This window comes from Catellatospora chokoriensis (assembly GCF_011297315.1).
Classification (GTDB): domain Bacteria; phylum Actinomycetota; class Actinomycetes; order Mycobacteriales; family Micromonosporaceae; genus Catellatospora; species Catellatospora citrea.
Window position 1 is genome coordinate 1 of record NZ_JAAOTI010000041.1, and the last position, 56,097, is coordinate 56,097.

The window sequence follows — 56,097 nt, forward strand, 5'->3', positions numbered from 1 at the left end:
CCGGCTCGTGGCCCGAGTCGAGCAGGTACGAGGCCACCGTGCTGCCGATGAATCCCGCGCCTCCCGCGATGAGAACCTTCACGTGATGCCCTTTCCAGTGTGCCCCCGAGGGGAACGGCCCCAGCCGTGCTGCCAGCCTAGCGGGAGGTCCCGGGGCTGCCTGGCCAGCTGACGCCTCGTGGCGAGGGCAATATGCGCGGAACGGGAGGAAGCACCGTCAACGTGATGTCGACGGTGCTTCCTGCGACCTGGCGAGGGCGGTCCGACCGGACCTACCGATAGTTGGTGAACTGGAGGGCGACGTCGAAGTCGCCTCCCTTGAGCAGGGCGATGACCTCCTGCAGATCGTCCTTCTTCTTGCCGGTCACCCGGAGCTGGTCGCCCTGGATCTGCGCCTGCACGCCCTTCGGGCCCTCGTCGCGGATCTTCTTGGAGATGGCCTTGGCCTTCTCCTGGTCGATACCCTGGATGATCTTGCAATCGATCTTGTAGACCTTGCCGGAGGACTTCGGCTCGCCGGCGTCCAGCGACTTCAGGGAGATGTTGCGCTTGATCAGCTTCTCCTTGAAGACGTCCAGAGCGGCCTTCGCCCGGTCCTCGGTGTTGGCCTGGACGGTCACGCCCTCCTCGCCGGCCCAGGCGATGGATGCTCCCGTGTCACGGAAGTCGAACCGCGTGCCCAGCTCCTTCTCGGCCTGGTGCAGAGCGTTGTCCACCTCCTGCCGATCAACCTTGCTGACGATGTCGAACGACGGGTTAGCTGCCATGCGTACCGTTTTAGCAGATCCGGCGGCGCGCCGCGCTCATGGTCCAACCCGGTTGCACATCGTCGCCGGCATACCGCTATCCTTATCGAGCCAACATCGCCTGCGGTGCTGGCGACGCTGTACCAGGCGGGTTGCCCGAGCGGCCAATGGGAGCGGACTGTAAATCCGTCGCGAAAGCTACAGAGGTTCGAATCCTCTACCCGCCACCAACAGCAAAAAGAGCCCCTGACCAAGCGGAACCCGGTCAGGGGCTCTTTCGTGCCAGTCCAGCTACGTCCGGCGGAAACCGGCCGGATCTCGCCAGCCGCCCCCAATACGCCCCCGAGTTTTGGCGGCTACTTCGCGGCGGACCGCATCCCCTCAGCCAGCGCCTCAGCGATGCGCCGCAGCGCCAGATCGGTCTGCCCGTAGATGCACTTTGCGTACACCTTCAGCAACACCCGTACCGAGTTGCCCGCCCACTCGGCAACCTGTGTCGGCGCGACCCCCGCGTTGAGCCACAGACTCAGGCAGGCGTGCCGCAGGTCATAGGGCCGACCGGCTAGCGGCGACGCTGCCTCCACCGGCATGAGCACGCGCGCTCGCACCCGGGACCAGACCGTGGTGTAGCTGTTATTCGGGATCGTCGTGCCAGGCCAGGTGTCGAAGTAGCGGCCACCCGGGCCACGCCGCGACACGAACAACCGCCCATCGCGACCAGGGCGAAACTGCTCCCGATGCCGCCGCAAGATTGCGACCTCGGCAGGCGGGATTGGCACGCTGCGGGTGGCTTTCCTGCCCCGGTGCTTGAGCGACCGGGACTCATGCGCGCCGTCACCGTCTCCCCATCCCTCACCTACGGCGACGGTCGCGCCGGACAGGTGCCACCAGCCCCACGCCTCAGGTTCGCTGGCGCTGGGCAGTTCGCACTGGGCGTCTTGGACGTGCAACAACTCCTCCGGGCGCAGCGCGGAGTAGTACATGCCGGCAAAGAAGGCCTCCAGTTCGGGCGTGTCCTCGCGCACCCCCAACAGGAGGCGTTCGGCCTGGGCAGGGTTCGCGACCACCCGCCGGTCGACCTCGTCATCGTTCTGCGGCGCGATCCACTTCACCCCGTGCAGCGGGTGAACCGGGAGTCGCCCCAGCTCGACCGCGTACGCCAGCGCGCCGTAAAAGATCACGCGCTTGCGGGCGACGGTACTGGCCGCAGCAGCCGTGCCGTCCAGCTTGAGCGACAGCGCGTCGAGGGCCTTGCGCATCAGCGCTGGATCACACATCGCGGCCAGCCGTACCGTGTTGTCGGCCAGCCACCGCACAGCCGCCTCGTGCTCGGCCGGCGGCGGCCCCGCCGCGCGCTCGTTCGCCTTGAACGCCCACCCGTACAGCGCCGCCCGGACCTGCTCGCGCGATGGCCCGCCCCGGTCGCCGACCAGCAACGCTTCAGTGACTGTCGCCAGGGATTCGGCGATGCCCTTGCGGTGCTTGCCTGACGCCCGCGGCCACTTCATGTCCACGAACTCACAGGCGTGCTGATACCAGGTGCGGGAGTTCTGCTCCCGCAGCATCGGCTCAGGCAGGCCGCTGGCCGCGTCGAACGGCACACCCTCCCGCGCGGCGGTGAGCAGCTTCGAGCGGAACGACTCAGCAAGGCCCTTGGTTGTGAACGAGTCGCCATGCTTGACCCCTCCGGCGACCCACCGCACGCGATAGCTGGTCTTGCGTGCGCCCTTGCGCTCCTCGATGTCCCAAAACTGCACGTCGTATGTGGTCACGCGTTCTCCTCGTGCTCAGCCAGCCACTTGTCCAAGGCGCTGCGACGAATGCGCAGTTTGTTGTTGGGGTACTTGATCGTTCTGGGCGCTCGGCCGGTCGCCTTCCAGGCATAGAAGGTCGACTTGTTGACGCCCAGCACCTCTAGGACCTCCTCCAACTTCATCAGCGGGTCGCGCGCAACCGCGTGGGCCATGTGCCTGCCTCCCCAGGGGTTGTGGCCGCGAGAAGCGGCCTGTAAGCGTTTCTGCGCCAAGATCTGCGCTGGCTTGATGCCGAGGTGTGGGTGCGCCGCCCGTGTCTGCCACGGGCGGCGTCCCGCGTGGTCGGTGGTCGATATGGAAGGCGAGGGCGGTGACAGCGGTGACACGGTGACAATCGCCCTCGCTGGGCAGCGTTCGCGCTGGTCAAGTGGCCTGAAATGCTGTCACCGCCTGCCGGTGACAGGCGGTGACAGCGGTGACAGGGAAGATCAACGGCCGGTCGGTGTCGCGCCGTTGACGAAGTCGGCCGTGTCGGGGTGTAGCTCGTAGTCCCCCTCCGCGGTGGTGCGGACCCATCCGTGCTGGGCGAGCGTGGCCAGTACGGACATGACCTGCTCGGCGCGCGGCAGCTTGCGCTGTACGCGGCGGTGCAGTTCGCGCCGGGTGAAGGTGCGCATGTCTTTGGCGACCAGGACGGCGAGCACGTCGTGTGCGGTTTCGCCTGCGGGGTCGCCGTGGACCAGGGCGAGGGCGGCGGTGTAGTGGGCGATCAGCCACGCGGTGACCTGGGCAGCTTGAGCCATGGTCTCGCCGCTGATCTGGCGCTCCCACGCGTCGGTGGGGTGGTGGGCCAGGTGCAGCAGCCCGGCCAGGCGCAGCATCGCGCCGAACAGTTTGTTCGCCCACTCGCGCACGTCGTGCAGCGCGCCGCCAGGACGCAACTGCTCCTCGATGGTTGCCGCAGCTGCGGCGCGCACGCGGCCAGCCTCGTCGGTGAGGGTCAGCACGCGCGGTCCGTCCCACTCGGCCAGGGTGGTGGCCAGGATGCGAACGGTGGACTCGTATCGCGCCGCGACGGAGACCGGCACGGACGGCGAGTCCTGGTCGCGGTATCCGGCGAGGCTCCGCGGAAGGATGAACCAGAACCGGGCGGGCAGCCCGCGGCCGAACAGTTCGGCGTTCGACCCGAACTTGCGCAGCGCAGACGGCTGGGTCATCACCCCGACCGTGAGCGCGGGGTCCTCGATGGTCTCGCCTGCCCTGGTCTGCCGGTCGGTAGACAGGTGCCCGCCGCTGTAGCCCTTCAGGTACGGGTCCAGGTTCGGCGTGCCGGAGTATCGGCCGGCGAGGGTGTCGAAGATGCCGCCCTCATCGCTGATCACGGCCATGCGTCCGCCGTTGGCGGCCATCATGCTGACCAGCGCTTCGGGGGTGTGGTCGTCGCAGATCAGCCGTGGCAGCGTCGGCACGGTGATCTCCTCCACGGCCATCACCGCGGCCAGGGCTTCCGCTGTGGCCGCGTCGCGCTTGTCAGCGTCGGCCTTCGCGGCGCTGGCGCGGGCCTGCTCGGCGGCGCGCTGGGCGATGTCGCGCCGAGCCGCCTCCTGCTCCACCAGCGGCCGAACCTGGTCGGCCATCTGCTGCTGCGCCTGGTACAACGGCCGGACCAGCGCCCCATGCACCGGGCTCTTGCGCTCACCCGGCGCGGCGACGGTGGCTACGTAGCTATTGACCGGCTCGCGCCACCCCGGTTTGCCCTCCACGACCAGGCGGCGCGCCCCGCAGGTCGACAGCACGGACAGGAACACCCCCGCGCCCATCGCGGTGTCGGTCTGGGTGAACACGGCGACGCCTTCCACCATGTCGCGCGCCCACCCGGGGAGCACGTCGAGAGGGAACGGCGGCGGCGCGGCGGTGTTGGTCCCGACCGGCACCGGCACGTCCCAGCCCGCCTGCGCCGCTGGGTCGGCGGGGATGGCGGACAGGTGCCGAACGGTGGCGGTCATGCGGCCACCGTCCGGGGCCGGTGCGCTCCGGCGCGCAGGCCGGAGGCGATCGTGCGGGCGGTCTCTGCCGGCCGCAGGCCGATTTGGTAGGCAGCCTGCGTTAGCAGGCCTTCTACGTCTTGCGCCTTGACCGCCCCGCCTGCGGCGAGCTGTCCCAGCGCGACCGCGGAGGCGTACAGCGCGGCGTTGCGCCCACCCTTCGCGGCCTGCGCCAGGTGGCCCAGTTGCGCGTCGATCGCGGCGGACACGTACCGGCCCGCCCGGTCAGCGCCCAGCGTGACCGTCACCGGGGCCTGCTCCGGCAAGGGCGCCGGGGCCAGCGCCACGGCCAGCCATTCGGGCAGGTCAGCGACCGGACGCTCAGCGCCCGCCCGGTATGGGCGGCCGTTGACGACGCTGCCGGCGGCCAGGATGTACCCGCCGTGCGCGCGGGTGTCGATCAGCGGCCCCAGCTTCTTCGCCGTGTTGCGCATCTGCTCGGCCTGGTCGGGGTGGCGGTAGTACAGGTGCGCACCGCCGCTCCAGGTCGTCACGGTGTACGTGCGGACCGGCGCGATACCGGCGCGGCGCTCCAGCTCGGCCAGGACCTCACCACCGTGAACGCAGCACTCCCACGGCGCGGCCAGTTCATCATCCTTGAGCCGGTCGAGGTCGACCACGACCAGCCCGGACGGGCCGGTCGCCAGACCGATGTTGAACGGCCCGGCCGACCAGCAGCGCCGGATACGGTCGGGGTCGGTCGTGGCGCGCTGCTCCCACGCCCGTACCGCGGGGGTCTTGTCGTCGGGGGTCACGGGGAACACGCGCCACCCGCGTTCGGCGGCGGTCAGCGCGGCTTGCATCAGTTCGGTCATTGCAGGTCACCTTCCATTCGCAGCTGCGAGCACGCCGGTGCGCCACTGGAGCGCGAACGGCAGGCAGTTGGCACAGTTCTTGTGGCGCGCCCCGTGACCGGGCAGCGTCTTGTTGCGCTTCCGGGCATCGAACGACCAGGCCAGGGAGTCAGCAGAGGCGAGCTTGTCGCCGTGCGCCATCAGCCCGAGCGTCTTGAACCCGAACCCGTGCAGGTGGCGCACGCCCCGGGCGTGCAGGGCGGCGATGATCTGCCCTGCCTCGCCGGTGGCCTGGCGGCGACAGACCGACCCGAGCCCAACCAGCGGCATCGTGGTCAGGTCCACGCCGATCAGCGACTGGTAGAGGTCCACACAGCGCAGATACGCGTCGGTGGTGTTGCCCTGGACTACGGGGATGATGGGCAGGTCAGGGGCCAGGGTGGTCAGCTCGGCGTAGTTGAGCACCGTGCGGCGCTGGTGCTCAGCGACCGTCAGGTGCGTGCCGGCGAACCGCTGTCCGGCGGCCACACCGCCGTTGATGACGATCGGTTCGCACATCCAGTCCTGCGGCGCGGCCCACTGCAGGTGGCCGATCTCGTCGCGGTAGCGGCGCAGCCGCGCGACGTACTCGGCCGGGCCGACCGTCCACCGGCCGTACTTCTGCAACTCGGTGAACCCGCCGCTGTCGACGGCCCACGGCGCAGCTGCGCGGGGCAGGGTCTTGTAGACGCGCAACCGGCGGTCGCAGATGAACAGCGGCACACCGGCCTTGCCCAGCCATCCGGGCTGGTGCGAGCCGAGCAGGAATCGTGCTCTCACGGCTGCTCCTTCGGGCCGAATACGCGGTCGACGACTACGCGGGTCACGGCCAGCAGGTGGCGGGCTTGGGCCTGGGCAATGTCCTCGTCGTCGGCCAGGGCGAGCACGACGCGCAGCTCTACGCGGTCGTGTCCGGCCTGGTCGCGGTAGCGGGTGGCGACGAACCGGCCCACGTCGGTGACCCACACCTCCGGGATGGAGGCGTGCTCTCCGCCGGGCAGGCGGCGGGCGGTGCAGTGGTGAGCGCGGGCGCACCATCCCGGGCAGCGCCTCTCACTGTCCGGGCGGATCGTGCGCTGCCCGGTGGTCAGTGCGCGGGTCATGACGCGCCGCCGTTCTTGGCGCGGGCAGCGCGGGCCGCGTCGGTGTTGGCGTTGTGGACGGCGTTGTAGATCCGGCGTCCGATGCGCAGGCGCTTGCGGGAGCCGCCGCACATCCGGCAGGAACGAAGCCTGCGCATGATCAGGGTCTTGGCGGTGCCCGTTCCCGAGCACCAGCGGCAGCGACCGAACGGCAGCGCCCAACAAAGCAAGACATAGACGACTGCCACGGCGGCGAGGATCAAGGTAGCGATCAGTTCCGGTGTCACGAGGGGCCTCCCCAGGCCGATTCGGGGCTGGTTTCGGGCAGGGCGCTACCCGCTACCTGGTCGCGTCGTCGCAGGTAGTGGGTCGGATGGGAGGTAGCGGACCGGGTAGCGCCAGCGCTACCCGGTCGTGTGCCGCTACCTGTCGCGCTACCGCCCGTCCGGGCCGGTTCGCGCGGCGAGGATCTTGCCGATGTCGGTCCGGCGGTAGCCCTTGAGGACCTTCCCGCCGACCTTCACGTCCACCGACGCGACGCCCAAAGACCGGGCGATCTCCGACAGGGCGTCGGGGGTCAGCCCGGGGTACGCCTCGGGCCAGCGCTCGACCAGCGCCGGTGCGGCGGCGGTCCAATGCTGGCCGTTGCCGGCGGCCACGTCGACCAGGTCTGCCAGCAGGTCACGGGCGGGTGCCTGCGCGGCGGTGGCCTGCCGGTTGCCGCCGCGCAGCAGCAGCGCCCGGGCGAGGATCGCGGCGGCCTGGTCGGGTGTCGGGTACTGCGACCGCACGGCGGTCGGGGTCGGGCCGCCGGTCATGACGCCCCAGCCCGCGTCGACCACAGGCCGGTACACGGTGCCGGTGATCCCGCGCTTGTACGCCCCGGTCCCCAGGATCATGTCGTTCTCGACCTGACCAGCCACCGACAGGCACCACCGGTTGGTGACACACCGCGTGATGTTGGGCGGGAGGCTGGTCTTGTCCGGGATCTGGGTCGCCAGGATGACGACCATGTTCAGCGCCCGCGCCCGCTTGATCAGCCGCTCTGCCGCGTCAGCGGCGTCCTTGTCGGCGGCGAACAGCTCGTGCGCCTCGTCGATGACGATGACGACCGGGTGCAGCCCGGACCCGCGCTTGCGCGCCAGCTCGGGCGTGACCTTGCCCTCCGGGGCGTGTCCGGCCTGCTTGGCGGCCAGGATGCGCTTACCGCGCCGCTCGGCCTCGCCCAGCGCCCACGCCAGGATCGCCCCGCCCTGCCGGATCGCCTCCTCATCGACACCGACCACGTACGTCGAGCACAGCGGCTCGAAGTCGATGAAGTCGCCAGTGCCCTTGAACTCGGCAATCTTGAACTCCACCGTCGGATCGAGCGCCGCCATCAGCGCCAGCGCCCGCGCCGCGTACGACTTGCCCGAACCGGGCTGCCCACCGATCAGGAACGACCGGGCGAACAGGCTGGTCTTGACCGGCCGCTGACGCTCGTCAGAGCCGAACTCCTCCTCCTTGAACACGCTGGTCTGCGCGTTCGACGCGATCAGCGCCCACCGCGGGGTGCCCATCTTCGACGCGGGCTGGTAACCCACCCACAGGTCGAGCTGCCCAGCATGGTCGGGGCCAGCGCCCGGCCACACCTGGTCGACCGGCAGCCGCAGCGCGGACGACAGGTTGCCGCGCCGGTCCAGGACGCGCACGGCCTCCATACCGGCGGGCAAGTTCACCCGCGCCAGCCAACCCGGCCCGTCGCGATGGATGCCCGGGTGAACGAACTCGACCTGCGAGCCCTCCGTGAGGCCGGGCAGACGCAGCGACACCAGCGCCGCCCGCACCTGGTCAGCGGTTAGGCGAGTGAACCGCGGCGACGTGCTGACGCGGTCGGTGATCGGCTTGTCCGCCGGCCGGCCGACCCGCGCCGCCAGCAGCACCGCGCCAGTGAGGGCGGCGTACCAGCCGATCGGCGGGACCGCGTCCGACACCGCCAGGGCCGAACCCCCGCCGCACGCGGCCAGCGCCGCAGCGCCGACCAGCATCCATCGGGGCTTGGACTCCTTGGACCGGGTGCGGTTGAGCGACTGCCAGGTGTAGGCGTCGTTGCTGGTCGCGGCGTGCTGGCGAAGCGACCAGTTGCCCTCTTCCGCGCTGGCCCACCAGAGGGCACGCCCGACGATGCGGGCCGCGCCGCGAGGGGCGTACAGCGCCGTTTTGATGGCGTACTTCGGGCCGCGCAGGGCGTGGAACGCGGCGAAGTAGCCGACGTTGTCAGCCAGGGCGCGCAGCGTCGCGCGCCGGGTGTGCGCCGACAGCAGCCACGCGGGCACCAGCGGCACCCGCCGGCGCGCGTCGCCGCTGGACACGTCCGACCACGTCAGCGTGACCGCAGTGTCCGGCGCGTCAACAGGAACGCCCTGGTCGGGCCGGTACACGGTGTACGACTCGGCGTCGACCGGGCCGCCCGGGGCGGGCGCCGTGACGCGGGTGGGCTCGTCGTCGTCGCTGAAAACGACAGGGGTCAGTGCCATCGGTCTACCTCCGGTCGGCGTCGAACAGGGCGGTGATCAGGCGTTCGTGCAACTGGGTCAGCAGCCGGCCGCGCGGCATCGTGGGCCGCTCAGCCTGCTCACGCATCAGCGCCTCAGCGGCGGCGACCGCGCCGCGCAGCTCGGCGAGACGGGTGGACAGCCACGTGCACATCTGCTGAAGCTGGTCGATCAGGGCACGCTGGCGGACGATTTCGGCGTGCAGCATCGGGCACTGCCCGCACGGCTGCTGCTCGCTCACGCCGAACCCCCGATGGCAGGGGCGGTTGTGCTGGTCATACTGGGTGCGCTCCTTCTGTGAGGGGTAGCGGGACACGGCCTGTCCCTTGAGAAGCCGGGCCGTGTCCCGTGTGAGCTGGTCGCCGTTCTGGCGGCCACCGCGACGGGCCGGGGTGATGAGCCCGGCCCGCACGGTGGCGGTCAGTCGCGGAAGGTGCCGCGGATGTCTCCGCCGGCCTGGATGACGACCGCGCCGGGGCCGGTCGCGATGGCGGTCATGGAGCGGCGGGCGCGCTGGTTGCGGTCCCAGCGGCGGGCCATGTCGGCCAGGTGCTCCTGTACCGCCTCCACCAGCAGTTGCCGGTCGGTGTGCTCGTCGGCCAGCTCGTAGCTGATCCAGTCCACTACCTGGAAGAGCTGGGTGTACATGTCGCTGCCCGGTTCGATGATCGGCCGGTTCACTGCTCGGCCTGCTCGTCGTCGGCGCGGACCAGGTGCACCAGGCCGGAGGCCAGCCCGAGCACGATGACCGGCAGGCAGGACACGGCGGTGGTGATCTGCCACGGCGCGGTGGTGATGGCCTGCGCCTCCATGAGGTGGTAGGCGACCTGCCCGCACATGCCGACCAGCAGGGACACGATCGTCGACCAGCGGGCGAACTTGCGGGCGCGGGCCGAGATGCCGGGGGTGAACCACACCTTGAGCGCGAACGCGGCGTAGGCGTCCATGCCCAGCGGCAGCGTGATCGCGGTGTCAATCTTGAAGCTGTCCCAGATGCCCGGCAGCGGGTGAACGACACCGAACCCGGTCAGCCGTCCCAGCTCGACCCACCCGGCCCAGATCGCGATGAACGCGCCCAGACCCACGACCAGGATCGGCCAGGTCCGGATCTGAGGCTTGCGGCGGGCCGCGGGCAAGACCGCGGGCACCGGGGCTGATGCGGTGACGGTCAGCGGCGGTGCCGCGACGGGGATCGGGGCGGCGGCGGGCCGCTCGACCGGCGCGGCGGTGATCTTCGGCTCCGGTGCCACGTCAACCGCCGTCAGCGGCGACGGCTCGACCGTGATCGGCTCCGGGGTGATCTCCGGCTCCAGGTCCGGGCCGGTCGGCTCGGGCTGCTGCTGCGGGGCCGGGCCGGTGGTCAGGCGCTCGTCCGGCGCGGGCGCGGCGAGGGTGGCCAGGAGCGCTTTAGCCTTCTCGTCACCGATGCGGAACCGCTTCATCGTGGCGTTACGCGACGGGGCGGTGCCCAGCTCGGCAGCCCACGCGGTGAAGTCGTCGACCATGGCGGCGACGGCGGGCGGATAGACGCTGGTGGGTGCGGTCATTTCGTGCCTCCAGAGAGTGGGTGTCGGCGCTCGGCGGTCGCGTACACGCGCACCACGCCGGGCCGGGATGTCGGGTAGGGGTCGGAGACGCCGGTCAGGGTCGTGGCGTCGTCGAGGATGGTCAGCAGGTTGGCCACGTCAGCGGTGGGGCCGATCAGCCGCACCTGCACCGGCTCGCCCGGCGCGGCCAGGGAATCGAGGGCGGCGCGGTAGAGCGCGTGTCGCTGCCCGGCGCGTAGCCGCGCGATCAGCGCGGCGGCCTGGGCGGCGCTCAGCTCACCGCGGGCGGCGCGGCGGGCGATGTCACCGATGGCACGGCCAACACGGGTGCGGGGCATCAGACCTGCACCTCCTTGTCGGAGGCCTGGCGGTCAAGCTTGTGCGGCTCGCACAGGTACGCCTTGCCCGCGGTCGTCTCGCGGCTGCTGCTGGCCCGCCGTCGCAGCGGCACGCGCGTGCCGGCCGCGTTCGCGGCGGCCTGTGCCTGCCAGCAGTCGTCACAGTCACGCTGCCCGCCGAACGAGGCGTAGCGGACCTGCCCGCGCTCCAGCGGCGCTTTGACCGCCCGCCGCACCACCGGCGGCGCGGCGGGCCGGTCGGTGGCCGCGCCGGTGAACAGGTCGAGCTGACCGTTCACCGCGCCGCCTCCCGCCTGGCAGCGGCGGCGCGGGAGCACACGAACCGGTAGGGCCGGTTGCGGCGGGCGCGGATCGCGGCCAGGCGGCGGCGCACCTCGGCGCGCTCCAGCTCCGTCAGCTCCAGGTCCTCACCGCGCACCGCGCGCCGCACCGCGACCTCATCGACGTAGGACGGGTCCGCCTCCAGGTCGAGGGGCAGGCCGCATTCCAGGGCGAACATGAAGTCGTCGTGCAGGGCCTTGCTCCAGGACCAGCCGCAGGCGACCCCGCCGACCAGGTCGGCCAGGTCGGCCAGGTCGTGGGTGTGGTCGGCGCAGTTGCGGGCCGCGACGGCGGCCAGGGGGTGGGCGATGGTCAACCGGGCGTGTGCCGGTTCGTCGGCCGGGGCCGAAGCGATAGCCTGGGTAGGCATCGTGATTCCTCTCTGACCAGGTGGGATGGGGTGCAACAGGCCACGGCGGGGTTGCGCCCCCGCCGTGGCCGTCTTGCTGTGCGGGCCGTATCGCGGCCCGCGGTTGTCGGCAGCTCAGTGCCGGTGAAGGTGCTCGGGCACCCAGCGCCAGCCGTGCACCATCTCTTCGAGGTAGCGGTAATCCGGCGCGACCTTGTCGTTGCCGGGCAGCAGCCAGCGCAGCCGCACGCGGGCGGGCATGTCGTTGCTGTCGAACACCATGTCCGGCGCCCGGGTGATCTTGAAGGAATCGCCATCGGCGGCGGTGTAGATGCCCGCTTCCACGGGCTGGCCGTGGCGGTTGACCAGGTGCCACACCACGTCCGGGCGGGTCACGGTGATCCACGCGGGCGGGTGCCTGCGGTCCAGTTCGGCCAGCATCGCGGCGGCCAGCTCCGGGCGGCGGCCCGTGCCGGCCAGGACCCGCAGCGTCATCCGCAGCGCGTAAGCCAGCTCGGCCGGGGTGTAGTCGGGGGTGAAGCTCGCGGTCCACCGGTCCAGCTCGGCGGATGCCTCATCGGCCAGCGGCGCGGCCATCACGGTCATGTCGTCTGTCCCTTCCGGTCGCCTCGTTGGCGGCCACCGCGCGGGCCGGGCGAGTGCCCGTGGCCGCACGGAAGCCGTCAGCGCAGGCGAGCCCGGCGGGACCGGGGCTTGCGGCAGTCGTTGCAGCGACCGTCATCGGAGGGCTGCGTCACCAGGCGACCGCACTGGCACTCACGCCACGCGGCCGACGAACGGATCGAGACACGAACAGACGCGGCGAGGGTCATCACGTCCACCTCTTCCAGGTCAGATGTGGTCAGTAGCAAGTGCCAACCGGGCGCGGCCACGTGGACCGCGCCCGGGGCGAACACTCGGCCGACAAGCGGCCGATGGTCTGTGCAATCAGCGCTCGCTATCCGCTCGTTCGCCCTGCTCCCCCGGGATTTACCGGGATCGGCCACCGTGTGGCTCAAGGCAGGGTGTTGGCCGGAGCGGCTAGTAGCCAGCGCCTTTACCTGTCGCTATGAAATTCGCCAACGAACAAGCGGTTACCAGCAGGTGGGCGCGCGGCGTTAGCCGCCTTCCCTGGCCTGCCAGGCCATGGGCGTCAGGTGCGCCCAAGAGAATCCTTGTTGCGATTCCCTGTTGCGCAACACGGTAGCGAAACGCAGGAGGGTTGCGCAAGTGGGTACCGCTACCCTGATGCGGTGACTGATGTGCGAACTGAACTTGCCGCAGCTACGAGGCGCTACCGCAAGACCGAAGCGGACCACGAGGAGGCCCGCCGGGGTGCCATTGCTGCCGCGCTCGCGGCCTTACGTGCAGGGGTGGGGCCAGCCGAGGTTGAACGGCTCTCCCCGTTCACTGGTGCCTATCTACGCAAGCTCGCCCGTGAGGAGGGAATCCCGCCGGCACCCCCGGGACCGAAGCGTTCAGTCTGATGGGGTGTCCCAGTACTCATGTAGTCCGTCATGTATCGATCAAACGCTAGACATCGCGGGCGTTCCCACCGCGCGGGTTTCCCATCCCGGTGCATTTGACGGATCATGTTCATGTCCCCGAATGCCCCTCAGGAGGGTGGCCGTGTCCAATGGCGAATGAGCGTCTACGCAGCGTCATGCAGACTGCCGGGCTCACCACCCAGAAGTTCGCCAGCGAGCTTGGCGTAGATCCCAAGACGGTCGAACGCTGGATCACCCGAGACACCGTCCCGCACCGGACAACCGCGCTAACCGCCGCCCGCCTACTCGGCAGCCAGGCTGCCTACCTTTGGCCGGCGCTAGAGGACAGCCGCACTGCGGCGTCGGAAGCCGAGGTGCTCGGGTTCTACCCACACCGGCACCTGGTGCCGAAGTCGATGTGGCTGGACCTTCTCCGCGGCGCGCAGCGAGAGATCGTGCTCATGGCGTACGCCAGCCTATTCCTGCCGGAGGACAACCCAGAGTCCATCCGGTTGCTGCGTGAGAAGGCAGCGGCAGGGGTACGCATTCGTATCGCGCTGGGCGACCCAGAGACGCCAGAGATTGCTCTCCGGGGGGCTGAGGAACAGCTGTATGACGGCCTGGTCGGACGGGTACGCATGGCGATCGCCTACTACCGCCCGTTGCTCGGCGTACCGAACATCGACTTCCGCCTACACCGAACGACGCTCTACAACTCCGTCTTCATGTACGACGAAGAAATGCTGATCAACCAGCACGCCTACGGGGTGTACGGCTACCGGGCTCCGATCCTGCATCTTCGGCGGTGCGAGGGTGGCGATCTCTTCGACATGTACGCCGAGTCGTTCGAGCGCGTCTGGAAGACCGCCTACCCCCATCAGGCTGCCACGCCGCCCTCAGCGAGCGTCCAGGAGTCCGCGGACCGATAGGACAGCTTCGACAACACGGGACGTGTCGCGTAGGTCAGGCAGGACCACGTCAGCCCCAAGCCCGGCCAGGGTGCCCGCGTCGAACTTCCCCGTCGCAACGGCAACCACGTACGCACCTCCGACCCGGCCGGCTTCGACGTCACGCGGAGTGTCTCCGATGAGCACGGTTGTAGCTGGCGTGAACTCGATGCCGTACTTCCTCGCTGCCTTCGCGCGGGCGGCGGGCACCAACTCCGCCCGCACCTCGTGATCCGAACCGTAGCCGCCAACCTCGAAGTCGAGACCATCAGCCAGGCCAAACGTCGCAACCTTGGTAAACGCGTTAGGCCCGATGTTCCCCGTCAGCACCGATTGCGTGATGCCTATTTCTTCACCCAAGGCGTCGATCGCAGCGCGAGCCCCTGGCATGGCATGACCACGCTCGCGCAGCTGCGGCACCAGTGAACCCAAGGCAGTCGGCATAATCTCGTGCGCCCGAGCGGCAAGTTCAGGCGTGAGGACTAGGCCGTGTCGTTCGAAGAGCGATCTCATGATGCCCGTGTCGGTCATGCCGTCTGTGATCACCTTCTCCACGGGGCTCTTGCCCGTGAGGAGCTCGAAGCCCCGCGCGTACGCCTCCTTGCTCACTCCGCCGTTGTAGATCAGCGTGTCGTCAACGTCCCAGAGAACCAGCAGCGGAACAGCGGCAGCGATGTCATTCATGACGTAGACGGTAGGCGTCGGAGGAGTAGGAGAACACCGCATGTCGAGGACGATGGCGGACCTAGGGCCGAGAGCCGGTGTCGCGGAAACGCCCCGCAACGTCCCCCCGCGGGTTGTTTGAGGTGCGTCGTTGGCTCGCTCTGCCCAGGGCGCTTACGGACCTACGGAGTGCCCGTTAGAGCCTTAGCCTTCGCCGCGCCGACCTGGTCGAGCCAGTCCCATATATGCAGATGGATGTGGTCGACAAGTTTGATCAGTGCATCGATAGAACTGAGTAGATCCGAGTACGACTTCGACCGCCCCACGTCGACCGGGTCCATCTCCCAGTGCGCAACATCGTTTCGCTTACTGCTGATCTCGCTTACGAGAAACTGATCCTTTGCGTCATTTCGCCAATCTCCGGGAAGCTCCAACACGTCCCATAGAACCTTGAAGTGCCGCGTGGTTATGGTCGTACCATCGGCAATGATGAGATCCTGTGCGAAGTCGCTAACCAGGCGATTGTCCGATCCGTGACCTGCGATGCTTCGAATCAAACTAGCGCGCACCGAAAGGGTCGATGTAGTAGATGTAGCGCAGCGCTTAAACTCTGATGCTTCAAGGATCGCCAGGAGGCCAGCAGGTAGCTGACTTCTCAATACTGTCTTCGCTACCAGATCAGTAGACAACGCCTGAGGCAAGTCGCGCATAAGTTGCTCGAGAATCCCGCCGCAAACGACGTACGTGAGCGCCCTGCTCATTGCAGATACGCCGTCGCTATCAAAGAGGTCCTGAACGAGGTGCTGCCTAGCTTGATCGAGCGCGCTTAGTCGCCTGCGCTCCCTCTCGAGCTGCGTGATGGCTTTCCCGAACACGGTCTCGATTGCGTAGGTCATGACGAAAAGATCTCTTCAGCTCGCGTAACTCGGCCAACGAGACTCTTCTTCGTATTTGTCCCAGCCTTGCTGAAGCTAAGAAGTACCTCGTCGTCAAGCCAGCCAGCGGAGGGTGTGATCGGCTCTCTGCCAGAGCGGTAGATCCTGCCTAACCCGATCAAGACCGCTTCAAGCTGGTTAAGCGGAGTTACCTTGGTGTTCTCCCTGAGGAAAGGCTCCCCGCCGAAGAGTCCATCCAGGAATGAGATAACCTTCATGAAGAGTTGCCGCTTCTCCTCCAAATCCGACGGGTTAAGATTCGCCTTCATGTACTTATTGAGGAAAGTTGTCACCTTGCCATCGAAGCTATCGCCGGCGTCGAGGTAGGCGAAGAACTTGAGCGCGACTTCTGCGGCAGTACCGTTGCGCTGATCAATTGATTGCAACTTGAGGAGTCGACTGAATTCGGCAGACTCGGCAAGGTCACCCAACAACGTGTTAAAGGTTCCCTGAAAGATACAGGCACGCACTTCTTGTGCGGTCAGTTCGACAGCACCCGCATTCAGCCTTCTAAAGAGCTCGAACCGAATTTCTGTATTCGATTTGTCACTTAGAACCTGGACTCGCAGGTAGCGCTTGTCGAACGTCAGTTTGATCGGCCGTGGGAAGTCCTCGTAGACAAGTCCTTCGAACTCAGTAAGTGACTTCAGTTCGCGTAGCTTCAGAGGCTTTTCCGCAAAGTGAAGTTCCTCCGACTCTGGCGCGTCTAGGCCCATAAATCTAAGAATGGTGCAGATTCGCTGAAGGCCGTCCACCACTTCCCAAGTGCCATCGCTGTTTGTGGCGACGAAGATCGCGGGCACCGGCAAGCCCAGGAGGAACGACTCGATCAGTGCTGACTGAATATCGTCCTTCCATCGGAACTGGCGTTGATACTCCGGCGCAATCCGGATTTCTTCCTCGACTACCATCCGCGAGAGTTCGCGCAGGGATAGGTCGAAGTAGTCGACGTCTACAGCCTTGCGGAGATTGTCAAGTTGCGTCTGGAGTGTCCCTAGCTCTGGCACCATGAGAGCTTTTTACCACGTCCGAGGACTCTCGGGGTACCCACGATGGCGTTGAACATTTCAGCCGTCGTGGCTGCGGACCAGCGACGAAGAGAAGCGATGCCTGAGCGACTTTGCGAAGGGTCCCCTGCCCCAAATGCCCCATAAGTAGGTGGCAGAAGATTTAGTTGGTCTCTGCCGTAGCCGAGGGTGTGATCATGTACCACTCGCCTTGAACGGCAGCCGTGATTAGCGCAGCAAGATCGTTCATAAATTGCTCGCACTGCTTGACGTTTGACTCAAACTCGCCAAGTGGGATCTTCTCCTTGCGGCTGCCATGAGAAATGTCGTTGCGTGTCCGTCGAACAAACTCGACCGACTCGTAATAGCTCTTACGAACCTTGTCTTCAGGTATCGCCAGCCGGAAAAGCGTCCTCCGAAGTACATCTCGTCCGAAGTTCATGTCCATGGCAACAGCGTGCTTTGCATCCAACTGTAGTGGCAGCTTGTGAAGTGAACGGACCTTCTCGACGAAAGCAACTTGGTCTTGGGCGCGTCGTGTGAGCCTTCCGTGCTCCGACTCCTGATCGTTGCCTGGACCAAGTCGTACCGCATCGAACTCTGGAATACAGGCTGAGGCGAATAGCCCGGTCTGCAAAACATCTGCGGGCAACGACCGCGAATTGATGGCATCAACGTAGAGGGTAAAGGCATAGCGAGCGAAGCCCTCGAGGTGGGCATACTGCATGACCAGGATGGCGCGCAGTGCCGAAGCCGGCCAATCGTCGCGGTCGAGGTCGCCAAGCAGACTGTTTCGAAGGTGCCGTAACTCGCCGATGCGCCAAGAAAGATCTTCCTCTAACAGCGCACGGAGTTCAGTCGCGTTCAAGACTCCAGCACCGCCCTAAAGCGTGAGGCGAAGTACTCCCGTCGTTCGCGCAGGGGGATCCGGGAGTTCTTGCCGCCGCCGGTATGTCTTAGGAAATCTGGGTCACCCTTGCCCTTGCGGACGACTGCGGCTAGGCGTGCCACTAGTTCAGTATTCTCTAGGTCGACGGAGCCAATCACTGATTGGACACCGAGCACCAGGCCTTCATAGTGATATACGGAGAACTGCCCCCGTGGCTCTCCGTTGCGCGTCGTCGTGCCGAATATCTTTTCGCCAATGCCGCTGACTTCCGCAATGGCACGTAGGAGCGCAAAAGTCTTCGCAAAAACCGACTCTTCGGCCTCGTAAGAAAATGCGGTCATGTGCTCGACACCCGAAACCGACTCCATATAGTCGGTTAAAAAATTGGCCACGTCATGCCGGTATTCTTCAAAAGCGTTCTTCAGCGCGAATAGGCGCAGAACCAGCTCTTGGTCAAATCGCTGCTTCCATTGGTTCGGCGAAATGGTCGCAATGCAGAACTTAAAGTTGTCATCGGAAGACATCCGAATAATGAACTCATTGAAAGAGTTGGACATTAGTCGAATCGTTGCATTGCGAACTTCCTGCTCGGAGAGCGTCTCGCCCCCGGTATTGAGCCGTTTGAACATATAATAGCGGAGGCGGGGGTCGCTCTCCTTGCGTAGAATCTCGGCACGGATATAGCTACGCTTGAGTTTGATTTCGAGTGATCGCGGCAAAGTGTGATGGGTGAATCCGTTCAGCCCGGGGACGATGTCGCAATCGCTCAGCGTAAGCGGACCGAGTGGAGAACCGTCATCGTCTTTCAGGCTAAGCTGACCTCGGAAGTTCAGGTAAGACGAAATCCGCTGCAGCCCGTCAATGAGCTCATATATACGATCTTCTCGCTCGATAAGGAATATGGGAGGTACGGGCAGTTCCAGGAGGAGTGACTCGATGAACCTGGATTGCGCTCCCTCGGACCATCTGAATAGGCGCTGAAAGTCGGGGCTGATGTGGAGCTCGCCCATGGCGTACATATCTGCAAGTTCATTGAACGAAAAGTCAAGGCTTCTAGTTCTGACTGAACTAATGCTGTTATCGACCGCTGAGATTACCTGGTCGGCTGGTATGCCATCTTCCCGGTTCATGATCCAAGCTTCCTCATCGTAAGCACGGATTCGACAACCTTCTCCTTGGGATAAGCGCGTGCGGCCTTATTGAGGGTGGTGAGTGTGCGGCTTACCTCGAGTTGCTCTGGTTCACTGCAATGCCACCCAAGACGGTGGCCAGCCTCCATGCAGATGCCCGCTAGGTTGATCGGAATATCCTTGTAATAGGAATCCTGTACAACCATTGTCATGCGGGCGCCTGGCTTTGCGACGCGCGAAATCTCTTCAAAGCTGACATACAGGTCATCTAGGTACTGACGTACTTGTTTCAGGTAATAGCCGGACGATGCCTTACTTTTGTGCGAAGCGACGTCGGACACCAACTGCGTCGCTAGCGGGCCGTACCTGCTAGCCGCATGACCGCTGGCCGCCCGTATCAGAGTCGTTCCCATCAGGCTTGATCGCAAGGTCCTATCGCTTGCGATGTCAACGCCAAGGATCGCCAGTTCTCGCGCATACGCCACGGCGTAGTCGATTCTGGTCAAGTAAGGCGGCGAGGTAAGGATCACATCGATTGAGCTGTCCCTCAGCGGCAGCGCTGAGGACGATGCCGTCAAGAGTGCTACGAGGTTTTGGCCCGTGGGCGCTTCTGCCAGCCGATCCAGGATGAAGCGCTGGTCCTCGACGAGGAGCTCGTCGAGATCGCGGGGAAGGTAATCCAGCTGGCTCTGATCGGCTGATACCCGACGAACCCACGTCGGGTTGGTGCCCTCGAAGGACTTGGTGATACGACGAACGATCCTAAACAGCGCTACGCGCGCAAGTGCCGATGTCGCCGGGTCGGCCTGGTCGGCCGCCTCGGTCCAGTCACGTAGGCGGTTGACCGCACGGCTGCTTAGCCACGACGACAGCGGGTCAGTCGAGACCTTCTTCGCGCGGCGGGCTCCTGGCGGGCTAAGGGGAGTGGCGGCCGGCGTGACTTGGAGCCGGAGGCCCGCTACGACGTTGGCGATCGGGTTCAAGTCGATTCCAACAGCTGGCAGATCTAGCGATCGTGCTGCGAGCGTCGTGGTGCCGCTTCCGTTCCATGGATCGAGCACGACGTCCGCAGGCGTCTGGACCTGCGTTTGTAGGCGACTAACGGCCCACTCGAACGAAAAACCGGCGTAGTAAGGGAAGACGTCGGCCAGGCCTGCCGTCTCAACACGCGGGCGCTTTGGCGACAGTCGTCGGCTTGCGGTGTGCGTTACTGGGTCGGGGAACAGTGTGGCCTGCTGTGCACCGAGGTGCTTCGATGCCTGAGCCACGCGCCGCCCACCTTCTTAGCTCGTTGCCTTTGGTCCCGGATCATGCTACTCGAGGCAACGGACTTTGCCTGCCTCTGCAGGCTCGGGTATGACCCGCACCAACGGAAACGTGGTAGTGGTGAGCCGTGGGCCGGAAAGTTAACCAGGTCGGCTGGCAACGACGCCGACTGTCACCGTGTCCGGCGCGTATCAGGCGCTAGCTTGATCAGGCGGTTATCCACAAGCGCCCGGTTATCCACAGGGCACCGCACAACGGTGATGCTGAAGGCGTGCCGCGGGTGGGAGCCTGTGGGAGTCGTCGGCGAGGTCACTCCGAGCGGCGCTGGCCACGGCTGCGGCAGGTGGAGCGCTGCGAACAGCAGGCACCGGCGACTTACACGACATGTAGGTGCCGCTTGGTGGTCGGGGCTTCTTCTATGAGTGGACCGGCCCCCAGCGGGAGGCGGATGACGGTGCCTCGGGGCTTACCAGCGGAGCCTCTGCCGCGACTGTCGACGGTCACGTCGGTGTAGCGCAGGCGGCCGTGACCCTGGCCGAGCCCGTGCCATTGCCGGTCGGTGGCGGACAGCGTCATGTCGCTGGTGGGCCAGTCTGCTGTCACGGGCACCAGGACTGCTCCGCGCTGGCGGGCGCGGGCGGCCAGCAGTGATGCGACTCGATCAGTCGGCCGCGCCGGCGGCCGGACCATCACGACATCGAAGCCGTCGAGCAGTGCGCCGACGACCTCCAGCCATTGCGGGCCGGGGTGTGGCACCAGGGCGAAGCGGCTCAATTCCACGCCTGCCTCTGCGGCGGCGGCCAGGCCGAGATCGGGCATTCCCACGGCGGCGCACCAGGAGCCCTGCTCTGACGTTGCGCTGAGCATGGCCAGCGCCAGCAGCGTGGAACCGACCACCGACACCACCGACCCGCGGCGCAGGCCCTGCGAGGGCAGCAGCCCGCGCAGCGCGTCATGAACTGGGAGTGCGGGAGCAAGGCGGGTCTGGTCCAGCCCGGCGGCGCGGGCGACCGGGTGAGCCATGTCCGTGGTGTTCGCGCGCTCGGCAGCGTTATCGCGGATGAGCGACAGCGCGCGGCCGACGTCTGCGGCGTCGGCGATCCTGACTCCGGCGCGTGAACCGGGTGCGGGCATGACGGACTCCCTGCTCAGTGGGCGGCGGGGAAGGGCCGTTAGAACATGTGTTCGATCAAGATAGCAGAAGCGGCGACGGCGAGCGTTCGTGTTGGCCCGAACGGCTGGCCGCGCGCCTAGCTGATCTTCGCTGTCACCGTTGTCACCGCCTGTCACCGGCAAGCGGTGACAGGTTCTGAGCGGGTCTGACCTGGGCGAGAGCGACCAGGTGGGGTTAGTTGTCACCGTGTCACCGCCCTGGCTGGCCCCATGGACAAGGGCAAAGGGCTAGGGGGACTCGCTTCGCGAGCCTCATTCCTCGGACGCTGCGCGACCCGTAGCGGGCACGACGTAGCACGGCCTTCAACCCTTGCTGAAACACAGCAGCGGCCTGTGTGTTTCAGCAAGGGTTGAAGGCCGTAGAGCACAGGGACGGTACTTAATCAACTTGGTCATATATCGCGTTGCAAGTGTGAAAACGGCGGGCCGTGGCGATGCTCCGCCCCCAAGCCGCGCCGCCGGAGCCAATAACACCAGGTCACTGCGCATACAGTGCGCCGTCTGTAAATCCGTCGCGAAAGCTACAGAGGTTCGAATCCTCTACCCGCCACCAACAGCAAAAAGAGCCCCTGACCGGGAAAACCCGGTCAGGGGCTCTTTCGTGCCGGTCCAGCCAGGTCCGGCGGGGACGCCAGGGACTTCACCGTGGCCGAGATCCCGGCCGAGTTCGGGGTGTCACGCCCGACGATCCACCGCCACATCGAGAAGCTGACGCCGTCCGCACCCGGGCCCCAGGTGATCAGCGCACGTAGTCGCCTAGATCATCAGATGAGCCCCGGTGACACGGGCGTCAGGAGACCCCCGTAGCCCGCCGCTCGTGTATTACCGGTCGCCGCCTGCCAGCGGCAAGGACTCCAAAGCAGCCCGCCACTCCGGCCGTCAACAGCGCCAGCCCGGTGATGAGGTCGGCCACCCGGTTCGGCCAGGGCAGGATCGCGGGGGTGGTGAACCGGCCGACGATGAACGGCTCCAGCACGGCTCCGACAGGGACGACAAGGCGGGCCGCCACCCCCCATGGATCCGACCGGCGAGCGATCGCGCCCACCAGGCCGAGCGGTCCGCCCACGACCATCGCCGCCAGGAGCCAGTGCAAGTTGGCCGTCCAGACGTTCAGGTCGAACATTCCGAAGGCCATCCCCACGCCGTAGTGCACGACGCAAGCGGTGAGCAAGGCCACGACTCCGGCGGCAGCGGCCGGCGCGGGGCGTCGGACGAGCCACCCGGAAGCCACTGCCAGCCCCGCCCAGACCGTGCCCGCGTTGACCAGTTGGCTCAGGGTCAACCGTCCGGCCAGCAAGGTGTCCGCCTTGCCTTCGAGCTGGCTAAGGGTCGTCACGTTGGAGGCAAGTGACACCAAGGCCAGCACGCTGGCGGCGACAACGACCAGGCTCCATCCCCGTCGATTCATAGGCAGAGGCTACGCACTTTGCAGTTCGGCCGCTGCCGTGCTCCGGCTGGAGCGCATCGTCCTGGAGCACTACCGCGTTCTCGCCGACGCGGGGCGTAGGTTGCCCGGAGCTCCGGCTCGGGCAGTTCCGGATGCGGCTCTTTCGTGTCGTGCCCGATCATCGATCATCCGGCGGACGGCGAAGGGCCGACCATCGCGCACAGCGCCGGGACGAGGTTGCCGGCGTGGCGGAACTCCGCGGACTGCAGCTCCAGCTCGACCCGGGCGGCGTCGTCACCTGCCTGCGCGATGTCGGCGAGGGTGCTGTCGATCGCGGCGAGGTCGGACCGGACTGCGGCCTTCAGCCCCGGGTCGGCGATGGCCTCCGCGCCCGCACCGTAGGCGTCCCGGAAAGCCCTCAGCTCACGGACCAGGGCAGCGATGGCCTCCGCGGCCTTTCCCGGGTCCTTCTTGGCGGCGGCCAGCTGCGGCAACAGCATCGGCGCCTGCGCCTGCAACTCGCCGAGAGCCTGGCTGAGGCGGGGACAGTCGGCGGCGATGCCTCCCGGCACCGACGTGGCGGTGGTGGGGGCCACGGCGGCGCTCGGCTCGGCCGGGTTCTGGTTCGCGCAGGCGGTGAGGCCGAACATGGCCGCGGCCAGGGTGAGACAGGTGGCGATACGCATCTGACGGTCCTTGCGGTCGGTGACGCGCCGACGCGCGATGATCGACCTCATCGCGCGTCGGCGGCGGCTTCACTCGCCTGGGAGCTGCCTGCGGGTAGCGGGGATCGCCTGGTGACGAATGCCGGAGCCCGCCCGCCGGGCTCAGGCCGCGCAGAGCGCTTCGATCTTCTTGGTGGCCGCCTCGAACTCGGGGGCGTCCAGGGCGTTGCCGGCCTTGTCGAAGTCACCGGCCGCGGACTCGATCGCCGCGGCGGCGCTGGTCAGGGCCGCGATGTTCGCCTCAAGGGCGGCCTTGACCTCGGCGTCGGCGCTGTTGGCGGCAGCCGTGCCGAGGGCGGCGCCGAAGTCGGTCATGGTCTTCTTCAGATCGGCGGCGACCTGCTGGAGCTTGGCCTTGTCGTCCATCGACTTGACGGCTTCACCGAACAGGTTCACCACGGCCGTCTTGGCGGCGACCTCGGCCTTCTCGTACGCCGCGCAGGTGGTCTTCTTGTCGGCGGTGCCGGCCGGAGCGGCGGCGGCCGAGGCAGAAGGAGCAGCCGAGGCGCCCGGCCCCGCCTCGGTCGTGGGCGTGTTCCCGCAGGCGGCGGTGCCGAGAACGGCAAGGCTGAGGGACAGGGTCGCGATGACGCGGCGCATGACTGGCTTCCTTTGCTTCGAATTCCGGCGCCCGTACGCGGGCGGTCCGGAGTTGATCACCCGTGGCAGCCTAGGGTCGGCGTATCACGATTCGATCACCGAATTGTCACCCGGCGAGACGCAGACCTCAGCCCTGCGATCTCTCGGCTCGCTCAGGGGCGCAGGGCCGGGTCCAGGCCGATCGCGGCGAGTTCGGTCCTGGTGAACGGGCTGCGGGTCATGAAGGCGCCCGTCTCGTCGGTGTCGTGGCACTCAATGAGGACACCGATTCCGCCCGGCTTCGTCATGTTCAGCAGGTAGTCGTGGACGAGGACGTGCTCGCCGTGCGGGCCGCGGTACGGCGGGTTCTCGCCCTGTGCGGCGAGCTCGCGCTCCCGCGCGTCGGTCTCGTTGACCGGTGGGTCGGCGGGGTCGTGGTGGACGGTCGGGTAGATGTGGATCGTCACCGCGTACACCTTGCCGTTCTTTGCGAACCGTCCCAGCCAGCGGTAGCTGTGGGGGTCGTTGCCCCACGGCGGGGGGCAGGCCTGCGGCACGGCCGACGCCTCGTACGGGGCCTGGCTGATGAGGCCGTCCTTGGGCATGAGCTTGCCGGACGCCGAGGTGACCAGCTCGCACACGTCCATGTACCGGACCAGTGTCTCCAAGCCCGTGACCTGGGGGGCCTCGCGCGTGATCGCACCCCGGACCGCGGCCAGCAGCTGCTCGCCGCGGTCGGCCGGGCTCGCCGACGGTGCGGGCGCGGGAGCCGACGAGGTGACGGCTGCGGGCGGGGTGTCCCGGTCGGCGGCGGTGATCGCGAGCGGTGCGCCGACCAGCACGGCGGCGACCGCGGCCGCGGCCAGCGTGATTGCGGCGGTGCGGCGTCGGCGCCGGGCGAGGCCGAGCGCGCGGGAGGTCAGGTCCACGGGCGAGGCCTCGTCGGCGACGTCGGTCAGGGCGGTGCGGACGAGGGTTTCGAACGGACTGTTCATGGCGTCGTCTCCAACACGAGTGCCGTGGCGGGCAGCACTTCCCGCAGGCGGCTGACGGCTCGGGAGGTTCGGCTGCGCACGGTGCCGACCGAGCAGCCGAGGATGTCGGCGACCTGGGTCTCCGTCAGATCCTCGTAGTAGCGCAGCACCACGACGGTGCGCTGTGCCGGGGAGAGCAGGCGCAGCGCGGCGCGCATCGTCACGCGCAGGTCGGTATGGGTGCTCGGATCCGGCACGGTCAGGTCGGCCGGCGTGGGCAGGACCGATTCGCGGCTCCGGCCCAGCCGTCGCCACCAGCTCACCTGCTCCCGGTACATCACGGTGCGTACGTAACCTTCGGGATCCCGGTGGCGCAACGAGCCCCATCGGGCGTACGTCTTGGCCAGCGCCGACTGGACCAGGTCCTCCGCGGCGTGCTGGTCGCCGGTGAGCAGGTAGGCCACCCGGATCAGCGCCGGCGTGCGCGCCATGGCGAACTCCGTGAACACCGCTGTGGCGTCTTCGTCCACACCCACCCCTCTCGCTCGGTCTATTCCACAGCTACAGACGCCTGGGGGCGCCGAAGCTATCCGGCGGGACGGCGGATGCGCGCAACCCATCCGGTTACCCCCGGCGGGGCCCTTTTGCGTATCGTTCGTCCGACCTGGGAGTCGGCTGAAAACCTGCGCTGCGACGCGCGTGGTCGCAACTTCTCGCCATTTGATCGTGAAAGGTCTGCCGGGTGGCCGGGACGGTCCGCCGGCCGGTCGCGAAGATCCGCTCGGCAGTGGCAAAGCGTCACCGGTTATGTGCTTACCGCGATGAGTGCTGCCGGGACACACTGCCCCGATGACGCATCAGACCCCCGGCAACCCCCACCCGGCACCCTGGCCCGCCGCCCCCAAGACCGGCTTCCTGGCCGGCCTCGGCCCCGGGCAGAAGGCCGGTCTCTTCCTCGGTATCGGCTTCGTGAGCATCGTCCTGGCCTGCTGCGGCGGCTCCGCCTTCCTCGGCGCGATCAGCGGATCGCCGGACGCGAAGCCCACCCGGCCGGTGGCGGCCGCGGTGCCGTCCGGTGCGGCCGCGACGGCGGGTGTGGCAGCGGAGGGCCTCACCGTCTCGCCGTCCCCCGAGGCCGCGCTCGTCGAGCCCACCCCGGCGGAGCCGGTGGCCTCGCCCACCCCCGTGCAGCCCGTGGTCGAGAAGCGCACCGTCACCGAGACCAAGACGATCGCGCACGGGGTGAAGCGGGTCAACGACTCCACCCTGGCCAAGGGCACGACCCGGGTGAAGACAGCGGGTGTGAACGGAACCAGGAAGATCACCTACTCGGTGACGCTGACCGACGGGGTGGAGACCTCCCGGGTCCAGGTCCGCGACGAGGTCGTCAAACAGCCGGTCACCGAGGTGATCCTGGTCGGCACGAAGGTGGCCGCCACCTCGTCGTGCGACAAGAACTACAGCGGCTGCGTGCCGATCGCCTCGGATGTCGACTGCGCCGGCGGCAGCGGCAACGGCCCCAAGTACGTCCGTGGTCCGATCAGGGTGATCGGCTCGGACATCTACGACCTGGACAGCGACAACGACGGCGTCGCCTGCGAGTGATCCCGCCGCGGACCTCGGTCCCGCGCCGTCGCCATGACGGGGGCGCGGGACCGATCCCGAGCACGGTCGGCACCGCGGTGTCCGCCTTGACGGCGACCTGGATCGTCGGGCTGGTCAGGGCACCCGGCCCGCAGCGATCAACGCGGCGGTGGGCAGCGCCAGCCGGCCGCTTCCGTCCAGGTGGGGCGCCACGATCAGGTCGTACCGTGCCTTGACCGCGGCGACCTCGGCGCCGCTCAGAACGCTCAGCATCGCGCCGAGCACGCCCATGCCGTTCGCCGGCCCGGCCCACCAGTCCTCGGGGTCGGCCCGGTGGACCCAGGTGACGGTGTGCGCCGAGACCTCCACCAGCCCCGCACCGCGCAGCAGACCGGCCAGGCCGTCCTCGTCGCGGGTGAAGTTCAGCTCCTCGGCGACCGTGGGTGCGGAGTCCGGGCGGCGCAGTTCGCAGGCTGCCGCCACGGAGCCCCAGAGCTGCTGCAGCGGCGGGGCGGGAGCGGGCCATACGCTCACCGCTACCCGGCCGCCGGGGCGGGTGACCCGCCGCAGCTCCGCGGCTGCCGCGGCGGGGTCGCCGACGTGGTTGACGACGAAATTGCCCACGGTGACGTCGAAGCAGCGATCGTCGAACGGCAGGTCCGGCAGCACGCCGAGGCGCACGTCGGCCGCCGGCGCCTGGCAGCGGGCCGTGTCGACCATGCTCTGCTCGGCGTCGATCGCGGTGACCAAGGCGCCGCGCGCCGCAGCGAGCGCCGCGACGGTGCCGGTTCCGGTGCCGACGTCCAGCAGCCGCGTCCGCTCGCCGACGCCGGCCGCGTCGAGCAGCGCGGGAGCGGTGTGCCCGCACAGGGTGGCGAAGCTGCGCCGGTAAGCCGAAGCGCGGCCCTGCCACAGGCGGCGCTCGTAGTCGTCGAAGGGTGTCGTCACGGGCAGCACCCTACTGGCGGCTCCGCTCCCGCCACTCGGCGGCGAGCAGTGAGTAGACGTGGGCGTCGTGGTTCTCGCCGCGGTAGGGGAAGGCTTCGCGCAGCACGCCGTCGAGGGTCATGCCCAGCCGCTTGGCGCATGCGATGCTGCGGGTGTTGCCGGGCACGGTGCGCCACTCGACACGGTTGATGCCGCGCTCGTCCACCGCCCAGGCGATCATGCGCTGGGCGGCCTGCGTGATCAGACCTCGCCCCTGGGCGTGCGGAGCGAGCCACACCCCGATCTCGGCGGTCCGGAAACGGGTGTCGAAGGTGCGGAACAGCGTGCCGCCGACCAGCTCGCCGTCCAGCCAGATCCCGTAGATGCGGCCGCCGTCGCGGGCGGCGTCGTCGGCGTATCGCTGCAGCCAGGTTCGGGTCTGCGGCTCGTCGGTGAGGGTGGCCGCCCAGGGCAGCCACGGCGCGAGGTGGTCGCGGTGCCGTTCGATGAAAGCGGCGAACTGCCCCGCGTAGTGGGGCTCCAGGGCACGCATCTCGGCGGTGCCGGTGAGGGGGTGGGTCAGCACGAGCGCTCCTGTCACGTACCAAACGTTTGTTATGTATTCTGGCCGCAGCTTAACCGATGGAAGGGGAGTGGCGGTGCCCGCACGGGGTGACCATGACGCCCGGCGTCGCGACGTGTCGCAGGCGGTCTGGGAGGTGCTCGCGGCCGGTGGCTTCGGCGGGCTGACCCTGCGGGCGGTCGCCGCGCGCATGGGCGCCTCCACCGGGCTGCTCACGCATTACTTCCCCAGCAAGAAGGCGCTCATGCGGTATGCGCTGGAGGTCGCGCACGAGCACACCCAGGTTCTCGACCGCTTCCCGGCCGAGGGCGAAGGTCTGCCCGGCCTGCGGGCCGCGCTGCTGGACGTGATGCCCCTGACGGCGGAGAGCGCCGCGAGGAATCGGGTGTGGGTCAGCTTCTGGGACGCCGCGCTGGGCGACGACGAGCTGGCGGCGGCCGAACTGCGCCGTTATGAACGGTGGCGGGGCATGCTGCGCCCGCACGTCGACGCGGCGCTCCGGCGGGGACAGCTGCCCGCCGACGCCGACCCCGACGACGTCGTGGCCACCGCGGCCGGGTTCGGGCATGGCCTGGTGGTGCAGGCCCTCTTCGATCCGGCCCGGTTCCCACCGCAGCGGCAGGTCAAGCTCGTCGACGACTTCGTCGCGCTGCTGGCGGCCCGGCGTCGTCGCGGACCTCACCCGACCGGGTGATCGTGCGGACGCCGGTGACGCGGCCCGGCGGTGTCGCGGTGATGCCAGGGCGGGTGGGCACCGGCATGTCCGCACGGTATGGAGGACCGGCGCGTGCCGCCGCCCCGGCGACCGGCGAGGGGCCGCCCCGCGGTGGCGCCCCTTGGTGCGCGGTCAGCGGTGCAGGTGCTCCAGATTGCGCCATTCTCCCTGCGCACACAGGCCGTCGGCGACCCGCCGGGCCTCCCGCTCGGTGGCGTACTCCCGCATCACGGACCTGCCGTGCCGGCGGTGCTCCACCTCCCACGGGCCAGCCGGATTGACGCGCAGGAACACGTCCTGGCGGCGGTAACTGGCGGTGGTGCCGTTCCATCGGTGCTCCACGAGTCGCATCATGGCGCGTATCGTACACATGTTCTAACTGGCGGAGAAGGCTACCCGGCCGCGAGCCGGGGACGTACAGTGTTGCTTCGTGCTCCTGCCGTCAGCAGGGTTGGTTCGGGCGTACACGCGAGTCACCACCGAACGGCTAGAAATCCGCGTGTCGGCGGCGTGGCACGCCAGGCGGGCTTCCTCCGGTGCCAGCGACTGTGGCACCATCCATGTCAGCCCTTACTGAAACTGCTGTGCTGTGGAGTCGACGATGCGTACGAGCAGATTTGCCCGCCTGGTAAGCCGAGGCGCCATCCTCGCCGCCGCCGTGGGCATCGCCGCCGTGGGTGCCGCAGGCCCGGCCGCTGCCGCGGACGAAACCACCACGACGCACCAGACCGACACCATCGAGTGGTCGACCGTGTCCACTATCGAATGGTCTTCGATCCCGCTGCGCGGTCCGGACGGCAAGCCGGCGCACACCGGGCTGGAGGAAATGACCATCGAATGGTCTTGATTCGCCGCATAGGCGGCTGAATCCGAGGGAAATGGGCGAACGGCATTGGCACGACCTGAGCGGCGCGTCCAACGATCGCCCGAGCTGGCTTGGCTGATCACCGGCCCGTTGGTGTTGATGACCATCGGGCTCACCGCCCTGGCATTCGCCCGTTCCGACGAACCGCTCGGCGAGTGGTGGCTGGGACTCGTCTTCTTCGGCCTGTTCTTCGTCGCCGAGTTGACCGGCCTGCAGTTCGAGGTCCGCCGGCATGGCATGATCCTCACGCTGGCCGACGTGCCGTTCCTGCTCGCGCTGGCCTATCTGCCGCCCGTCACGCTGCTGATCGTCCGCCTGGCCGTGTACTCGCTGGCCCAGTGGCGGCGCGGCACCGCGCCGGTGAAAGCCGCCTTCAACATCGCACTGCTGGGCGCCAGCACCGCGTTCGCCAACCTCGTCGTGGTGGAGCAGGGACCGATCCAGTTCGACGATCCGCGCAGCTGGCTCGTGCTGGTGGTGGCCGTGCTGACCAGCGTCGTGGTGGCGGCCGCCGGTGTGGTGGGCGTGAGATCTCGCTGGTCCAGGGCCGGTTCGCCCCGCAGGAGATGGCGGTCTCCGTGCTGCCGAGCATTCTGGTGGCCGGCCTCAACACCGCCATCGGGCTCGCCGTGCTGCTGATCCTGCAACAGGGCCCGGGGGCGTACGTGCTGCTCGCGGTGCTGGTCGCCTTCTTCTACCTCGCCTACCGCTCCTATGCCGGGGCGATGAACCAGCACCGCACCCTCACCGAGATATACGACCTGACCGGTGCCATCTCCGACACCCCGCACGACGGCACGCTGCCCGACGTGCTGCTCGGCCGGGTGCGCAAGCTGCTGCAGGCCGAGTACGCGACGCTGTGGATGCCGGCGCAGGGCCGGCACCCTGAGGTGCTGCTCAGTGCGCGCCCCGACGACAGGGGCCTGCTCGACGTGGCGGGGTCCCCGGAGTCCCTGCGCAAGCAGGCCGTCGAATCAGGCCAGACGGTCGCGGGCGGCGCCAAGCTCGGTGACGACCAGACCCGCGCACGGCTGCGCGAGTTCGGCGCGAAGGACGCGATCGTCGTGCCGCTGCGGGCCAGCTCGGCGGTGATCGGCACACTCGAAGTGGCCGGCCGACTCGGCGACAACCTCCACTTCAGGCCCGGTGACGTGCGGCTGCTGGAAGCGGTCGCGGCACATGCCGCGGTCGCGGTCGAGAACAACAGGCTGGTGGACCGCCTGCGCTTCGACGCGTACCACGATGCCCTGACCGCCCTGCCCAACCGGCGCCGGATCAGCCAGGCACTGGAGGAGGCGGTCCGGGTGCGGGCGCCCGGCGAGGTGGTCGCGGTGCTGATGTTCGACGTGGACGGTCTGCGCGACGTGAACGACTCCCTCGGGCAGTCCGCGGGCGACCAGCTGCTGGCCGAGGTCGCCTCCCGGCTGCGCACGCTGTCGCCGCCGGCCGCGCTGGTCGGCCGGGTCGGCGGCGACGAGTTCGTGGTGACGCTGCGCCTGCCGCACGCCGAGGCCGCGTCGCGGCTCGCCGCGGAGCTGCGCCAGCAGATGCAGGACCCGATGACCTTCGGCTCGCTGACGTTGGACGTGGACACCGCGGTCGGCATCAGCCTGCACCCGGAGCACGGTTCGGACCCGGCGACGCTGCTGCAGCGCGCCGACGTGGCCACCCATGCCGCGAAGTCGCTGGCGGGCGGCGTGCAGTTGTTCGACCTGGCCCTGGAGTCGCGCTCGGTGCGCCGCCTCGGCCTGGCCGGCGACCTGCGCCGCGCCCTGGACAACGGCGAGCTGGAGGTCTACTTCCAGCCCAAGGTCACCCTGCGGGACCGCCGTCTGGTCGGCGTGGAGTGCCTGGCCCGCTGGGAGCATCCGACCCACGGCGCCGTGCAGCCCGAGGACTTCGTGGCGGTCGCCGAGCACACCGGTCAGCTGTCCCGGCTGACCGAGGTGGTGCTGCGCGAGGGTCTGCGCCGGGCACGCCAGTGGGTCGACGCCGGACGGCCGCTGTCGGTGGCCGTGAACCTGTCGCCGCGCACGCTGGTCGACCCGGCCTTCCCGGACCGGGTGGACGACCTGCTCCGGGAGTACGGCGTGTCACCCGACCGGCTGACCCTGGAGATCACCGAGGACGGCGTGGTGGACGGCGTGGACCGGCTCCTGCCGATCCTGCGCCGCCTCTACGACCTGGGCGTGCACCTGAGCGTGGACGACTTCGGCACCGGCTACTCGTCGCTGTCGTATCTGCGCCGGCTGCCGGTGCACGAGGTGAAGGTGGACCGCTCGTTCGTGCAGGGCATGGCGACCGATCCCGGCGACCTGGCCATCGTGCGGGCCGTGGTGGACATCTCGCGGCACTTCGGCCTCAGCGTGGTGGCCGAGGGCGTGGAGAGTGAGCTGACGCTGGAGCTGCTCGAGGAGATCGGCTGCGACATCGGGCAGGGCTTCCTGTTCAGCCGCCCGCTGCCGTACGAGCGGCTGGAAGCCTGGCTGGGCGCGCAGACCGACGCCGAACCGACCCCGCTCGGCGAGGTCCGGCGGCTGCGCGCGGTGGGCTGAACCACAGCACGCCGCGCCGGGGGTATCCCGATTTCCGCGGCGGCTCGTTGTTGTGTACTCTTACCAAGGCGCGCGACGAGGTGGGAAACCACCTGGTTACGAGCACGCCCCCTTAGCTCAGTCGGCAGAGCGTCTCCATGGTAAGGAGAAGGTCTACGGTTCGATTCCGTAAGGGGGCTCGACCGGACTCCCGGTGCATCCACCGGGAGTGCCCGCCACGGCGGTGTAGCTCAGATGGCAGAGCAAGCGGCTCATAATCGCTGTGTCGCCGGTTCAATTCCGGCCACCGCTACGTTGTGTTGATTCGCTGGCGCATGTCGCCAGTCAACGCGAGATCGCAGACCGGCGAGGTATTCCCTGGTCGCGGTGTAAGGATCGCCACGGCGACCCTTTTTGCATGTCTGGATGGACGTCGTCTATCTTGGTATGCCGGTAACTAAAGCAGCTTGTTCTAGAAAGGCACTCCCGTGGCCAAGGCGACTGACGTACGTCCAAAGATCACCATGGCGTGCGTGGACTGCAAGGAGCGGAACTACATCACCAAGAAGAACCGGCGTAACGACCCGGATCGGATTGAGCTGAAGAAGTTCTGCCCGCGCTGCGGCAAGCACACCGCGCACCGCGAGACCCGCTGACCTCTCCGGTCCAGCAGACGTTCCCAGCAGGGGGCGGCCCATCGGGCCGCCCCCTGCTGGCATAGGTTCACCGGTATGCCGTTGGACCAGTCATTCACCGGTCGGACCTATCCGCCGACCGAGCCCTACCAGGTGGGCCGCGAGAAGATCAGGGAGTTCGCCACCGCCGTCGGCGCCGACGACGCCCTGTACCACGACGTGGAGGCCGCGCAGAAGGCCGGCTACCGCGACGTGGTGGCGCCGCCCACCTTCCCGATAGTGCTGAGCTTCGCCGCCATGGAGCAGATCGTCACCGACCCGGAACTGGGTATGGACTACACCCGCGTGGTCCACGGCGACCAGCGCTTCTCCTACCGCCGTCCGATCGTCGCCGGGGATGAGCTGGTGGTCGTCAGCAGCATCGACGACATCACGCACCGCGGCGGCCACGACTTCCTGACCACCCGCGCCGAGCTGGCCACGCCGGCCGGCGAGCCCGTGGTGACCGTGGTGTGCAAGCTCGTCGTCCGAGGGCATGGTGAGTGAGATGGCGTTCGAGAAGGGGCAGCAGCTGCCGCTGCAGACGTTCCGGGTGACCCGGGCCGACCTGATCCGCTACGCGGGCGCGTCGGGCGACTTCAACCCGATCCACTGGAGCGAGCGCACCGCCGTCGGCGTGGGCCTGCCGGGGGTGATCGCGCACGGCATGTACACCATGGCGCTGGCCGGCCGGGCCGTGACCGGCTGGGTCGGCTCCGCCGACGCGGTGCTGGACATCGGGGTCAGATTCACCCGTCCGGTGCCGGTGCCGGACACCGACGAGGGCACCGAGGTGGAGTTCACCGCGGTGATCAAGGGCGTCTCCGAGGACGGACTGGTCACCTTCGACCTCACCGCGACCTGCGCCGGCGAGAAGGTGTTGGCGCAGGCCAGGGTCGTGGTCAAGCAGATCTGAGGAAGGCTCGGCTGGGCGGTCGACCGGCGGCGAGAGAAAATAGGGAGTGCCAGTTGGCCCACTCGCCTGTCTACCCGTACACTGGTCGGCCGTGGGGTTAGTGAACTCCGCCGGTGGTTTTCGGCCTTCGGCAGGGTGCTCTTTCCCGCACAGGGGTGTGGCGCAATTGGCAGCGCAGCGGTCTCCAAAACCGCAGGTTGCAGGTTCGAGTCCTGTCGCCCCTGCGGCTTTGGCCTACCGGCCCGCGGTGGGCGATCATGGGAATCGGCCCACCGGATGTCTTCCGCGACGTCCTCGGCTGGTGGACCATGGTCGTATGGCCCGTATCGGCCCCCACAGTCTGGGGGGCGGGCCAGATGTGACAGGTGCTCCTCGTGCGACTGCGTCGGGCACACGGGATCGTGTCCCTTCACGGTTCTGACACCACCCCGCGAGATGGAAGTAGGGCGAAGTGGCCGAGAGCAACCGACGTGGCGAGGACGCCGCGGCCGAGCACGTTGACGACGTGTTCGACGACGCTGTCGACGATGACGCCTCCGACGACGAGTCCGGCGTCTCCGGCGGTGGCACCGCGACCAAGTCGCGCAAGGTGACCGACGGCAAGGGTTCGCGCGCGGTCAAGAGCACGGAGAAGGCCGAGAAGGTCGGCTTCTTCGGCCGTATCGGACGTTTTGTCCGTGAGATCGTCGCCGAGCTGCGTAAGGTCATCTGGCCGACGCGCAACGAGCTGCTGACGTACACCGCGGTAGTCCTGATCTTCGTGACGTTCATGATGGCCATCGTGACGCTGCTGGATCTCGCCTACGCCCGGGGCGTGCTGTTCGTCTTCGGCGAAGCGAAGTAACACAAACTACGGAAGTGAGCGGCTACGTGCCTGAGTACGACGAGACGGCCCAGACGGAAGACACCGAGGTGACCTCCGCGGTCGCGGTGACCGACGAGCCGACGCTTGAGACGGCACCCGCTGACGACGAGTTCGACCCGGCCGCGGAGCTGCGCCAGAAGCTGCGGTTCGCGCCCGGCGACTGGTACGTCGTGCACTCCTACGCCGGATACGAGAACAAGGTCAAGACCAACCTCGAGACCCGGATCACGAGCCTCGACATGGAGGAGTTCATCTTCCAGGTCGAGGTGCCGACCCGTGAAGAGGTCGAGGTCAAGAACGGCAAGCGCACCCAGGTGCAGAGCAAGGTCTTCCCCGGTTACCTGCTGGTCCGGATGGACCTCACGCCCGAGTCGTACTCGTGCGTGCGCAACACTCCGGGTGTGACCGGCTTCGTCGGCGCGACGGACCGGGCCGACCGCCCGGCGCCGCTGAGCCTCGACGAGGTGCTGAAGTGGCTGCTGCCCGCGGTCGAGGCGCCCGGCGCCGGCCAGAAGAAGGCCAAGGCCGAGATCCGGGTGCTGGACTTCGAGGTCGGCGACTCGGTCACCGTCACCGACGGCGCGTTCGCCTCGCTGCCGGCCACGATCTCCGAGATCAACGCCGACCAGCAGAAGCTCAAGGTGCTGGTGTCGATCTTCGGTCGGGAGACCCCGGTCGAGCTGAACTTCAACCAGGTCGCCAAGATCTAGTTGAGGTCGCGGAGCGAGCTCCGCATGACAGCGTGATCACGCGGCGGGCGCCCCTCGGGGCCCCGCCGCGCGGCGTTTTACCGCGTCGCAGCTCACATCCGGTGCGAAGGTCCCACCTCGCCGGATAGGCGCGTACGAGTATGCGCTAACCTAGAACGTCCGGCCTGTGCCGCGCGCTGACCGTGTGCGCGAACGCACCGGCCGGTCCGGTGTAAACCACCCTGATCCGCCGAGACGGCGGGTCGACAAGTCCCAGGAAGTAGACATGCCTCCGAAGAAGAAACTCGTCAAGACGTTCACGCTGCAGCTGAAGGCCGGCCAGGCCACCCCGGCTCCGCCGGTGGGTCCCGCGCTGGGTCAGCACGGCGTGAACATCATGGAGTTCTGCAAGGCGTACAACGCCCAGACCGAGTCGCAGCGCGGTGACATCGTCCCGGCACAGATCAGCGTGTACGAGGACCGCTCGTTCACGTTCGTGCTGAAGACGCCGCCGGCCGCCCGACTCCTGATCAAGGCCGCCGGTGTCGCCAAGGGCTCCGGCGTGCCGCACACCACCAAGGTCGGTTCGGTTACCCGCGCCCAGGTGCGCGAGATCGCCGAGAAGAAGATGTCCGACCTGAACGCCAACGACCTGGACATGGCCGAGCGCATCATCGCCGGCACCGCCCGGTCGATGGGCATCACCGTCAAGGACTGAACGCCGCACGCGGCGTCCGCCGCCTGACGGTTCGATGTTTCGTGGGAGGGCCCGGAAGGGCTCGACACAACCACAGGAGATCTGAGAAATGAAGCACGGCAAGAGCTACAACACTGCCGCTGAGAAGGTCGACCGGGACAAGCTGTACACCCCCGTCGAGGCCATCAAGCTGGCGAAGGACACCACCAAGGTCAAGTTCGACGCCACGGTCGAGGTCGCGATGCGCCTCGGCGTCGACCCGCGCAAGGCGGACCAGATGGTTCGCGGCGTGGTCAACCTGCCGCACGGCACCGGTAAGACCGCCCGCGTGATCGTCTTCGCCTCCGGCGAGAAGGCCGCCGAGGCGACCGCCGCCGGCGCCGACGCCGTCGGGACCGACGAGCTGGTGGCTCGCATTCAGGAAGGCTGGCTGGACTTCGACGCCGCGATCGCGACGCCGGACCAGATGGCCAAGATCGGTCGGATCGCGCGGATCCTGGGCCCGCGCGGCCTCATGCCGAACCCGAAGACCGGCACGGTCACCATGGACATCGCCAAGGCGGTCTCCGACATCAAGGGCGGAAAGATCACCTTCCGCGTGGACAAGCACTCGAACCTGCACCTGATCATCGGTAAGGCGTCGTTCACTGCTGAGCAGCTGGTCGACAACTACGCCGCGGTGCTGGAGGAGGTGCTGCGGTCCAAGCCGTCGGCGTCCAAGGGCAAGTACCTGAAGAAGGTCTTCGTGACCACCACGATGGGCCCGGGCATCCCGGTCGACCCCAACGTGACCCGCAACATCCAGGAGAACCCCGAGGCCTGATCCGCCTCGCCACTCCACGCCGAAGGCCCCGCCCGCACCCGCGAGCGGGGCCTTCCGCATTCCCCGAGCAAGCGCACCCCTTCGAGACGAAGGAAGGGCACCTTCTTATCGCTATACGTAGAGGAAGGTGCCCTTCCCAACATGGCCGCCGGCGATGATCGCTGGTTCGGGTCAGAAAGCGTGGCTCAACCGCACTTTCCTACCGGAAACAGCGATCATTCCCAGCCGCCCAGCCGCCCAGCCGCCCAGCCGCCCAGCCGCCCAGCCGCCCAGCCGGGCCAGCCGGGTCAAGGGCTGGGCCAGGCTGCGCGGATCGCGGCGAGGGCCTCGTCGAGGTCTGCGCCGAGGGTGAGGGCGGTGGTGGTGTAGCCGTGTGCCGCCTGTGCCAGCGGCCCCCGTCGGTCCGTCGGCGGTGCAGGGGCTCGTGCGGCGACCACCGTGCCCGCCGCGCGCCGCGTGGTCACCAGCCCGGCCGACTCCAGTTCCTGGTAGGCGCGGGCCACGGTGCCGGTGGCGAGGCCCAGGTCCGCGGCGAGCTGCCGGATCGGCGGCAGACGGTGGCCGGGTGCCAGCAGTCCGCCGTTGATCAGCGCTTCGACCTGTGCCCGGATCTGTTCATAGGGCGGCACGGGACCCGGCCAGATGGTGATCGTGGGGATCACGCCACGGCCTCGGCCGGCTCCTGCTGCCGCGCGACGGCGCTCACCACGCCTGACGGGCCCGGGTGGATCAGCAGGTGCAGATAGTGCGCGAACACCAGGAACGCGGTGAGGCCGAGGGTGAGCAGGACGAACATCCACCAGCCCCAGCCGCCGACGAACACCAGCCAGGCGCGCTGGCTGTAGTAGAACATCGCGCCGGCCAGGGTGCCGGACAGCAGCACGCCGGTGGTGCCGAGCACCAGCCGGGACGCCCGCCGCCGCCACGCCTCGTCCGCGACGAGGTGCTGCGGGTCCAGCCCGGCATGACCGGCCTCGGCGATACGGCGGAGCAGATGCCGGGCGAGCAGGCACCAGCAGGCGAGGATCGCGGCGGTGGGCGCCAGGCGCAGCATGGCTTCGCGGCCGCCGAACTGCCCGGCCAGGGCGAGCGGGTTCGCGCCGATCTGCACCGCGATCGGCGGCACTGCCACCAGCACCGCCAGGCCGAGCCAGCGCAGGTGTGCCCGGGCCCCGGGCGGCAGGTACGCGTCGACGTCGCGAGCGGCGAGCTGTGCCGTCGGCTGTCCCGACCGGGACGGCCGGGGTGACATCAGCTCGCTGACGGCGACCCCGGCCAGCACGAACACCGCGAACAGGGGCACGGCGAGCGGGATCAGGGAACTGTTGGCCACCGTGAAGCTCAGCGCCCCGCCCAGGACGACCCCGGCCGACCGCACGTAGGCGGCTCCGTTCATATTGACCTCCCGTTGTATCAAGCAAGTGATACAAGTGAACGGCATCGCTACGCCTTGTGTCAATTGATTGATACAAGATAGGTCACACGACCCCGATTTGGCGGGCGTCCACCAGGTCACGTATCGTTCCTGTCAACAGTTCCACCCAAAGACCGCTGGTCATCTGATCCGGAGTCATCCGGAGACGATCGAAGGCCCCGTCGCTCGGCAACGAGCGGACCCACGGGCGGCCCGCGCAGGGAAGAACGGTGAGCCTGACGGCCCTGTGCCGTGCGAAGCCCCGTGCGCCCTGCGCCGGGGCGTTTTGTTTGTCCGCTTCTGTCGAACGCCGGGTCCGTGAGACCAGCCTGGAGTACGAGAGAGGAGGGGACATGGCGGACAAGATCCGTGCCGACAAGGCCGGCAATGTTGCGGAGCTCACCGAGCGCTTCCGCGAGTCGAACGCCACGGTGCTCACCGAGTACCGCGGCCTGACCGTGAAGCAGCTGACCGAGCTGCGTCGTTCGCTGGGCGGTGCCGAGTACACCGTTGCCAAGAACACGCTTGCCAAGCGCGCCGCGACCGACGCCGGTCTGACCGGTCTCGACGCTCTGTTCACCGGTCCTACCGCGCTCGCCTTCGTCTCCGGCGATGTCGTCGAGGCGGCGAAGGGCCTGAAGGAGTTCGCGAAGGCGAACCCGCTGCTCGTCATCAAGGGCGGCGTCTTCGAGGGCAAGGCGATCACGGCGGCCGATGTCGCCAAGCTCGCCGACCTCGAGTCCCGCGAGGTGCTGCTGGCCAAGCTGGCCGGCGCGATGAAGGCAAGCATGGGCAACGCCGCGGCGCTCTTCCAGGCCCCGCTGGCGCAGGCCGTTCGCACGGTCGCTGCCCTGCAGGACAAGCGCGAGAAGGAGGGCGCCGACGCCTGATCGGCGTCGACGTCGTCCGAACCATCCAGCTCGCGGCTCCCTGCCGCGGCATGTAGACCCGTTACGAAAGGACGCCTGACATGGCGAAGCTGAGCAGCACCGAGCTCCTCGAGGCCTTCAAGGAGATGACCCTGATCGAGCTCTCCGAGTTCGTGAAGGAGTTCGAGACCACCTTCGACGTGAAGGCTGCCGCCCCGGTCGCCGTCGCGGCCGCCGGCCCGGTCGGCGGCGCGCCCGCCGAGGTCGAGGAGAAGGACGAGTTCGACGTCGTCCTCGAGTCCGACGGTGGCAAGAAGATCCAGGTCATCAAGGTCGTGCGCGAGCTGACCGGCCTGGGCCTGAAGGAGGCCAAGGACGTGGTCGAGGCCGCGCCGAAGGCCATCCTCGAGAAGGCCAACAAGGAGACCGCCGAGAAGGCCAAGGCCAAGCTCGAGGCCGAGGGCGCCAAGGTCACCCTCAAGTGATCTGAGGTCGCGCCCGGCATTACGCCAGGAGCGTGACCGCATCGAGGGGCGGGCATCCAGTGGGTGCCCGCCCCTCACGCATGCTGGGCAAACGCGTAGTGATGCGAAGTTGACGCAGTGTTGGACACTGGAACCCGTCGCCGGGTCTTGACGTGAACGACGACGCCAGGCAGTCTTTCTTCAGTACGACCTTCCGAGTACGTAGCGGGCAGGGTACAGAGCGTGGTTGACACCGATCTGAAGGTGGTCCAGGACACGTTCTGCGGAAGCCTGCCGTGGGGACTCGACAGCGGTCGGTGCTTCTGCTACAGTGCTAGTTTGCGCTGCCCTTCGACTTTCCCCCTGCCCGGAATGCCGGATGTCTTTTGACGTCGGCTCTGGACCAGGGGTTGTCGGGTTGCTCGCGTAACGGCCGTTGCACCACCGGTCCTCGGAAGGACGTATCTTGGCAGCCTCCCGCCCTGCGAAGACCAGTCGATCGTCGAGCGCGTTCGCTCCCCGCCGGATCTCCTTCGGCAGGATCACCGAACACCTCGAAGTACCCAATCTGCTCGCTATCCAAACCGAGTCTTTTGACTGGCTTGTCGGCAATGAGTCCTGGCAGTCCCGTTCGTCGGCTCTCGCAGACGCCCGTTCGGGACTCGCGGAGATCCTCGAAGAGATCAGCCCGATCGAGGACTTCTCCGGCACCATGTCGCTCAGCTTCTCCGACCCGCGCTTCGACGAGGTCAAGGCCTCCATCGAGGAGTGCAAGGAGAAGGACCTCACCTACTGCGCGCCGCTGTTCGTGACCGCGGAGTTCACCAACAACTCGACTGGCGAGATCAAGAGCCAGACCGTGTTCATGGGTGACTTCCCGATGATGACGCCGAAGGGCACCTTCATCATCAACGGCACGGAGCGCATCGTCGTCAGCCAGCTTGTCCGCTCTCCTGGCGTGTACTTCTCCAAGGAGCCGGACAAGACCTCCGACCGCGATCTCTCCAGCGTCAAGGTCATCCCCAGCCGGGGCGCCTGGCTGGAGTTCGACATCGACAAGCGCGACACGGTCGGTGTGCGTATCGACCGCAAGCGCCGGCAGGCCGTCACCGTCCTGCTGAAGGCGATCGGTTGGACCAACGACCAGATCCGCGAGCGCTTCGCGTGGTCCGAGTTGCTGATGACCACCCTCGAGAAGGACCACATCGCCGGTCAGGACGAGGCCCTTCTCGACATCTACCGCAAGCTGCGCCCTGGCGAGCCGCCGACGCGCGAGAACGCCCAGACCCTGCTCGACAACCTCTTCTTCAACCCGAAGCGGTACGACGTCGCCAAGGTCGGTCGTTACAAGTTCAACAAGAAGCTCGAGCTCGAGATCCCGATCACGACGGGGACGCTGACCGAGGACGACATCGTCGCCACCGTGGAGTACCTGGCCCGCCTGCACGCGGGCGAGGAGGGCTACGAGGCCGACGACATCGACCACTTCGGCAACCGTCGCCTGCGCACCGTCGGCGAGCTGATCCAGAACCAGGTTCGGGTCGGTCTCTCCCGCATGGAGCGCGTCGTGCGTGAGCGCATGACCACGCAGGACGTCGAGGCGATCACGCCGCAGACCCTGATCAACATCCGCCCCGTGGTGGCTGCGATCAAGGAGTTCTTCGGCACGTCGCAGCTGTCGCAGTTCATGGACCAGACCAACCCGCTCGCGGGTCTGACCCACCGCCGCCGCCTGTCGGCGCTCGGCCCGGGTGGTCTGTCGCGTGACCGCGCCGGCTTCGAGGTCCGTGACGTGCACCCGTCGCACTACGGCCGGATGTGCCCGATCGAGACGCCGGAAGGCCCGAACATCGGTCTGATCGGCGCGCTGTCGACGTTCGCGCGGGTCAACCCGTTCGGTTTCGTCGAGACGCCGTACCGCAAGGTCGTCGAGGGCCGGGTCACCGACCAGATCGACTACCTGACCGCGGACGAGGAGGACCGTTACATCAAGGCGCAGGCGAACGCCGTGCTGATGGGTGACGGCTCGTTCGCCGAGGACCGCGTCCTGGTCCGCCGTAAGGGCGGTGAGGTCGACTACGTGCCGCCGGCACAGGTCGACTACATGGACGTGTCGCCGCGGCAGATGGTGTCCGTCGCGACCGCGATGATCCCGTTCCTCGAGCACGACGACGCCAACCGTGCCCTCATGGGCGCGAACATGCAGCGTCAGGCGGTGCCGCTGGTCAAGGCCGAGGCCCCGCTGGTCGGCACTGGTATGGAGTACCGTGCCGCGACCGACGCCGGCGACGTGGTCGTGGCCGAGGTCGGCGGCGTGGTCGAGGACCTGTGCGCGGACTACATCACCGTGCACCAGGACGACGGCTTCCGCCGGACCTACCTGCTGCACAAGTTCCGCCGGTCCAACTCGGGCTCGTGCGTGAACCAGAAGCCGGTGGTCCCGGAGGGCGCCCGCGTCGAGGCCGGTCAGGTCATCGCCGACGGCCCCTGCACCGACAACGGTGAGATGGCGCTCGGCCGCAACCTGCTGGTCGCCTTCATGCCGTGGGAGGGCCACAACTACGAGGACGCGATCATCCTGTCCCAGCGCCTGGTGCAGGAGGACGTGCTCACCTCGATCCACATCGAGGAGCACGAGGTCGACGCCCGCGACACCAAGCTGGGCCCGGAGGAGATCACCCGCGACATCCCGAACGTCAGCGAAGAGATGCTGGCGGACCTGGACGAGCGGGGCATCATCCGGATCGGCGCCGAGGTCGTGCCGGGCGACATCCTGGTCGGCAAGGTCACGCCCAAGGGCGAGACCGAGCTGACCCCGGAGGAGCGGCTGCTCCGCGCGATCTTCGGTGAGAAGGCGCGCGAGGTCCGTGACACCTCGCTGAAGGTGCCGCACGGCGAGACCGGCACGGTCATCGGTGTGCGCACGTTCTCCCGCGAGGACGGCGACGAGCTGCCCCCGGGCGTCAACGAGCTGGTCCGGGTGTACGTGGCCCAGAAGCGCAAGATCCAGGACGGTGACAAGCTCGCCGGCCGCCACGGCAACAAGGGTGTCATCTCCAAGATCCTTCCGGTCGAGGACATGCCGTTCCTTGAGGACGGCACGCCCGTCGACATCGTGCTCAACCCGCTGGGCGTGCCCGGTCGAATGAACATCGGCCAGGTTCTCGAGGTCCACCTGGGCTGGGTCGCGAAGACCGGCTGGAAGGTCTCGGGCGACGACGCCGAGTGGAAGAAGGCGCTGCGCTCGATCGGCGCGCACGAGGCCGAGGCCAACACGAACGTGGCCACCCCGGTCTTCGACGGCGCGCACGACGACGAGATCGCCGGTCTGCTCGGCAGCACCCTGCCCAACCGCGACGGCACCCAGCTGATCGGCGAGTCGGGCAAGGCCAAGCTGTTCGACGGCCGCTCGGGTGAGCCGCTGCCGGACCCGATCTCGGTCGGCTACATGTACATCCTGAAGCTGAACCACCTGGTCGACGACAAGATTCACGCTCGGTCGACCGGCCCGTACTCGATGATCACGCAGCAGCCGCTGGGTGGTAAGGCGCAGTTCGGTGGCCAGCGGTTCGGCGAGATGGAGTGCTGGGCGATGCAGGCCTACGGCGCGGCTTACGCGCTGCAGGAGCTGCTGACCATCAAGTCCGACGACGTGCTGGGTCGCGTGAAGGTCTACGAGGCCATCGTCAAGGGCGAGAACATCCCCGAGCCGGGTATCCCCGAGTCGTTCAAGGTGCTGCTCAAGGAACTGCAGTCGCTGTGCCTGAACGTCGAGGTGCTGTCCAGCGACGGGGTTGCCCTGGAGATGCGCGAGACCGACGACGAGGTGTTCCGGGCGGCGGAGGAGCTCGGTATCGATCTGTCCCGGCGGGAGCCGAGCAGCGTCGAGGAAGTCTGATGTAAAAGGCGTCCTCCGCGCGCTCCGGCGTGTGGAGGACGCCTCCACCATCAACTGACACTGATGAAGACACGAGCAAAGAGGGACATACAACGTGCTCGACGTTAACTTCTTCGATGAGCTTCGGATCGGCCTGGCGGGCGCTGAAGACATCCGGCGCTGGTCGCACGGCGAGGTCAAGAAGCCCGAGACCATCAACTACCGCACCCTGAAGCCCGAGAAGGACGGACTCTTCTGCGAGAAGATCTTCGGCCCTCAGCGGGACTGGGAGTGCTACTGCGGCAAGTACAAGCGGGTCCGCTTCAAGGGCATCGTCTGTGAGCGCTGCGGCGTCGAGGTGACCCGTTCCAAGGTGCGTCGTGAGCGGATGGGCCACATCGAGCTCGCCGCCGCGGTCACCCACATCTGGTACTTCAAGGGCGTGCCGAGCCGGCTGGGTTACCTGCTGGACCTCGCCCCGAAGGACCTTGAGAAGATCATTTACTTCGCCTCGTACGTGATCACGAGCGTGGACGCCGAGGCGCGTCACCGCGACATGACCACCATCGAGAACGAGATCTTCGCCGAGAAGCGGCAGGCCGAGAACGCCCGCGACGCCGAGATCGAGAAGCGCGCGGTCAAGCTCGAGGCCGACCTGGCCGAGCTGGAGGCCGAGGGCGCCAAGGCGGACGTGCGCCGCAAGGTCAAGGAGGCCGGCGAGCGCGAGATGCGCCAGATCCGCGACAAGGCGCAGCGCGAGATCGACCGCCTGGACGAGGTGCTGGACACGTTCCGCAAGCTCGACTCCAAGCAGCTGGTCACCGACGAGCTGCTCTACCGCGAGCTGCGCGACCGCTTCGGTGAGTACTTCACCGGCGGCATGGGCGCCGAGGCCATCAAGGCCCTGGTGCAGAACATGGACCTCGAGGCCGAGGCCGAGTTCCTGCGCGAGACCATCCGCTCGGGCAAGGGCCAGCGCAAGCTGCGCGCGCTCAAGCGGCTCAAGGTCGTGGCCGCGTTCCTGGCCACCGGAAACTCGCCGCTGGGCATGGTGCTGGACTGCGTCCCGGTCATCCCGCCGGACCTGCGCCCGATGGTGCAGCTCGACGGTGGCCGCTTCGCGACGTCCGACCTGAACGACCTGTACCGCCGGGTCATCAACCGCAACAACCGCCTCAAGCGTCTGATCGACCTCGGCGCGCCCGAGATCATCGTGAACAACGAGAAGCGGATGCTGCAGGAGGCCGTCGACGCGCTGTTCGACAACGGCCGCCGTGGCCGGCCGGTGACGGGTCCGGGCAACCGCCCGCTCAAGTCGCTGTCCGACATGCTCAAGGGCAAGCAGGGCCGGTTCCGTCAGAACCTGCTCGGCAAGCGCGTGGACTACTCGGGCCGTTCCGTCATCGTCGTCGGCCCGCGGCTGAAGCTGCACCAGTGCGGTCTGCCCAAGCAGATGGCGCTGGAGCTGTTCAAGCCGTTCGTGATGAAGCGGCTGGTCGACCTGAACCACGCCCAGAACATCAAGTCGGCCAAGCGCATGGTCGAGCGTCAGCGTCCGGTCGTGTGGGACGTGCTGGAAGAGGTCATCACCGAACACCCGGTGCTGCTCAACCGTGCACCCACCCTGCACCGTCTGGGCATCCAGGCGTTCGAGCCGCAGCTGGTCGAGGGCAAGGCCATCCAGATCCACCCGCTCGTCTGCACCGCCTTCAACGCGGACTTCGACGGTGACCAGATGGCCGTGCACGTGCCGCTGTCCGCCGAGGCCCAGGCCGAGGCGCGCATCCTGATGCTGTCCAGCAACAACATCCTCAAGCCGGCCGACGGCAAGCCGGTGACCATGCCCACCCAGGACATGATCATCGGGCTGTACCACCTGACCCACACCCGTCCCAACATGTTGGGCGAGGGTCGCGTGTTCAGCTCCGAGGCCGAGGCGATGATGGCCTTCGACAACGGCGAGCTGCACCTGCAGGCGCCCGTGCGGATCCGGCTCAAGGGCATCACCTCGGTGGACAACGGGCCGGCCGGCCCGGTCTGGGAGGCGCCCGAGGGCTGGGAGCCGAACGAGCAGGTCATCCTGGACACCACGCTGGGCCGGGTGCTCTTCAACGAGACCCTCCCGGTGGGCTACCGCTTCGTCAACCACGAGGTCCGCAAGGGCCAGCTCTCGGGCATCGTGAACGACCTGGCCGAGCGCTACCCGAAGGTCGCCCTGGCGGCGACGCTGGACGCGCTCAAGGAGGCCGGCTTCCACTGGGCCACCTGGTCCGGCGTCACCATCGGCATGGAGGACGTCATCTCGCCGCCGCGCAAGGGCCAGATCCTTGAGCGGTACGAGAAGGAGGCCGAGCGCTTCGACAAGCAGTACCAGCGTGGTCTGATGACCGCCGAGGAGCGCCGGGGCGAGCTGATCGAGCTGTGGACCAAGGCGACCAACGAGGTGGCCAAGGAGCTCGAGACGGCGCTGCCGCTGGAGAACCCTCTGTGGCGCATGATCCACTCGGGCGCTCGAGGCAACATGCTGCAGCTGCGCCAGATCGCGGCGATCCGTGGCCTGGTGGCAAACCCGAAGGGTGAGATCATCCCGCGGCCGATCAAGTCCTCGTACCGCGAGGGCCTGAGCGTGCTGGAGTACTTCATCTCCACGCACGGCGCCCGCAAGGGTCTGGCCGACACCGCGCTGCGTACCGCCGACTCGGGTTACCTGACCCGTCGTCTGGTGGACGTGTCGCAGGACGTGATCATCCGTGAGGACGACTGCGGCACCGACCGGGCGATCCCGATGCAGATCGGCACGCGTCACGACGGTGTGCTGTCGGTGCACGAGCACGCCGAGACCGGCGCGCACGCCCGCACCCTGGCCGAGGACATGTCGGACCCGTCCGGCAACCTCGTCGCGGCCCGTGGCACCGACCTCAACTCGATCGTCGTCGAGAAGCTGGTCAAGGCCGGCATCGAGGGCGTGCGGGTGCGGTCCGTGCTCACCTGCGAGTCCAAGCTGGGCGTCTGCGCGGCCTGCTACGGCCGTTCGCTGCCGACTGGCAAGCTGGTGGACGTCGGCGAGGCCGTCGGCATCATCGCGGCCCAGTCGATCGGTGAGCCCGGCACCCAGCTGACGATGCGTACCTTCCACACCGGTGGTGCGGCCTCGGGTGAGGACATCACCCAGGGTCTGCCGCGTGTCCAGGAGATCTTCGAGGCGCGCGTGCCCAAGGGCAAGGCGCCGATCGCGGACACTCCGGGACGCATCCGGATCGAGGCGGGCGACCGGTCGAAGAAGATCATCATCGTGCCGGACGACGGCAGCGAGGAGATCGTCCACGACAAGATCTCGAACCGGGTGAAGCTGCGGGTGCACGACGGCTCGCACGTGGAGGTCGGCGAGAAGCTCACCGAGGGCACCATCGACCCGCACGAGCTGCTGCGCATCATGGGTCCGCGCGCGGTCCAGGTCCACCTGACCAACGAGGTCCAGGAGGTCTACCGCTCGCAGGGCGTAATGATCCACGACAAGCACATCGAGATCATCATTCGCCAGATGCTCAAGCGCGTGACGATCATCGACTCCGGCGCGACCGAGTTCCTGCCGGGTGTGCTGGTCGACCGTGCGCAGTTCGAGGGCGAGAACCGCCGCCTGGTCTCCGAGGGCGGCGAGCCCGCGGCCGGCCGTCCGGTGCTGATGGGTATCACCAAGGCGTCGCTGGCGACCGAGTCGTGGCTCTCGGCGGCCTCCTTCCAGGAGACCACCCGGGTGCTCACCGACGCGGCGATCAACGCGCGCAGTGACTCGCTCATCGGTCTCAAGGAGAACGTCATCATCGGCAAGCTCATCCCGGCGGGTACCGGCATCAGCAAGTACCGCAACGTCCGGGTGGAGCCGACCGAGGAGGCGAAGGCCAAGGTCTACTCGATGACCTCGTACGGCGAGACCGACTACGGCTTCGGCCCGGCGTCGGGTGTCGCGGTGCCGCTGGACGACTTCGACTTCGGGTCGTACCGGTAATCGCTTGAAGTGAGATCACGGCGTCCCCCGTGTCGTTTACACGGCATGGGGGACGCCGTTTTCGTGTCCGGGGCCGACCGGGATCCGGCCGATCCGGAGCCGGTCGCCGACAGCAAGGCCACCGCCGCGTTCGGGCTCGGCCTGTTGGCCGCGGTGACCGGCCCGGCCGTGGGTGGGATCGTGCCCGCCACGATCGCCCTGGCCCTGGCCCGCCAGGCCCGCGAGGAGCTGCGTACGGGCGAGGGCTGGCGCACCGGCGCGGGCCGGGTGCGCTGGGCGGAGCGGCTGGCCTGGCTCGGCCTGGCACTGGCCGGCCTGAGCCTGGTCGCGCTGACCGTGTGGCTGTTCCTGCGCGGGGTGCACTTCGGCACCCAGGACTTCCCGCCCACCGTCGACTGACCCGCCCCGGCCTCGGACTACTCCCGTCTGGTTGATCATGAACTTAAGGCAGGGTTCGACGGCGTGGCGTAAGCACAACTCCATGATCGTTGCGGTGGATGGCGGCTGTCGCCCGCATGATCTGTTCTTGTGGACGCTGGAGGTTGCCAGAGCAGCGTCCGGCGTCCACGAAAACAGATCATGGGCCGGTCGGTGGCGGCGGGCGGGCGGTGGCCGGGACGTGGCAGGATCGGCGGCGTGACCTACCAGCAGCCTCCGGCGCCGCAGTGGCCGTCCGTGCCGTCGGGCCAGCAGCCGCCCGTGCCGCAGCCGCAGTGGCCGGTGACGGTCCCGGCGGGTCCGCAGCCCCCTTCGGTGCCGGGGCCGGCCGCGCAGGCCGTGACCGGGCCGCAGCCGGTGAACTACCCGCCGCCGGTGCGGGTCGAGGTCGTGCCGGGCACGCCGTACGGGTTGGCGGTGCTGGGCGCGCCGAAGACCGCCTCGGGCGTGGCGGCCAGCGCGCTGGTGGTCGGGGTCGGCTCGATCCTGGTGTCGCTGGTGGTGTGGTGCTTCGGCGTGGCAGGCGCGCAGCAGGGCTGGGGCGGGCTGGTCGCCGGCGCGTTCGCGGCGCTGGCGATCCTGCTCGGCGCGGCGGGTGTGCTGCTCGGCTGGCTCGGGATGCGCCAGATCCGGTTGGCGGCGGGCAACATGACCGGCCGCGGGGTGGCGATCGCCGGCCTGGTGTGCGGCGCGGTGGGCCTGCTGCTGGCCGCGGTGGGTCTGCTCACCGCGATCGTGCTCAGCTCCCGCTGAGCCGGCTCGGCGGCCGCTCCGCTGCGCTGCGCAGCCGTTCGCCGCTGGGTCTGCCGGTGCGAGCTACCTCACGGTGCGGTATCCCGTTCGGGCCCTGGGAATCGAAGAGGTAGACTGGCTGTCGGAGTTCGCACTGACGGCGGGCTGGTCGCTCGGAACGACTGGTTGCCTCGCATCGACGAGGGGTCGGGTCACCCCGTTTTGACCAGTGGGCCATCGGTTCGGTACTCTTTCCCCTCGTGCCCGGGCTTGCCCGGGCCCCTCGTGCGTGCGCCGACGCGGGCGAAGTCCGACCACTGGTCGGACGGCCCGTAGCACCACGACAACGACAGACTCCGACAGCTCGAGAAATCGAGCCGCCGGGCCCGTGCGCCGGACGACACGCCCGACCGCGGGGGTCGGCACTTGTCGCGGATCACTCCGAGACAGCGCCGATCGCAGCAGTTCGGGCCGCATTCGCGGCCACGGCCACACATAAGTTTCCGCGGCGGGAAGCCACGGAGAGGAAGCAAAAGGGAGCGGAGAACACCGGTGCCCACAATCCAGCAGCTGGTCCGCAAGGGCCGCCAGGCGAAGACGAGCAAGACCAAGACGCCGGCGCTGAAGGGGAGCCCCCAGCGGCGCGGTGTGTGCACGCGTGTGTACACCACGACGCCCAAGAAGCCGAACTCGGCACTGCGGAAGGTCGCTCGCGTCAAGCTGAGCAGCCAGATCGAGGTCACCGCGTACATCCCGGGTGTCGGCCACAACCTGCAGGAGCACTCGATCGTGCTCGTCCGCGGCGGCCGTGTGAAGGACCTGCCCGGCGTGCGCTACAAGATCATTCGCGGCTCGCTCGACACCCAGGGTGTCCGCAACCGCAAGCAGGCGCGTAGCCGCTACGGCGCGAAGCTGGTCAAGGAAGGGAAGAAGTAATGCCTCGTAAGGGCCCCGCTCCGCGTCGGCCGCTGGCCGCTGACCCGGTGTACAACTCGCCGCTGGTCACCCAGCTGGTCAACAAGATTCTGCTGGCCGGCAAGCGCCAGCTGGCCGAGCGTGTCGTGTACGGCGCGCTCGAGGGCTGCCGCGAGAAGACCGGCACCGACCCCGTGGTGACGCTCAAGCGCGCCATGGACAACGTGAAGCCGACCCTCGAGGTCCGCAGCCGCCGTGTCGGTGGCGCGACCTACCAGGTGCCGGTGGAGGTCCGCCCGGTCCGCGCGACCACGCTGGGTCTGCGCTGGCTGGTGACGTACTCCCGCGCTCGCCGCGAGAAGACGATGATCGAGCGCCTCATGAACGAGCTGCTCGACGCCAGCAACGGTCTGGGCGCCGCTGTCAAGCGTCGCGAGGACACGCACAAGATGGCCGAGTCCAACAAGGCCTTCGCGCACTACCGCTGGTGAACAACGTGGAGCCGGGCCGATCCGTCGGTTCCGGCTCCACAACCTTGACTTTCCGGGACTGAGTCCCACTCCGAAAGGATCGTGAAGTGGCCGCCGTAGACGCCGCCCTCGCCAAGACCCGCAACATCGGCATCATGGCGCACATCGACGCCGGTAAGACCACCACCACCGAGCGGATCCTGTTCTACACCGGTATCACGCACAAGATCGGTGAGGTTCACGAGGGCGCTGCCGTCATGGACTGGATGGAGCAGGAGCAGGAGCGTGGTATCACCATCACCTCCGCTGCCACCAAGTGTGAGTGGAAGGGCCACACGATCCAGATCATCGACACGCCCGGCCACGTCGACTTCACCGTCGAGGTGGAGCGTTCGCTGCGCGTGCTCGACGGCGCCGTCGCGGTCTACGACGGTGTCGCCGGTGTGGAGCCGCAGACCGAGAACGTGTGGCGCCAGGCCGACAAGTACAACGTGCCGCGTATGTGCTTCGTCAACAAGCTGGACCGCACCGGTGCGGACTTCTTCCGCTGCGTCGACATGATGATCACCCGTCTCAACGCCACCCCGCTGGTGCTGCAGATCCCGATCGGTCTCGAGGGCGACCACATCGGTGTCGTGGACCTGCTGGGCATGCGCGCGCTGACCTGGCGCGGCGAGACCCAGAAGGGTGAGGACTACGCGATCGAGGAGATCCCGGCGAACCTCGTCGAGCAGGCCGACGAGTGGCGTACCAAGCTGCTCGAGACCCTGTCCGAGGCGGACGACGCGATCATGGAGAGCTACCTCGAGGGTGGCGAGTTCACCGTCGACGAGCTCAAGGCCGCGATCCGTCGCGCCACGATCGCCGGCAAGCTGAACCCGGTCGTCTGCGGCTCCGCCTTCAAGAACAAGGGCGTGCAGCCGATGCTGGACGCGGTCGTCGACTTCCTGCCGTCGCCGCTGGACATCCCGGCCATCGACGGCACGCTGATGGACGGGGAGACCCCGGCCGAGCGGCACGCCGACTCGAGCGAGCCGTTCTCCGGCCTCGCCTTCAAGATCCAGACTGACAAGCACCTGGGCAAGCTGACCTACGTGCGCGTCTACTCGGGCACGCTCGACTCGGGCACCGCGGTGATCAACTCGACCAAGGACCGCAAGGAGCGGGTCGGGAAGATCTACCAGATGCACGCCAACAAGCGCGAGGAGCGCCCCCAGGCGTTCGCGGGCGACATCATCGCCGTGCAGGGTCTCAAGCAGACCACCACCGGTGACACGCTGTCCGACCCGGCGCACCCGGTGATCCTGGAGTCCATGACCTTCCCGGACCCGGTCATCTCGGTGGCGATCGAGCCGAAGACGAAGGCCGACCAGGAGAAGCTGGGTGTCGCCATCCAGAAGCTCGCCGAGGAGGACCCGACCTTCCGCGTGAAGCTGGACGAGGAGACCGGTCAGACGGTCATCTCCGGCATGGGCGAGCTCCACCTGGAGATCCTCGTCGACCGCATGAAGCGCGAGTTCAACGTCGAGGCCAACGTCGGCAAGCCGCAGGTGGCGTACCGCGAGACGATCCGCCGCACGGTGGACAAGCTCGAGTTCACCCACAAGAAGCAGACTGGTGGCTCGGGTCAGTACGCGAGCGTCATCATCGGCCTCTCGCCGCTGCCGCTGGACGCCCCGGCGCAGTACGAGTTCGTCAACGCCGTCACCGGTGGCCGCATCCCGAAGGAGTACATCCCTTCGATCGACGCCGGTGCCCAGGACGCGATGCAGTACGGCGTGCTGGCCGGGTACCCGCTGGTCGGTGTCAAGCTGACGCTGCTCGACGGTAAGTACCACGAGGTCGACTCGTCGGAAATGGCGTTCAAGATCGCCGGTTCGATGGCGCTGAAGGAAGCGGCCCGCAAGGCCGACCCGGCGATCCTCGAGCCGATGATGGCAGTCGAGGTCGTCACCCCCGAGGACAACATGGGTGACGTCATCGGCGACCTGAACTCCCGCCGTGGCATCATCCAGGCGATGGAGGAGCGTAGCGGCGCCCGCGTCGTGCGCGCTCTGGTGCCGCTGTCGGAGATGTTCGGCTACGTCGGCGACCTGCGGTCGAAGACGCAGGGCCGGGCTAGCTACAGCATGGTATTCGACTCCTACGCCGAGGTTCCCGCGAACGTGGCGAAGGAGATCATCGCTAAGGCCACCGGAGAGTGACCGCGGTGGTGAGGTCGGCGCGAGCCGGCCTCACCACGGCTGAGTTCTCCAGGTCTCAGCACAGCAAGGAAGCGCCGGCGACCCCGGCGGGCAAAGGTCCTAAGCGCCAGTCGGCGCCGTCGGGCGAACGAACCAACAGTCCACAGGAGGACACCAGTGGCGAAGGCGAAGTTCGAGCGGACTAAGCCGCACGTCAACATCGGCACCATTGGTCACATCGACCACGGTAAGACGACGCTGACGGCGGCCATCACTAAGGTCCTGCACGACAAGTTCCCGGCACTCAACCCGTACACCCCGTTCGACGAGATCGACAAGGCGCCGGAGGAGAAGGCTCGTGGTATCACGATCTCCATCGCGCACGTCGAGTACCAGACGGAGAACCGGCACTACGCGCACGTTGACTGCCCGGGTCACGCTGACTACATCAAGAACATGATCACCGGTGCCGCCCAGATGGACGGCGCCATCCTGGTGGTCGCCGCCACCGACGGCCCGATGCCGCAGACCCGCGAGCACGTGCTGCTGGCCCGCCAGGTCGGCGTGCCCTACATCGTCGTGGCGCTCAACAAGAGCGACATGGTTGACGATGAGGAGCTGCTGGAGCTGGTCGAGCTCGAGATCCGCGAGCTGCTGTCGAACCAGGAGTACCCGGGTGACGACCTGCCGGTCGTGCGGGTCTCCGCGCTGAAGGCGCTCGAGGGCGACCCGAAGTGGTCCGAGGCGCTCATGGGCCTGATGGACGCGGTCGACTCCGCGATCCCGCAGCCCGAGCGTGAGGTCGACAAGCCGTTCCTCATGCCGATCGAGGACGTTTTCACGATCACCGGTCGTGGCACCGTCGTCACCGGTCGCGCCGAGCGCGGCATCCTCAAGCCGAACGAGGAGGTCGAGATCGTCGGTATTCGCGAGAAGTCGATGAAGACCACCTGCACCGGCATCGAGATGTTCCGCAAGCTGCTCGACGAGGCCCGCGCGGGTGAGAACGTCGGTCTGCTGCTGCGTGGCATCAAGCGCGAGGACGTCGAGCGCGGCATGGTCGTGGTCAAGCCCGGCACGACCACCCCGCACACGGAGTTCGAGGCGTCGGTCTACATCCTCTCCAAGGAGGAGGGTGGCCGTCACACCCCGTTCTTCCAGAACTACCGGCCGCAGTTCTACTTCCGCACCACCGACGTCACCGGTGTCGTCACGCTGCCCGAGGGCACCGAGATGGTCATGCCCGGCGACAACGTCGAGATGTCCGTGAAGCTCATCCAGCCGATCGCCATGGAGGAGACCCTCCGCTTCGCGATCCGCGAGGGTGGCCGCACGGTCGGTGCCGGCCGAGTCACCAAGATCACCAAGTGATCTAGGCGGGCGCCCCGCTCTCGGGCGGGGCGCCCGCACTTTACGTGTACGCAGGTCGGGCCTGTTTTAGTGAGCCCCGGCACCCTGATTTCACAATGCCGTACCCGATACGGCATAATGAACAGGTTGCGTTGCGAGCGGTCGCGCCCAGAGCAGTTCAAGTTGCACCGGGTGTGCCGCCGCGTGGCGTGGGGGGTCTTCGGGCCTCTGACGTGAAGCTCCTGTGATCGGGCGTGATGCCCGTTGAGCCAAGGCAAATGACCTTTTAATAGGGAATCAGTCTGGTTCAGCGCGCGACACGCCCGACCGCGGGGGTCGGACAGGGGGCAGGCCCCACCGTCTGCCGCCGCAGGTAGCGGCTTGAGAGAAGGAAACAGAAGCCACCATGGCGGGACAGAAGATCCGCATCCGGCTCAAGGCCTACGACCACGAGGTCGTCGATTCCTCGGCACGGAAGATCGTCGAGACGGTGACCCGTACGGGTGCGCAGGTCGCAGGGCCGGTGCCACTGCCCACGGAGATCAACCGTTTCTGCGTGATCCGTTCGCCGCACAAGTACAAGGACTCGCGCGAGCACTTCGAGATGCGCACGCACAAGCGTCTGATCGACATCATCGACCCGACCCCGAAGACGGTCGACTCGCTCATGCGACTCGATCTGCCGGCTGGCGTCGACATCGAGATCAAGCTGTAGGGACCGGACTGATGGACAGGCAAGTTAAGGGCATCCTGGGCGCCAAGCTCGGCATGACTCAGGTCTGGGACAACAACAAAGTCGTCCCCGTGACCGTGGTGCAGGCCGGCCCGTGCGTCGTCACCCAGGTTCGTACCACTGAGAAGGACGGCTACCAGGCCGTTCAGCTGGCTTTCGGCGCGATCAACCCGCGCAAGGTGAGCCAGCCCAAGGCGGGCCACTTCGCCAAGGCGAACGTCGCCCCCCGCCGGCACATCGTCGAGCTGCGCACCACTGACGCGGACTCGTACGAGCTCGGCCAGGAGGTCACCGTCGACACGTTCGCGGCCGGACAGGCCATCGACGTGACCGGCAAGACCAAGGGCAAGGGCTTCGCCGGTGTCATGAAGCGCCACGGCTTCCACGGCCTCAAGGCCAGCCACGGCGTCGAGCGCAAGCACCGCTCGCCCGGTTCGATCGGCGCGTGCGCCACGCCGGGTCGCGTGTTCAAGGGCGTCCGCATGGCGGGCCGCATGGGTGGCGTGCGCTACACCGCGCCCGGCCTCACCGTGCACGCCGTGGACCTCGAGAACAACCTGCTGCTCGTGAAGGGCGCCATCCCGGGCCCCAAGGGTGCGCTGGTGCTCGTTCGCAGCGCCGCGAAGACGAAGAAGAAGGGTGGTGCCTCGAAGTGACCACGGTTGACGTGATCAGCGCTGAGGGCGCCAAGGCCGGCTCGGTCGAGCTGCCCGCTGAAATCTTCGACGTGCAGGCGAACATCTCGCTGATGCACCAGGTCGTGGTGGCCCAGCTGGCCGCCGCGCGCCAGGGCACGCACAAGGCGAAGAGCCGCGGCGAGGTCGCCGGTGGCGGCAAGAAGCCGTACAAGCAGAAGGGCACCGGTCGCGCCCGCCAGGGCTCGATCCGCGCGCCGCAGTTCGCCGGCGGTGGCGTCGTCCACGGCCCGGTGCCGCGTGACTACAGCCAGCGGACCCCGAAGAAGATGAAGGCCGCCGCCCTGCGCGGTGCCCTGTCGGACCGGGCCCGCAACGGCCTGCTGCACGTGGTCGACGCGTTCGTGGCCGGCGAGACGCCGTCGACGAAGGCCGCCCTGGCCACGATCCAGAAGGTCGCGGGCGACGCTCCGCGCGTGCTGGTCGTGCTCGGCGCCAACGACGAGGTCAACTGGGTGAGCCTGCGCAACCTGCCGCAGGTGCACCTGATCGAGGCCGGGCAGCTCAACACGTACGACGTGCTCGTCAGCGACGCGGTGGTCTTCACCACCGAGGCGCTCGAGGAGTTCCTGGGCGTGCCCGCTGAGGAGGGTTCCAAGTGACGACGATTGCCGACCCGCGCGACATCATCGTCGCTCCGGTGGTCTCGGAGAAGAGCTACGGCGAGCTCAACCGCAACTGGTACACCTTCCTGGTGCACCCGGACGCGAACAAGACCGAAATCAAGATCGCTATTCAGCAGATCTTCAATGTTCGGGTGCTGACGGTGAACACGCTCAACCGTGAGGGCAAGCGCAAGCGCACCCGCACCGGCTGGGGTCAGCGCAAGGCGACGAAGCGCGCGATGGTGAAGCTCGCCGAAGGCGACCGCATCGAGGCCTTCGGCGGACCGGTGAGCTGAGGGGTATAAGACAATGGGTATCCGTAAGTACAAGCCGACGACGCCCGGTCGCCGTGGCTCCAGCGTCGCCGACTTCACCGAGGTCACCCGGTCGACGCCGGAGAAGTCGCTCGTCGTTCCGCTGCCGAAGAAGGGCGGTCGTAACGTTCACGGCCGCATCACCACGCGGCACCAGGGCGGCGGCCACAAGCGTCAGTACCGGCTGATCGACTTCAAGCGGGTGGACAAGGACGGCGTGCCGGCCAAGGTCGCGCACATCGAGTACGACCCCAACCGCACCGCGCGCATCGCGCTGCTGCACTACGTCGACGGCGAGAAGCGCTACATCGTCGCGCCGAAGGACCTGAAGCAGGGCGACCCGGTCGAGTCGGGTCCCGGCGCGGACATCAAGCCGGGCAACAACCTGCCGCTGCGCAACATCCCGGTCGGTACGACCGTGCACTGCG

At 67.8% G+C, this 56,097-nt stretch carries 59 protein-coding genes, 4 tRNA genes and 1 pseudogene (1 of these 64 only partly in view); 31 read left to right on the top strand and 33 right to left on the bottom strand.

Annotation, left to right across the window (positions count from 1 at the left end; translation table 11 throughout):
- Positions 1 to 272: 272 nt before the first annotated feature.
- Positions 273 to 767, bottom strand: coding sequence for a YajQ family cyclic di-GMP-binding protein (locus tag HAV39_RS38300; protein WP_120317196.1), 495 nt, complete (start codon positions 765 to 767; stop codon positions 273 to 275).
- 125 nt (positions 768 to 892) lie between these two features.
- Between HAV39_RS38300 and HAV39_RS38305 the strand changes: the two genes are divergently transcribed.
- Positions 893 to 976: transfer RNA gene (locus HAV39_RS38305), tRNA-Tyr, on the top strand.
- Between the two features lie 126 nt (positions 977 to 1,102).
- Here HAV39_RS38305 and HAV39_RS38310 read toward each other — a convergent pair.
- The 15 genes from HAV39_RS38310 to HAV39_RS38380 form a co-directional block, all read right to left on the bottom strand.
- Positions 1,103 to 2,518, bottom strand: coding sequence for a site-specific integrase (locus HAV39_RS38310; protein ID WP_191844039.1), 1,416 nt, complete (start codon positions 2,516 to 2,518; stop codon positions 1,103 to 1,105).
- Positions 2,515 to 2,712: a helix-turn-helix transcriptional regulator gene (locus HAV39_RS38315; protein WP_191844040.1), complete on the bottom strand. Its 198-nt coding sequence runs from the start codon at positions 2,710 to 2,712 to the stop codon at positions 2,515 to 2,517. The genes HAV39_RS38310 and HAV39_RS38315 overlap by 4 nt, the downstream gene beginning before the upstream one ends.
- Positions 2,713 to 2,988: 276 nt before the next feature.
- The gene (locus tag HAV39_RS38320) at positions 2,989 to 4,506 is read right to left on the bottom strand and encodes a YfjI family protein (RefSeq protein WP_191844041.1); all 1,518 of its coding nucleotides are present in this window, start codon (positions 4,504 to 4,506) and stop codon (positions 2,989 to 2,991) included.
- Positions 4,503 to 5,360, bottom strand: coding sequence for a bifunctional DNA primase/polymerase (locus HAV39_RS38325; RefSeq protein WP_191844042.1), 858 nt, complete (start codon positions 5,358 to 5,360; stop codon positions 4,503 to 4,505). The genes HAV39_RS38320 and HAV39_RS38325 overlap by 4 nt, the downstream gene beginning before the upstream one ends.
- Before the next feature lie 6 nt (positions 5,361 to 5,366).
- A complete protein-coding gene (locus tag HAV39_RS38330) occupies positions 5,367 to 6,158 on the bottom strand; it encodes a deazapurine DNA modification protein DpdA family protein (RefSeq protein ID WP_191844043.1) in 792 nt (263 codons plus the stop codon).
- Positions 6,155 to 6,481 (bottom strand): TRAP transporter TatT component family protein, encoded by a 327-nt coding sequence (locus HAV39_RS38335; protein WP_191844044.1) that lies wholly within the window; start codon positions 6,479 to 6,481, stop codon positions 6,155 to 6,157. The genes HAV39_RS38330 and HAV39_RS38335 overlap by 4 nt, the downstream gene beginning before the upstream one ends.
- Entirely contained in the window at positions 6,478 to 6,747 is a 270-nt protein-coding gene (locus HAV39_RS38340; RefSeq protein WP_191844045.1) for a hypothetical protein, read from the bottom strand. Before HAV39_RS38340 ends, HAV39_RS38335 begins: the two co-directional genes overlap by 4 nt.
- Before the next feature lie 147 nt (positions 6,748 to 6,894).
- Complete coding sequence (locus HAV39_RS38345) at positions 6,895 to 8,976, bottom strand: AAA family ATPase (protein ID WP_191844046.1); 2,082 nt, start codon at positions 8,974 to 8,976, stop codon at positions 6,895 to 6,897.
- Positions 8,977 to 8,980: 4 nt separating this feature from the next.
- Complete coding sequence (locus HAV39_RS38350) at positions 8,981 to 9,235, bottom strand: hypothetical protein (protein ID WP_191844047.1); 255 nt, start codon at positions 9,233 to 9,235, stop codon at positions 8,981 to 8,983.
- A 179-nt stretch (positions 9,236 to 9,414) separates the two neighbouring features.
- Positions 9,415 to 9,675 carry a hypothetical protein gene (locus HAV39_RS38355; RefSeq protein WP_191844048.1) on the bottom strand — a complete coding sequence of 87 codons (261 nt, stop codon included), beginning with the start codon at positions 9,673 to 9,675 and terminating at the stop codon, positions 9,415 to 9,417.
- Positions 9,672 to 10,541, bottom strand: coding sequence for an ABC transporter permease (locus HAV39_RS38360; RefSeq protein WP_191844049.1), 870 nt, complete (start codon positions 10,539 to 10,541; stop codon positions 9,672 to 9,674). The genes HAV39_RS38355 and HAV39_RS38360 overlap by 4 nt, the downstream gene beginning before the upstream one ends.
- Positions 10,538 to 10,879 carry a hypothetical protein gene (locus tag HAV39_RS38365; RefSeq protein WP_191844050.1) on the bottom strand — a complete coding sequence of 114 codons (342 nt, stop codon included), beginning with the start codon at positions 10,877 to 10,879 and terminating at the stop codon, positions 10,538 to 10,540. Before HAV39_RS38365 ends, HAV39_RS38360 begins: the two co-directional genes overlap by 4 nt.
- Positions 10,879 to 11,178, bottom strand: coding sequence for a hypothetical protein (locus tag HAV39_RS38370; protein WP_191844051.1), 300 nt, complete (start codon positions 11,176 to 11,178; stop codon positions 10,879 to 10,881). Before HAV39_RS38370 ends, HAV39_RS38365 begins: the two co-directional genes overlap by 1 nt.
- Positions 11,175 to 11,591: a hypothetical protein gene (locus HAV39_RS38375; protein ID WP_191844052.1), complete on the bottom strand. Its 417-nt coding sequence runs from the start codon at positions 11,589 to 11,591 to the stop codon at positions 11,175 to 11,177. The genes HAV39_RS38370 and HAV39_RS38375 overlap by 4 nt, the downstream gene beginning before the upstream one ends.
- A 114-nt stretch (positions 11,592 to 11,705) precedes the next feature.
- On the bottom strand, positions 11,706 to 12,176 hold the full coding sequence (locus HAV39_RS38380) for a hypothetical protein (RefSeq protein WP_191844053.1): 471 nt from the start codon (positions 12,174 to 12,176) through the stop codon (positions 11,706 to 11,708).
- Between the two features lie 1,030 nt (positions 12,177 to 13,206).
- Here HAV39_RS38380 and HAV39_RS38385 point away from each other — a divergent pair.
- On the top strand, positions 13,207 to 13,986 hold the full coding sequence (locus HAV39_RS38385; RefSeq protein WP_191844054.1) for a helix-turn-helix domain-containing protein: 780 nt from the start codon (positions 13,207 to 13,209) through the stop codon (positions 13,984 to 13,986).
- Here HAV39_RS38385 and HAV39_RS38390 read toward each other — a convergent pair.
- The 12 genes from HAV39_RS38390 to HAV39_RS38445 form a co-directional block, all read right to left on the bottom strand.
- The gene (locus HAV39_RS38390) at positions 13,954 to 14,688 is read right to left on the bottom strand and encodes an HAD family hydrolase (protein WP_239120607.1); all 735 of its coding nucleotides are present in this window, start codon (positions 14,686 to 14,688) and stop codon (positions 13,954 to 13,956) included. The two genes, HAV39_RS38385 and HAV39_RS38390, sit on opposite strands and share 33 nt — an antisense overlap.
- Positions 14,689 to 14,849: 161 nt before the next feature.
- Positions 14,850 to 15,563 (bottom strand): hypothetical protein, encoded by a 714-nt coding sequence (locus HAV39_RS38395; RefSeq protein ID WP_191844055.1) that lies wholly within the window; start codon positions 15,561 to 15,563, stop codon positions 14,850 to 14,852.
- Entirely contained in the window at positions 15,560 to 16,612 is a 1,053-nt protein-coding gene (locus HAV39_RS38400) for a DUF262 domain-containing protein (RefSeq protein ID WP_191844056.1), read from the bottom strand. Before HAV39_RS38400 ends, HAV39_RS38395 begins: the two co-directional genes overlap by 4 nt.
- A 160-nt stretch (positions 16,613 to 16,772) precedes the next feature.
- A complete protein-coding gene (locus tag HAV39_RS38405; RefSeq protein WP_191844057.1) occupies positions 16,773 to 17,477 on the bottom strand; it encodes an MAE_28990/MAE_18760 family HEPN-like nuclease in 705 nt (234 codons plus the stop codon).
- Entirely contained in the window at positions 17,474 to 18,628 is a 1,155-nt protein-coding gene (locus tag HAV39_RS38410) for a DUF262 domain-containing protein (protein ID WP_191844058.1), read from the bottom strand. The genes HAV39_RS38405 and HAV39_RS38410 overlap by 4 nt, the downstream gene beginning before the upstream one ends.
- Positions 18,625 to 19,896 (bottom strand): class I SAM-dependent methyltransferase, encoded by a 1,272-nt coding sequence (locus HAV39_RS38415; RefSeq protein ID WP_191844059.1) that lies wholly within the window; start codon positions 19,894 to 19,896, stop codon positions 18,625 to 18,627. The genes HAV39_RS38410 and HAV39_RS38415 overlap by 4 nt, the downstream gene beginning before the upstream one ends.
- 373 nt (positions 19,897 to 20,269) lie before the next feature.
- Positions 20,270 to 21,028 (bottom strand): hypothetical protein, encoded by a 759-nt coding sequence (locus tag HAV39_RS38420; protein WP_191844060.1) that lies wholly within the window; start codon positions 21,026 to 21,028, stop codon positions 20,270 to 20,272.
- Positions 21,029 to 21,857: 829 nt separating this feature from the next.
- On the bottom strand, positions 21,858 to 22,475 hold the full coding sequence (locus HAV39_RS38425) for a DUF6518 family protein (RefSeq protein WP_191844061.1): 618 nt from the start codon (positions 22,473 to 22,475) through the stop codon (positions 21,858 to 21,860).
- Between the two features lie 164 nt (positions 22,476 to 22,639).
- Positions 22,640 to 23,140 (bottom strand): hypothetical protein, encoded by a 501-nt coding sequence (locus HAV39_RS38430; protein WP_191844062.1) that lies wholly within the window; start codon positions 23,138 to 23,140, stop codon positions 22,640 to 22,642.
- Between the two features lie 141 nt (positions 23,141 to 23,281).
- Positions 23,282 to 23,779, bottom strand: a complete 498-nt coding sequence (locus HAV39_RS38435) for a hypothetical protein (RefSeq protein WP_191844063.1) — start codon at positions 23,777 to 23,779, stop codon at positions 23,282 to 23,284.
- Between the two features lie 152 nt (positions 23,780 to 23,931).
- Positions 23,932 to 24,753, bottom strand: a complete 822-nt coding sequence (locus tag HAV39_RS38440; RefSeq protein WP_191844064.1) for a hypothetical protein — start codon at positions 24,751 to 24,753, stop codon at positions 23,932 to 23,934.
- Positions 24,750 to 25,262, bottom strand: a complete 513-nt coding sequence (locus HAV39_RS38445; protein ID WP_191844065.1) for a SigE family RNA polymerase sigma factor — start codon at positions 25,260 to 25,262, stop codon at positions 24,750 to 24,752. The genes HAV39_RS38440 and HAV39_RS38445 overlap by 4 nt, the downstream gene beginning before the upstream one ends.
- 319 nt (positions 25,263 to 25,581) lie before the next feature.
- Here HAV39_RS38445 and HAV39_RS42405 point away from each other — a divergent pair, with 319 nt between their 5' ends.
- The gene (locus HAV39_RS42405; protein WP_203736266.1) at positions 25,582 to 26,337 is read left to right on the top strand and encodes a G5 domain-containing protein; all 756 of its coding nucleotides are present in this window, start codon (positions 25,582 to 25,584) and stop codon (positions 26,335 to 26,337) included.
- Between the two features lie 114 nt (positions 26,338 to 26,451).
- Here the strand turns inward: HAV39_RS42405 and HAV39_RS38455 are convergent, their stop codons facing one another.
- Positions 26,452 to 27,264, bottom strand: a complete 813-nt coding sequence (locus HAV39_RS38455) for a class I SAM-dependent methyltransferase (protein ID WP_203736267.1) — start codon at positions 27,262 to 27,264, stop codon at positions 26,452 to 26,454.
- Between the two features lie 10 nt (positions 27,265 to 27,274).
- On the bottom strand, positions 27,275 to 27,829 hold the full coding sequence (locus HAV39_RS38460; RefSeq protein ID WP_239120608.1) for a GNAT family N-acetyltransferase: 555 nt from the start codon (positions 27,827 to 27,829) through the stop codon (positions 27,275 to 27,277).
- A 73-nt stretch (positions 27,830 to 27,902) separates the two neighbouring features.
- Here HAV39_RS38460 and HAV39_RS38465 point away from each other — a divergent pair, with 73 nt between their 5' ends.
- Positions 27,903 to 28,520: a TetR/AcrR family transcriptional regulator gene (locus HAV39_RS38465; protein ID WP_191844067.1), complete on the top strand. Its 618-nt coding sequence runs from the start codon at positions 27,903 to 27,905 to the stop codon at positions 28,518 to 28,520.
- Positions 28,521 to 28,673: 153 nt separating this feature from the next.
- Here the strand turns inward: HAV39_RS38465 and HAV39_RS38470 are convergent, their stop codons facing one another.
- Complete coding sequence (locus HAV39_RS38470; protein ID WP_120317162.1) at positions 28,674 to 28,895, bottom strand: hypothetical protein; 222 nt, start codon at positions 28,893 to 28,895, stop codon at positions 28,674 to 28,676.
- A gap of 247 nt (positions 28,896 to 29,142) precedes the next feature.
- Between HAV39_RS38470 and HAV39_RS38475 the strand changes: the two genes are divergently transcribed.
- From HAV39_RS38475 to rplA, 12 genes and pseudogenes are all read left to right on the top strand, one after another.
- Positions 29,143 to 29,388 (top strand): hypothetical protein, encoded by a 246-nt coding sequence (locus tag HAV39_RS38475; protein ID WP_191844068.1) that lies wholly within the window; start codon positions 29,143 to 29,145, stop codon positions 29,386 to 29,388.
- Between the two features lie 117 nt (positions 29,389 to 29,505).
- A pseudogene (locus HAV39_RS38480) lies at positions 29,506 to 31,961 on the top strand (putative bifunctional diguanylate cyclase/phosphodiesterase).
- 106 nt (positions 31,962 to 32,067) lie between these two features.
- A tRNA-Thr gene (locus HAV39_RS38485) sits at positions 32,068 to 32,140 on the top strand.
- A 40-nt stretch (positions 32,141 to 32,180) separates the two neighbouring features.
- Positions 32,181 to 32,253: transfer RNA gene (locus tag HAV39_RS38490), tRNA-Met, on the top strand.
- A gap of 175 nt (positions 32,254 to 32,428) precedes the next feature.
- Entirely contained in the window at positions 32,429 to 32,596 is a 168-nt protein-coding gene (gene rpmG / locus HAV39_RS38495) for a 50S ribosomal protein L33 (RefSeq protein WP_018347744.1), read from the top strand.
- A 75-nt stretch (positions 32,597 to 32,671) separates the two neighbouring features.
- On the top strand, positions 32,672 to 33,121 hold the full coding sequence (locus HAV39_RS38500) for a MaoC family dehydratase N-terminal domain-containing protein (protein WP_191844069.1): 450 nt from the start codon (positions 32,672 to 32,674) through the stop codon (positions 33,119 to 33,121).
- A gap of 1 nt (position 33,122) precedes the next feature.
- A complete protein-coding gene (locus tag HAV39_RS38505) occupies positions 33,123 to 33,530 on the top strand; it encodes a MaoC family dehydratase (RefSeq protein ID WP_191844070.1) in 408 nt (135 codons plus the stop codon).
- Positions 33,531 to 33,681: 151 nt separating this feature from the next.
- Positions 33,682 to 33,754 (top strand) — tRNA-Trp (locus HAV39_RS38510).
- A 227-nt stretch (positions 33,755 to 33,981) separates the two neighbouring features.
- On the top strand, positions 33,982 to 34,374 hold the full coding sequence (secE, locus tag HAV39_RS38515) for a preprotein translocase subunit SecE (RefSeq protein WP_120317157.1): 393 nt from the start codon (positions 33,982 to 33,984) through the stop codon (positions 34,372 to 34,374).
- Between the two features lie 26 nt (positions 34,375 to 34,400).
- A complete protein-coding gene (nusG, locus tag HAV39_RS38520; protein WP_120321524.1) occupies positions 34,401 to 35,105 on the top strand; it encodes a transcription termination/antitermination protein NusG in 705 nt (234 codons plus the stop codon).
- A 265-nt stretch (positions 35,106 to 35,370) separates the two neighbouring features.
- A complete protein-coding gene (gene rplK / locus HAV39_RS38525) occupies positions 35,371 to 35,802 on the top strand; it encodes a 50S ribosomal protein L11 (protein WP_120317156.1) in 432 nt (143 codons plus the stop codon).
- An 88-nt stretch (positions 35,803 to 35,890) separates the two neighbouring features.
- Positions 35,891 to 36,604, top strand: a complete 714-nt coding sequence (gene rplA / locus HAV39_RS38530) for a 50S ribosomal protein L1 (protein WP_191844071.1) — start codon at positions 35,891 to 35,893, stop codon at positions 36,602 to 36,604.
- A gap of 287 nt (positions 36,605 to 36,891) precedes the next feature.
- Here rplA and HAV39_RS38535 read toward each other — a convergent pair whose 3' ends face one another.
- Positions 36,892 to 37,266 carry a GntR family transcriptional regulator gene (locus tag HAV39_RS38535; RefSeq protein WP_239120609.1) on the bottom strand — a complete coding sequence of 125 codons (375 nt, stop codon included), beginning with the start codon at positions 37,264 to 37,266 and terminating at the stop codon, positions 36,892 to 36,894.
- Positions 37,263 to 38,000: a hypothetical protein gene (locus HAV39_RS38540; protein WP_191844072.1), complete on the bottom strand. Its 738-nt coding sequence runs from the start codon at positions 37,998 to 38,000 to the stop codon at positions 37,263 to 37,265. The genes HAV39_RS38535 and HAV39_RS38540 overlap by 4 nt, the downstream gene beginning before the upstream one ends.
- 371 nt (positions 38,001 to 38,371) lie before the next feature.
- On the opposite strand from HAV39_RS38540, the gene rplJ reads away from it, so the two are divergent.
- The 15 genes from rplJ to rplB all read left to right on the top strand — a co-directional run.
- Positions 38,372 to 38,908: a 50S ribosomal protein L10 gene (gene rplJ, locus HAV39_RS38545; protein WP_191844073.1), complete on the top strand. Its 537-nt coding sequence runs from the start codon at positions 38,372 to 38,374 to the stop codon at positions 38,906 to 38,908.
- 80 nt (positions 38,909 to 38,988) lie between these two features.
- Positions 38,989 to 39,372, top strand: a complete 384-nt coding sequence (rplL, locus tag HAV39_RS38550) for a 50S ribosomal protein L7/L12 (protein ID WP_120317151.1) — start codon at positions 38,989 to 38,991, stop codon at positions 39,370 to 39,372.
- A gap of 445 nt (positions 39,373 to 39,817) precedes the next feature.
- Positions 39,818 to 43,249, top strand: coding sequence for a DNA-directed RNA polymerase subunit beta (gene rpoB / locus HAV39_RS38555; RefSeq protein ID WP_120317150.1), 3,432 nt, complete (start codon positions 39,818 to 39,820; stop codon positions 43,247 to 43,249).
- A gap of 94 nt (positions 43,250 to 43,343) precedes the next feature.
- Positions 43,344 to 47,234, top strand: coding sequence for a DNA-directed RNA polymerase subunit beta' (locus tag HAV39_RS38560; protein ID WP_120317149.1), 3,891 nt, complete (start codon positions 43,344 to 43,346; stop codon positions 47,232 to 47,234).
- Between the two features lie 45 nt (positions 47,235 to 47,279).
- Positions 47,280 to 47,633: a hypothetical protein gene (locus tag HAV39_RS38565; protein ID WP_191844074.1), complete on the top strand. Its 354-nt coding sequence runs from the start codon at positions 47,280 to 47,282 to the stop codon at positions 47,631 to 47,633.
- Between the two features lie 237 nt (positions 47,634 to 47,870).
- Positions 47,871 to 48,425, top strand: coding sequence for a hypothetical protein (locus tag HAV39_RS38570; RefSeq protein WP_239120610.1), 555 nt, complete (start codon positions 47,871 to 47,873; stop codon positions 48,423 to 48,425).
- 531 nt (positions 48,426 to 48,956) lie between these two features.
- A complete protein-coding gene (rpsL, locus tag HAV39_RS38575) occupies positions 48,957 to 49,340 on the top strand; it encodes a 30S ribosomal protein S12 (protein ID WP_120317147.1) in 384 nt (127 codons plus the stop codon).
- On the top strand, positions 49,340 to 49,810 hold the full coding sequence (gene rpsG, locus HAV39_RS38580; RefSeq protein WP_120317146.1) for a 30S ribosomal protein S7: 471 nt from the start codon (positions 49,340 to 49,342) through the stop codon (positions 49,808 to 49,810). Before rpsL ends, rpsG begins: the two co-directional genes overlap by 1 nt.
- Before the next feature lie 86 nt (positions 49,811 to 49,896).
- Positions 49,897 to 51,993, top strand: coding sequence for an elongation factor G (fusA, locus tag HAV39_RS38585; RefSeq protein ID WP_191844075.1), 2,097 nt, complete (start codon positions 49,897 to 49,899; stop codon positions 51,991 to 51,993).
- 156 nt (positions 51,994 to 52,149) lie between these two features.
- Positions 52,150 to 53,343, top strand: a complete 1,194-nt coding sequence (gene tuf, locus HAV39_RS38590) for an elongation factor Tu (RefSeq protein WP_120317144.1) — start codon at positions 52,150 to 52,152, stop codon at positions 53,341 to 53,343.
- 385 nt (positions 53,344 to 53,728) lie between these two features.
- Positions 53,729 to 54,037 (top strand): 30S ribosomal protein S10, encoded by a 309-nt coding sequence (gene rpsJ / locus HAV39_RS38595; protein WP_007073037.1) that lies wholly within the window; start codon positions 53,729 to 53,731, stop codon positions 54,035 to 54,037.
- A gap of 11 nt (positions 54,038 to 54,048) precedes the next feature.
- A complete protein-coding gene (gene rplC, locus HAV39_RS38600) occupies positions 54,049 to 54,711 on the top strand; it encodes a 50S ribosomal protein L3 (protein WP_120317143.1) in 663 nt (220 codons plus the stop codon).
- Complete coding sequence (gene rplD, locus HAV39_RS38605; protein WP_191844076.1) at positions 54,708 to 55,352, top strand: 50S ribosomal protein L4; 645 nt, start codon at positions 54,708 to 54,710, stop codon at positions 55,350 to 55,352. The genes rplC and rplD overlap by 4 nt, the downstream gene beginning before the upstream one ends.
- Positions 55,349 to 55,651, top strand: a complete 303-nt coding sequence (rplW, locus tag HAV39_RS38610; RefSeq protein WP_120317141.1) for a 50S ribosomal protein L23 — start codon at positions 55,349 to 55,351, stop codon at positions 55,649 to 55,651. The genes rplD and rplW overlap by 4 nt, the downstream gene beginning before the upstream one ends.
- Positions 55,652 to 55,664: 13 nt before the next feature.
- Positions 55,665 to 56,097, top strand: partial view of a 50S ribosomal protein L2 gene (gene rplB / locus HAV39_RS38615; RefSeq protein WP_120317140.1) — the 5' portion only. The gene runs 407 nt beyond the window's last position; the window shows 433 of its 840 coding nt (coding positions 1-433); it begins with the start codon at positions 55,665 to 55,667; the stop codon falls past the right edge of the window.

Bases quoted from the DNA above. Each gene is read 5' to 3' on its own strand.
- HAV39_RS38505 (WP_191844070.1), top strand. From the start codon at position 33,123: ATGGCGTTCGAGAAGGGGCAGCAGCTGCCGCTGCAGACGTTCCGGGTG.
- HAV39_RS38335 (WP_191844044.1), bottom strand. From the start codon at position 6,481: ATGACCCGCGCACTGACCACCGGGCAGCGCACGATCCGCCCGGACAGT.
- rpsG (WP_120317146.1), top strand. From the start codon at position 49,340: ATGCCTCGTAAGGGCCCCGCTCCGCGTCGGCCGCTGGCCGCTGACCCG.
- HAV39_RS38380 (WP_191844053.1), bottom strand. From the start codon at position 12,176: ATGACCGTGATGGCCGCGCCGCTGGCCGATGAGGCATCCGCCGAGCTG.
- HAV39_RS38500 (WP_191844069.1), top strand. From the start codon at position 32,672: ATGCCGTTGGACCAGTCATTCACCGGTCGGACCTATCCGCCGACCGAG.
- HAV39_RS38420 (WP_191844060.1), bottom strand. From the start codon at position 21,028: ATGCCCGCACCCGGTTCACGCGCCGGAGTCAGGATCGCCGACGCCGCA.
- HAV39_RS38395 (WP_191844055.1), bottom strand. From the start codon at position 15,563: ATGACCTACGCAATCGAGACCGTGTTCGGGAAAGCCATCACGCAGCTC.
- rpsJ (WP_007073037.1), top strand. From the start codon at position 53,729: ATGGCGGGACAGAAGATCCGCATCCGGCTCAAGGCCTACGACCACGAG.
- HAV39_RS38325 (WP_191844042.1), bottom strand. From the start codon at position 5,360: ATGACCGAACTGATGCAAGCCGCGCTGACCGCCGCCGAACGCGGGTGG.
- rplK (WP_120317156.1), top strand. From the start codon at position 35,371: ATGCCTCCGAAGAAGAAACTCGTCAAGACGTTCACGCTGCAGCTGAAG.
- HAV39_RS38375 (WP_191844052.1), bottom strand. From the start codon at position 11,591: ATGCCTACCCAGGCTATCGCTTCGGCCCCGGCCGACGAACCGGCACAC.
- HAV39_RS38425 (WP_191844061.1), bottom strand. From the start codon at position 22,475: ATGAATCGACGGGGATGGAGCCTGGTCGTTGTCGCCGCCAGCGTGCTG.
- HAV39_RS38440 (WP_191844064.1), bottom strand. From the start codon at position 24,753: ATGAACAGTCCGTTCGAAACCCTCGTCCGCACCGCCCTGACCGACGTC.
- HAV39_RS38385 (WP_191844054.1), top strand. From the start codon at position 13,207: ATGGCGAATGAGCGTCTACGCAGCGTCATGCAGACTGCCGGGCTCACC.
- HAV39_RS38540 (WP_191844072.1), bottom strand. From the start codon at position 38,000: ATGAACGGAGCCGCCTACGTGCGGTCGGCCGGGGTCGTCCTGGGCGGG.
- HAV39_RS38435 (WP_191844063.1), bottom strand. From the start codon at position 23,779: ATGCGCCGCGTCATCGCGACCCTGTCCCTCAGCCTTGCCGTTCTCGGC.
- rplL (WP_120317151.1), top strand. From the start codon at position 38,989: ATGGCGAAGCTGAGCAGCACCGAGCTCCTCGAGGCCTTCAAGGAGATG.
- HAV39_RS38320 (WP_191844041.1), bottom strand. From the start codon at position 4,506: ATGACCGCCACCGTTCGGCACCTGTCCGCCATCCCCGCCGACCCAGCG.
- HAV39_RS38345 (WP_191844046.1), bottom strand. From the start codon at position 8,976: ATGGCACTGACCCCTGTCGTTTTCAGCGACGACGACGAGCCCACCCGC.
- HAV39_RS38565 (WP_191844074.1), top strand. From the start codon at position 47,280: ATGGGGGACGCCGTTTTCGTGTCCGGGGCCGACCGGGATCCGGCCGAT.
- HAV39_RS38360 (WP_191844049.1), bottom strand. From the start codon at position 10,541: ATGACCGCACCCACCAGCGTCTATCCGCCCGCCGTCGCCGCCATGGTC.
- HAV39_RS38410 (WP_191844058.1), bottom strand. From the start codon at position 18,628: ATGAACCGGGAAGATGGCATACCAGCCGACCAGGTAATCTCAGCGGTC.
- HAV39_RS38315 (WP_191844040.1), bottom strand. From the start codon at position 2,712: ATGGCCCACGCGGTTGCGCGCGACCCGCTGATGAAGTTGGAGGAGGTC.
- HAV39_RS38400 (WP_191844056.1), bottom strand. From the start codon at position 16,612: ATGGTGCCAGAGCTAGGGACACTCCAGACGCAACTTGACAATCTCCGC.
- HAV39_RS38430 (WP_191844062.1), bottom strand. From the start codon at position 23,140: ATGCGTATCGCCACCTGTCTCACCCTGGCCGCGGCCATGTTCGGCCTC.
- HAV39_RS38470 (WP_120317162.1), bottom strand. From the start codon at position 28,895: ATGATGCGACTCGTGGAGCACCGATGGAACGGCACCACCGCCAGTTAC.
- HAV39_RS38300 (WP_120317196.1), bottom strand. From the start codon at position 767: ATGGCAGCTAACCCGTCGTTCGACATCGTCAGCAAGGTTGATCGGCAG.
- HAV39_RS38365 (WP_191844050.1), bottom strand. From the start codon at position 10,879: ATGCCCCGCACCCGTGTTGGCCGTGCCATCGGTGACATCGCCCGCCGC.
- rplA (WP_191844071.1), top strand. From the start codon at position 35,891: ATGAAGCACGGCAAGAGCTACAACACTGCCGCTGAGAAGGTCGACCGG.
- HAV39_RS38390 (WP_239120607.1), bottom strand. From the start codon at position 14,688: ATGAATGACATCGCTGCCGCTGTTCCGCTGCTGGTTCTCTGGGACGTT.
- rplC (WP_120317143.1), top strand. From the start codon at position 54,049: ATGGACAGGCAAGTTAAGGGCATCCTGGGCGCCAAGCTCGGCATGACT.
- HAV39_RS38475 (WP_191844068.1), top strand. From the start codon at position 29,143: ATGCGTACGAGCAGATTTGCCCGCCTGGTAAGCCGAGGCGCCATCCTC.
- HAV39_RS42405 (WP_203736266.1), top strand. From the start codon at position 25,582: ATGACGCATCAGACCCCCGGCAACCCCCACCCGGCACCCTGGCCCGCC.
- rplJ (WP_191844073.1), top strand. From the start codon at position 38,372: ATGGCGGACAAGATCCGTGCCGACAAGGCCGGCAATGTTGCGGAGCTC.